The sequence below is a fragment of the Mesorhizobium sp. ES1-1 genome (assembly GCF_020164785.1).
Taxonomy (GTDB): Bacteria; Pseudomonadota; Alphaproteobacteria; order Rhizobiales; family Rhizobiaceae; genus Mesorhizobium.
Genome location: NZ_JAIUGX010000003.1, coordinates 112,538 through 169,239, shown reverse-complemented (window position 1 = coordinate 169,239; position 56,702 = coordinate 112,538). Strand labels below are relative to the sequence as shown.

53 protein-coding genes and 1 tRNA gene (2 of these 54 running past the window's edge) are annotated in these 56,702 nt (G+C 63.2%); 25 read left to right on the top strand and 29 right to left on the bottom strand.

The genetic code is table 11. From position 1 onward, the window contains the following. Both rlmN and LB513_RS06055 read left to right on the top strand, forming a co-directional pair. Positions 1-1,054: the 3' portion of a 23S rRNA (adenine(2503)-C(2))-methyltransferase RlmN gene (gene rlmN / locus LB513_RS06060; protein WP_224662565.1), read on the top strand. It extends 179 nt beyond the left edge of the window; the window shows 1,054 of its 1,233 coding nt (coding positions 180-1,233); its start codon lies off the left edge, out of view; its stop codon occupies positions 1,052-1,054. Then, entirely contained in the window at positions 1,051-1,527 is a 477-nt protein-coding gene (locus LB513_RS06055; protein ID WP_224662564.1) for a hypothetical protein, read from the top strand. The genes rlmN and LB513_RS06055 overlap by 4 nt, the downstream gene beginning before the upstream one ends. 6 nt (positions 1,528-1,533) lie before the next feature. Here LB513_RS06055 and LB513_RS06050 read toward each other — a convergent pair whose 3' ends face one another. Continuing rightward, entirely contained in the window at positions 1,534-2,175 is a 642-nt protein-coding gene (locus LB513_RS06050) for a LysE family translocator (protein WP_224662563.1), read from the bottom strand. Between the two features lie 206 nt (positions 2,176-2,381). Between LB513_RS06050 and LB513_RS06045 the strand changes: the two genes are divergently transcribed. Both LB513_RS06045 and LB513_RS06040 read left to right on the top strand, forming a co-directional pair. Beyond that, the gene (locus LB513_RS06045; RefSeq protein ID WP_224662562.1) at positions 2,382-3,605 is read left to right on the top strand and encodes an argininosuccinate synthase; all 1,224 of its coding nucleotides are present in this window, start codon (positions 2,382-2,384) and stop codon (positions 3,603-3,605) included. A 164-nt stretch (positions 3,606-3,769) separates the two neighbouring features. Beyond that, positions 3,770-4,189 (top strand): hypothetical protein, encoded by a 420-nt coding sequence (locus LB513_RS06040; protein WP_224662561.1) that lies wholly within the window; start codon positions 3,770-3,772, stop codon positions 4,187-4,189. A 107-nt stretch (positions 4,190-4,296) separates the two neighbouring features. Here LB513_RS06040 and LB513_RS06035 read toward each other — a convergent pair whose 3' ends face one another. Beyond that, positions 4,297-5,094, bottom strand: a complete 798-nt coding sequence (locus LB513_RS06035; protein WP_224662560.1) for a lytic transglycosylase domain-containing protein — start codon at positions 5,092-5,094, stop codon at positions 4,297-4,299. Positions 5,095-5,439: 345 nt separating this feature from the next. On the opposite strand from LB513_RS06035, the gene LB513_RS06030 reads away from it, so the two are divergent. The 5 genes from LB513_RS06030 (at position 5,440) to rpsP (ending at position 10,332) form a co-directional block, all read left to right on the top strand. Continuing rightward, positions 5,440-6,540 carry a putative zinc-binding metallopeptidase gene (locus LB513_RS06030; RefSeq protein WP_224662559.1) on the top strand — a complete coding sequence of 367 codons (1,101 nt, stop codon included), beginning with the start codon at positions 5,440-5,442 and terminating at the stop codon, positions 6,538-6,540. Positions 6,541-6,619: 79 nt separating this feature from the next. Continuing rightward, entirely contained in the window at positions 6,620-7,588 is a 969-nt protein-coding gene (locus LB513_RS06025; RefSeq protein ID WP_224662558.1) for a CPBP family intramembrane glutamic endopeptidase, read from the top strand. 365 nt (positions 7,589-7,953) lie between these two features. Then, positions 7,954-9,546, top strand: a complete 1,593-nt coding sequence (gene ffh, locus LB513_RS06020; RefSeq protein ID WP_224662557.1) for a signal recognition particle protein — start codon at positions 7,954-7,956, stop codon at positions 9,544-9,546. 7 nt (positions 9,547-9,553) lie between these two features. After that, positions 9,554-9,880: a chorismate mutase gene (locus LB513_RS06015; RefSeq protein ID WP_224662556.1), complete on the top strand. Its 327-nt coding sequence runs from the start codon at positions 9,554-9,556 to the stop codon at positions 9,878-9,880. Positions 9,881-9,930: 50 nt separating this feature from the next. Further along, positions 9,931-10,332 carry a 30S ribosomal protein S16 gene (gene rpsP, locus LB513_RS06010; RefSeq protein ID WP_224662555.1) on the top strand — a complete coding sequence of 134 codons (402 nt, stop codon included), beginning with the start codon at positions 9,931-9,933 and terminating at the stop codon, positions 10,330-10,332. Between the two features lie 84 nt (positions 10,333-10,416). On the opposite strand, the gene LB513_RS06005 is transcribed toward rpsP, so the two are convergent. Further along, positions 10,417-11,322: a bestrophin family protein gene (locus tag LB513_RS06005; protein ID WP_224662554.1), complete on the bottom strand. Its 906-nt coding sequence runs from the start codon at positions 11,320-11,322 to the stop codon at positions 10,417-10,419. 217 nt (positions 11,323-11,539) lie between these two features. On the opposite strand from LB513_RS06005, the gene LB513_RS06000 reads away from it, so the two are divergent. Together LB513_RS06000 and LB513_RS05995 are read left to right on the top strand one after the other, a co-directional pair. Beyond that, entirely contained in the window at positions 11,540-11,809 is a 270-nt protein-coding gene (locus tag LB513_RS06000; RefSeq protein WP_224662553.1) for a type II toxin-antitoxin system Phd/YefM family antitoxin, read from the top strand. 3 nt (positions 11,810-11,812) lie between these two features. Further along, the gene (locus LB513_RS05995) at positions 11,813-12,244 is read left to right on the top strand and encodes a type II toxin-antitoxin system PemK/MazF family toxin (RefSeq protein WP_224662552.1); all 432 of its coding nucleotides are present in this window, start codon (positions 11,813-11,815) and stop codon (positions 12,242-12,244) included. 518 nt (positions 12,245-12,762) lie between these two features. Here LB513_RS05995 and LB513_RS05990 read toward each other — a convergent pair. Continuing rightward, on the bottom strand, positions 12,763-13,797 hold the full coding sequence (locus LB513_RS05990) for an aspartate-semialdehyde dehydrogenase (RefSeq protein ID WP_224662551.1): 1,035 nt from the start codon (positions 13,795-13,797) through the stop codon (positions 12,763-12,765). A 439-nt stretch (positions 13,798-14,236) separates the two neighbouring features. On the opposite strand from LB513_RS05990, the gene LB513_RS05985 reads away from it, so the two are divergent. After that, complete coding sequence (locus LB513_RS05985; protein ID WP_224662550.1) at positions 14,237-16,105, top strand: DEAD/DEAH box helicase; 1,869 nt, start codon at positions 14,237-14,239, stop codon at positions 16,103-16,105. 3 nt (positions 16,106-16,108) lie between these two features. Here LB513_RS05985 and LB513_RS05980 read toward each other — a convergent pair whose 3' ends face one another. Continuing rightward, the gene (locus LB513_RS05980) at positions 16,109-17,521 is read right to left on the bottom strand and encodes a glycosyltransferase (protein ID WP_224662549.1); all 1,413 of its coding nucleotides are present in this window, start codon (positions 17,519-17,521) and stop codon (positions 16,109-16,111) included. Between the two features lie 134 nt (positions 17,522-17,655). Here LB513_RS05980 and LB513_RS05975 point away from each other — a divergent pair, with 134 nt between their 5' ends. Next, positions 17,656-18,360 (top strand): DUF805 domain-containing protein, encoded by a 705-nt coding sequence (locus tag LB513_RS05975; RefSeq protein WP_224662548.1) that lies wholly within the window; start codon positions 17,656-17,658, stop codon positions 18,358-18,360. Between the two features lie 184 nt (positions 18,361-18,544). On the opposite strand, the gene leuB is transcribed toward LB513_RS05975, so the two are convergent. The 3 genes from leuB to LB513_RS05960 all read right to left on the bottom strand — a co-directional run bounded on the left by leuB (position 18,545) and on the right by LB513_RS05960 (position 20,515). Continuing rightward, a complete protein-coding gene (gene leuB / locus LB513_RS05970) occupies positions 18,545-19,648 on the bottom strand; it encodes a 3-isopropylmalate dehydrogenase (RefSeq protein ID WP_224662547.1) in 1,104 nt (367 codons plus the stop codon). A 136-nt stretch (positions 19,649-19,784) separates the two neighbouring features. Further along, positions 19,785-20,135, bottom strand: a complete 351-nt coding sequence (locus LB513_RS05965) for a VOC family protein (protein ID WP_224662546.1) — start codon at positions 20,133-20,135, stop codon at positions 19,785-19,787. Beyond that, entirely contained in the window at positions 20,132-20,515 is a 384-nt protein-coding gene (locus LB513_RS05960; protein WP_224662545.1) for a RidA family protein, read from the bottom strand. The genes LB513_RS05965 and LB513_RS05960 overlap by 4 nt, the downstream gene beginning before the upstream one ends. A 277-nt stretch (positions 20,516-20,792) precedes the next feature. On the opposite strand from LB513_RS05960, the gene LB513_RS05955 reads away from it, so the two are divergent. Further along, complete coding sequence (locus LB513_RS05955; protein ID WP_224662544.1) at positions 20,793-25,796, top strand: tetratricopeptide repeat protein; 5,004 nt, start codon at positions 20,793-20,795, stop codon at positions 25,794-25,796. A gap of 79 nt (positions 25,797-25,875) precedes the next feature. On the opposite strand, the gene LB513_RS05950 is transcribed toward LB513_RS05955, so the two are convergent. The 3 genes from LB513_RS05950 to leuD all read right to left on the bottom strand — a co-directional run bounded on the left by LB513_RS05950 (position 25,876) and on the right by leuD (position 28,540). Beyond that, the gene (locus LB513_RS05950) at positions 25,876-26,787 is read right to left on the bottom strand and encodes an agmatinase (protein ID WP_224662543.1); all 912 of its coding nucleotides are present in this window, start codon (positions 26,785-26,787) and stop codon (positions 25,876-25,878) included. Between the two features lie 158 nt (positions 26,788-26,945). Continuing rightward, complete coding sequence (locus LB513_RS05945) at positions 26,946-27,872, bottom strand: hypothetical protein (RefSeq protein WP_224662542.1); 927 nt, start codon at positions 27,870-27,872, stop codon at positions 26,946-26,948. Between the two features lie 62 nt (positions 27,873-27,934). Further along, entirely contained in the window at positions 27,935-28,540 is a 606-nt protein-coding gene (leuD, locus tag LB513_RS05940; RefSeq protein WP_224662541.1) for a 3-isopropylmalate dehydratase small subunit, read from the bottom strand. A 163-nt stretch (positions 28,541-28,703) separates the two neighbouring features. Between leuD and LB513_RS05935 the strand changes: the two genes are divergently transcribed. Then, positions 28,704-29,129 carry a GNAT family N-acetyltransferase gene (locus LB513_RS05935; RefSeq protein WP_224662885.1) on the top strand — a complete coding sequence of 142 codons (426 nt, stop codon included), beginning with the start codon at positions 28,704-28,706 and terminating at the stop codon, positions 29,127-29,129. An 87-nt stretch (positions 29,130-29,216) separates the two neighbouring features. After that, on the top strand, positions 29,217-29,948 hold the full coding sequence (locus tag LB513_RS05930; protein WP_224662540.1) for a DUF72 domain-containing protein: 732 nt from the start codon (positions 29,217-29,219) through the stop codon (positions 29,946-29,948). A gap of 171 nt (positions 29,949-30,119) precedes the next feature. Here the strand turns inward: LB513_RS05930 and LB513_RS05925 are convergent, their stop codons facing one another. The 4 genes from LB513_RS05925 to LB513_RS05910 are packed head-to-tail and all read right to left on the bottom strand — an operon-like array spanning position 30,120 to position 35,171. After that, a complete protein-coding gene (locus LB513_RS05925; RefSeq protein WP_224662539.1) occupies positions 30,120-31,286 on the bottom strand; it encodes an NAD(P)/FAD-dependent oxidoreductase in 1,167 nt (388 codons plus the stop codon). A 40-nt stretch (positions 31,287-31,326) separates the two neighbouring features. Further along, positions 31,327-32,940 carry a sensor histidine kinase gene (locus LB513_RS05920; RefSeq protein ID WP_224662538.1) on the bottom strand — a complete coding sequence of 538 codons (1,614 nt, stop codon included), beginning with the start codon at positions 32,938-32,940 and terminating at the stop codon, positions 31,327-31,329. Next, positions 32,931-33,623: a response regulator transcription factor gene (locus tag LB513_RS05915; protein ID WP_224662537.1), complete on the bottom strand. Its 693-nt coding sequence runs from the start codon at positions 33,621-33,623 to the stop codon at positions 32,931-32,933. Before LB513_RS05915 ends, LB513_RS05920 begins: the two co-directional genes overlap by 10 nt. A 3-nt stretch (positions 33,624-33,626) precedes the next feature. Further along, entirely contained in the window at positions 33,627-35,171 is a 1,545-nt protein-coding gene (locus LB513_RS05910; RefSeq protein ID WP_224662536.1) for a DUF4173 domain-containing protein, read from the bottom strand. 510 nt (positions 35,172-35,681) lie between these two features. Here LB513_RS05910 and LB513_RS05905 point away from each other — a divergent pair. Continuing rightward, complete coding sequence (locus LB513_RS05905) at positions 35,682-36,560, top strand: HpcH/HpaI aldolase/citrate lyase family protein (protein WP_224662535.1); 879 nt, start codon at positions 35,682-35,684, stop codon at positions 36,558-36,560. 37 nt (positions 36,561-36,597) lie between these two features. Beyond that, positions 36,598-36,804 (top strand): DUF1737 domain-containing protein, encoded by a 207-nt coding sequence (locus LB513_RS05900; RefSeq protein WP_027047555.1) that lies wholly within the window; start codon positions 36,598-36,600, stop codon positions 36,802-36,804. A 163-nt stretch (positions 36,805-36,967) separates the two neighbouring features. Here LB513_RS05900 and LB513_RS05895 read toward each other — a convergent pair whose 3' ends face one another. Continuing rightward, positions 36,968-37,390 carry a metallopeptidase family protein gene (locus LB513_RS05895; RefSeq protein WP_224662534.1) on the bottom strand — a complete coding sequence of 141 codons (423 nt, stop codon included), beginning with the start codon at positions 37,388-37,390 and terminating at the stop codon, positions 36,968-36,970. Positions 37,391-37,572: 182 nt separating this feature from the next. Between LB513_RS05895 and LB513_RS05890 the strand changes: the two genes are divergently transcribed. From LB513_RS05890 to LB513_RS05880, 3 genes are read left to right on the top strand one after another with little or no spacing between them, the layout of a single operon-like run. Then, on the top strand, positions 37,573-38,655 hold the full coding sequence (locus LB513_RS05890) for an ImuA family protein (protein WP_224662533.1): 1,083 nt from the start codon (positions 37,573-37,575) through the stop codon (positions 38,653-38,655). Then, complete coding sequence (locus tag LB513_RS05885; protein ID WP_224662532.1) at positions 38,597-40,072, top strand: DUF6504 family protein; 1,476 nt, start codon at positions 38,597-38,599, stop codon at positions 40,070-40,072. Before LB513_RS05890 ends, LB513_RS05885 begins: the two co-directional genes overlap by 59 nt. Further along, on the top strand, positions 40,069-43,404 hold the full coding sequence (locus tag LB513_RS05880; protein WP_224662531.1) for an error-prone DNA polymerase: 3,336 nt from the start codon (positions 40,069-40,071) through the stop codon (positions 43,402-43,404). Before LB513_RS05885 ends, LB513_RS05880 begins: the two co-directional genes overlap by 4 nt. 36 nt (positions 43,405-43,440) lie before the next feature. Here the strand turns inward: LB513_RS05880 and LB513_RS05875 are convergent, their stop codons facing one another. From LB513_RS05875 to LB513_RS05860, 4 genes are all read right to left on the bottom strand, one after another. Beyond that, the gene (locus LB513_RS05875) at positions 43,441-43,683 is read right to left on the bottom strand and encodes a Trm112 family protein (RefSeq protein ID WP_224662530.1); all 243 of its coding nucleotides are present in this window, start codon (positions 43,681-43,683) and stop codon (positions 43,441-43,443) included. A 9-nt stretch (positions 43,684-43,692) separates the two neighbouring features. Beyond that, entirely contained in the window at positions 43,693-44,364 is a 672-nt protein-coding gene (locus tag LB513_RS05870) for an LON peptidase substrate-binding domain-containing protein (RefSeq protein WP_224662529.1), read from the bottom strand. Positions 44,365-44,564: 200 nt separating this feature from the next. Next, a complete protein-coding gene (gene trxA, locus LB513_RS05865; protein WP_224662528.1) occupies positions 44,565-45,575 on the bottom strand; it encodes a thioredoxin in 1,011 nt (336 codons plus the stop codon). A 106-nt stretch (positions 45,576-45,681) separates the two neighbouring features. Beyond that, the gene (locus LB513_RS05860) at positions 45,682-46,179 is read right to left on the bottom strand and encodes a prolyl-tRNA synthetase associated domain-containing protein (RefSeq protein ID WP_224662527.1); all 498 of its coding nucleotides are present in this window, start codon (positions 46,177-46,179) and stop codon (positions 45,682-45,684) included. A gap of 209 nt (positions 46,180-46,388) precedes the next feature. Here LB513_RS05860 and LB513_RS05855 point away from each other — a divergent pair. Further along, positions 46,389-46,463 (top strand) — tRNA-Gly (locus tag LB513_RS05855). A 528-nt stretch (positions 46,464-46,991) separates the two neighbouring features. Here LB513_RS05855 and LB513_RS05850 read toward each other — a convergent pair. The 3 genes from LB513_RS05850 to LB513_RS05840 all read right to left on the bottom strand — a co-directional run bounded on the left by LB513_RS05850 (position 46,992) and on the right by LB513_RS05840 (position 48,915). Further along, a complete protein-coding gene (locus tag LB513_RS05850; RefSeq protein WP_224662526.1) occupies positions 46,992-48,023 on the bottom strand; it encodes a serine/threonine-protein kinase in 1,032 nt (343 codons plus the stop codon). Continuing rightward, entirely contained in the window at positions 48,023-48,496 is a 474-nt protein-coding gene (locus LB513_RS05845) for a hypothetical protein (RefSeq protein ID WP_224662525.1), read from the bottom strand. Before LB513_RS05845 ends, LB513_RS05850 begins: the two co-directional genes overlap by 1 nt. An 89-nt stretch (positions 48,497-48,585) precedes the next feature. Continuing rightward, positions 48,586-48,915 (bottom strand): helix-turn-helix domain-containing protein, encoded by a 330-nt coding sequence (locus LB513_RS05840; RefSeq protein WP_224662524.1) that lies wholly within the window; start codon positions 48,913-48,915, stop codon positions 48,586-48,588. Between the two features lie 157 nt (positions 48,916-49,072). Here LB513_RS05840 and LB513_RS05835 point away from each other — a divergent pair, with 157 nt between their 5' ends. Both LB513_RS05835 and LB513_RS05830 read left to right on the top strand, forming a co-directional pair. Next, positions 49,073-49,846, top strand: coding sequence for a hypothetical protein (locus tag LB513_RS05835; RefSeq protein WP_224662523.1), 774 nt, complete (start codon positions 49,073-49,075; stop codon positions 49,844-49,846). A gap of 62 nt (positions 49,847-49,908) precedes the next feature. Beyond that, positions 49,909-50,472, top strand: coding sequence for a hypothetical protein (locus LB513_RS05830; RefSeq protein WP_224662522.1), 564 nt, complete (start codon positions 49,909-49,911; stop codon positions 50,470-50,472). 178 nt (positions 50,473-50,650) lie between these two features. On the opposite strand, the gene LB513_RS05825 is transcribed toward LB513_RS05830, so the two are convergent. The 5 genes from LB513_RS05825 to LB513_RS05805 form a co-directional block, all read right to left on the bottom strand. Next, entirely contained in the window at positions 50,651-50,812 is a 162-nt protein-coding gene (locus tag LB513_RS05825) for a hypothetical protein (RefSeq protein ID WP_224662521.1), read from the bottom strand. A gap of 211 nt (positions 50,813-51,023) precedes the next feature. Continuing rightward, positions 51,024-52,262: a tyrosine-type recombinase/integrase gene (locus LB513_RS05820; RefSeq protein ID WP_224662520.1), complete on the bottom strand. Its 1,239-nt coding sequence runs from the start codon at positions 52,260-52,262 to the stop codon at positions 51,024-51,026. A 404-nt stretch (positions 52,263-52,666) separates the two neighbouring features. After that, entirely contained in the window at positions 52,667-54,289 is a 1,623-nt protein-coding gene (locus tag LB513_RS05815; RefSeq protein WP_224662519.1) for a virulence-associated E family protein, read from the bottom strand. Next, positions 54,286-54,849 (bottom strand): DNA-primase RepB domain-containing protein, encoded by a 564-nt coding sequence (locus tag LB513_RS05810; RefSeq protein ID WP_224662518.1) that lies wholly within the window; start codon positions 54,847-54,849, stop codon positions 54,286-54,288. Before LB513_RS05810 ends, LB513_RS05815 begins: the two co-directional genes overlap by 4 nt. Further along, positions 54,846-55,028 (bottom strand): hypothetical protein, encoded by a 183-nt coding sequence (locus LB513_RS05805; RefSeq protein WP_224662517.1) that lies wholly within the window; start codon positions 55,026-55,028, stop codon positions 54,846-54,848. The genes LB513_RS05810 and LB513_RS05805 overlap by 4 nt, the downstream gene beginning before the upstream one ends. 830 nt (positions 55,029-55,858) lie before the next feature. Here LB513_RS05805 and LB513_RS05800 point away from each other — a divergent pair. Further along, entirely contained in the window at positions 55,859-56,443 is a 585-nt protein-coding gene (locus tag LB513_RS05800) for a hypothetical protein (RefSeq protein WP_224662516.1), read from the top strand. A gap of 26 nt (positions 56,444-56,469) precedes the next feature. On the opposite strand, the gene LB513_RS05795 is transcribed toward LB513_RS05800, so the two are convergent. Next, on the bottom strand, positions 56,470-56,702 hold the 3' portion of the coding sequence (locus LB513_RS05795) for a GIY-YIG nuclease family protein (protein WP_224662515.1). 970 nt of this gene lie beyond the right edge of the window; 233 of the gene's 1,203 nt are visible here — the last part of the coding sequence; its start codon lies beyond the right edge, outside the window; the stop codon is at positions 56,470-56,472.

The window sequence follows — 56,702 nt, the reverse complement described above, 5'->3', positions numbered from 1 at the left end:
GATGTATGTGCGCGGCGTTTCCGATTTCGCCGGCATGTTCAACATCTCCAAGGACCTGCGCGCCGAACTCGACAGGCATTTTACCGTCGCCAGGCCCGAGATCGTCGAGGAGCAGATCTCCTCGGACGGCACGCGCAAATGGCTGTTCCGCTTCCCGCCGCGCGGCGCCGGCAGGCCTGTGGAGATCGAGACCGTCTACATTCCCGAGGAAGGCCGCGGCACGCTCTGTATCTCTTCGCAGGTCGGCTGCACGCTGACCTGCTCGTTCTGCCATACAGGCACGCAGAAGCTGGTGCGCAATTTGACCGCCGAGGAGATCCTGGCGCAATTGCTGACCGCGCGCGACCGTCTGGGCGATTTCCCGGACCGCGACACGCCGGACGGTGCCATCGTGCCGGCCGAGGGCAGAAAAGTCTCCAACATCGTCATGATGGGCATGGGCGAACCGCTCTACAATTTCGAGGCGGTGAAAAAGGCGCTGCTGATTGCATCGGATGGCGATGGCCTTTCGCTCTCCAAGCGCCGCATCACCCTTTCCACCTCCGGCGTCGTGCCCGAGATTCTGCGCACCGGCGAGGAGATCGGCGTCATGCTGGCGATCTCGCTGCATGCCACCAATGACGATCTGCGCGACCTCTTGGTCCCGATCAACAAGAAATATCCGCTCAAGGAGTTGATCGCGGCCTGCCGCGCCTATCCGGGCCTGTCGAACGCCAAGCGCATCACCTTCGAATATGTGATGCTGAAGGACGTCAACGATTCCATCGAGGACGCCAAGGGGCTGATCAAGCTGCTCAAGGGCATTCCGGCCAAGATCAATCTGATCCCGTTCAACCCTTGGCCGGGAACCAACTACCAGTGCTCGGACTGGGAGACGATCGAGAAATTCGCCGACTACATCAACAATGCCGGCTATGCCTCGCCGATCCGCACGCCGCGCGGCCGCGACATCCTGGCCGCCTGCGGCCAGCTCAAGTCGGACTCGGAGCGCATGCGCAGGGTCGACAGGCTGGCGCTCGAAGCCATGATGATTGCGGGGCACGGCGAGGGGTGAGCCGCGTCTTTGCCTATCTAATCCGCTTTGCGGTCATTCTGTTCGGTTATCTCGTCGCCTCGCTTGCCGCCAGCGCCTTCCTCAACATCCTGTTCCTGGCCTCGCTCGGCTACTCTCCGCAGCACGACCAGCCGATGGCGGCTTCCCTGTATGTCTCGATTCCTGTCTTGGCTCTGTTCGTGGCCTATTTCGCCCTGCTGCCGGCATGCATCATAATCCTAATCGCCGAAATCGTGGGCTGGCGCGACTGGCTGTTCTACGCATTGGCCGGCGCGGTGGTCGCGGGCGCCTTCCTCGGCATGGTCGACCATGCCGGCGACACCACCTTCGCGATCAGGGAGACCAATGCCATCATGGCGGTGATCGGCGGCGGCATGGTCGGCGGCATTTTCTACTGGCTCAGCGCCGGGCGCCTTGCTGGAAGCTGGTGGCGAGGCGAACCGGGTTTCGACGATCGCGGCCGGCCAGGATGACGCCCGCTACTTCGCCTGCGCCGTCAGGATCTTGAGCGCGAAGGCCGAAAACACGCCGGCGAACAGATAATCGACGACACGCGTCACGCGTGGGCTGGCCTTCATCGCCGCCGAGAACTTTTCCGCCGCCAGCACCATCGGCGCCGTTACCGGGATCGACAGCGCGATGAACATGAGCCCGAGGAAAAACAGCTTTCCCGGCGCGTGCGGATCATGCACGGCGACGAACTGCGGCAGGAAGGTCATGAAGAACAGAATGATCTTCGGGTTGAGCAGATTGACTCCGAAACCCGCCGCCCAGCTGCGCAGCAGCGAAATCCGCGGGCCCGTCTTCTTCTCCGGAGAAAAGGCCGAACCTTTGGCGATTGCTTGCCAGGCGAGGAAGACGAGATAGCCGGCGCCGAATATCTTGAGGACAAGGAAGGCCATCGGCGAGGCGACGATCAGCGCCGAAACGCCGACCACGACCAGCGTGGTGTGCACCAGCGTGCCGCATAGCGCGCCCGCCATCGAGGCGAAACCCGTGGCGCGGCCCTGACTCAGCGTGCGCGAAACGAACAGGGTCATGTCCGGCCCGGGCGTGATCGCCAGGATTACGGTGGCGATGGCGAACTGGATAAGCGTGGCGGTGCCGGGAATGAACGACATAGGTCGCCCTCTGGTTCGGGAACAGGCAGCCTATAGAACATGCGGCTCGTCCCCGCCAGCTGCCTGGGTCGCGCGAAGGCTGATCCAGCGCCGTGAATCGTCTGTCCCGAAGGCCTGCCTTGCACTGCAACAGCCTGGTCACTTGCGCTTTCCGGAAACGCCGTGATACCTCGCCCGCGAAGAACCCTGTCGCGGAACCGCCAACAATGTCCAAGTTCAAAGACGTCAAGAAGGTCGTGCTCTCTTATTCCGGAGGCCTCGACACCTCCATCATCCTGAAATGGCTACAGACCGAGCTCGGTGCCGAGGTCATCACCTTCACCGCCGATCTCGGCCAGGGTGAAGAGCTGGAGCCGGCGCGCCGCAAGGCCGAGATGATGGGCATCAAGGACATCCGCATCGTCGACGTACGCGAGGAGTTCGTCTCCGACTTCGTCTTTCCGATGTTTCGCGCCAACACTGTGTACGAAGGCACCTATCTGCTCGGCACATCGATCGCGCGGCCGCTGATCTCCAAGCACCTGGTCGAGATCGCCAGGGAAACCGGGGCTGACGCGATCGCGCACGGCGCCACCGGCAAGGGCAACGACCAGGTCCGTTTCGAGCTCTCCGCCTATGCGCTGAACCCCGACATCAAGGTCATCGCGCCGTGGCGGGACTGGTCGTTCAAGTCGCGCACCGACCTGATCAACTTCGCCGAGCAGCACCAGATCCCGGTGCCGAAGGACAAGAAGGGCGACGCGCCGTTCTCGGTGGACGCCAACCTTCTGCACTCCTCCTCCGAGGGCAAGGTGCTGGAAGACCCGTGGAGCGAGCCGCCGGAGTTCGTCCACCAGCGCACCACTTCGCCCATGGACGCGCCGGACAAGGTCACCGAGATCGAGATCGAGTTCCTCAAGGGCGATCCGATCGCGCTCAATGGCGAGAAACTTTCGCCGGCGACCATGCTGGCGGCCCTCAACGATCTCGGCCGCGACAATGGCATCGGCCGGCTCGACCTTGTCGAGAACCGCTTCGTCGGCATGAAGTCGCGGGGCGTCTACGAGACGCCCGGCGGCACCATCCTGCTCGCCGCGCACCGCGCCATCGAATCGATCACGCTTGATCGGGGTGCCGCCCACCTCAAGGACGAGTTCATGCCGCGCTATGCGGAGCTGATCTATAACGGCTTCTGGTTCTCGCCCGAGCGCCTGATGCTGCAGGCAATGATCGACAAGAGCCAGGAGGATGTCGAGGGCACGGTGCGTCTCAAGCTCTACAAGGGCAACGTCATGGTGACCGGCCGCAAGTCGAAAAAGACGCTCTATTCCGATGCGCTGGTCACCTTCGAGGACGACCGCGGCGCCTATGACCAGAAAGACGCCGCCGGCTTCATCCGCCTCAACGCGCTCAGGCTGCGCACGCTTGCCGCGCGCAATCGTCAGGGGTAATCTCGCGATTGCCCTCGGTCCGCCCTCGACTGTGACCAAGAACCCGGCCAGCAAGCCGGGTTTTATTTGCGGGTCTCGATTTCAACAGAATAAGCCAACTTCACGCGATTCCGAATTGACCTCCCGACGCCTTTATTTGAATTCATCTGGGGGTAGGGGCTCCGATGGTGAAAAATAGCTTTTCTCTTCTGCTTGCCGCAGTTGCGGTCTTGGCAGTCTGCCAGTCTTCGCAGGCAGGGGCTGAGGATATGACCGCTTGCACCGACTCTGTCCGTGCATGGAATATCACTGCCAAGCACGATATCGCGTCGTTCATGAACGTGTCGCTGGAGCGCTTGCCGGCGTTGGTTTGTCAACGACTATATGCGGGCGTCAAGAGCGGTCGCATCAGCTACTCCGACATAAACAGGCTGCAACTCGATCAACCGACTGAAATCTGGCTGGTCCTCAAGGGCAAGTCAAAGACGGCTCTGAAAGCACCCCCGCCGCGCAAGTCAAATTTCCGGACTTGCACCGGGATCGACGGAAGCTTCCAGATTCCTGCTGTTCGGAAATGTCCGTTGAGCGGATACGCGCACTACTGACAGCGCGGTCATAAGCCAATTATGGGAGCAATCGATCCACCCTGCTCATGAATGGAAAGCCCGGCACGTGGCCGGGCATCCTTGGAGCGAGACCGGGCGGCAGTGGGTCAGCCGCCGTCGATCGCGTCAGCGATGCGCGCGATGGCTTGCTGGTAGACGCTCGCCGAATTCCAGCCGGCGATTGCACCCAGATTCGAGCTCGCGCTGGCCCCTGCCCGCCAGCCATGCGCCTTGAGGAAATTGGCGGTCGAAGCCAGGGCGGTGCCCTTGTCGCGCAAATTTCCGCTGCCGACGCCGTATTTCAGCACATTGCCGGGAAGGAACTGCGTGTGACCGATCTCGCCATGCGCGGCGCCGACCGACGAGGAGCTCAACGCGCCGCGATCGACCAGCTTCAGCGCAGCGATGGCGTGCGGATAGAAGAACCCCGGACGGCGGCAATCATAGGCAAGCGTCAGGATGGCCGAAACCGTATTCTGGTTGCCCATGGCGGAGCCGAAGCCGGTTTCCATGCCCCAGATGGCGAGCAACACGCCCGGCGAGACGCCGTAGGTACTTTCGATGCGGCTGAACAGCGCCGCGTTCGACTTCTTCAGCGCACGGCCTTTGGAAATGATCGCCGCGCCGCCACGACGCTTCATGAAGTCGTCCACCGAGCCGCTGAAGGCCTTGTGAATGCCGCGATCGACCGAGATGGTCTTCGTCGCGTAGCTGGCACCGGCAAGGGCTGCCAGCCCCTTCGCGCCAACGCCCTCGGCCTTGGCCTCAGCGGCGAACTCGGGCTTCCATGCTTCGAAGCCCGCGCCGGTCTTGCCGCAGCTGGCCGCCGCCTGCGCCCCTGTCGCCATCGCAAGCGCCGCCACCGCCGCGGCCGCTAACATCCTACCCTTGGCAAGAAATGCCATGTTTATCTCCTGATTGCCTGATTTACGTCCCAGCCGCGAATTTGCCAGCGAAACAAGCCCTTGTCACTGCCCGAGCTGCCATGATGGCGAATGCCGTGGAATTCGCGCATGATCAAGTGATTATTATGGCGGGGGCCAGCACGAATGACGTCATCGCGCCCCTTTGCGCCGGAATGCTAGGCTTAAAGCATGGCGCAGGGGCCGGCTGATGAGGCTCCTGATGGGGCGGTGGCCTTTTGGTCGGCGCCCGGTTCAGGGCAAAATAGCCTCTCGCAAGGCGGAACGCTGCTGCATGGTCGGCGTTGGAGGGGGTCGCCATGCACTTTGCTTGTCTGAGGGACCGACATGAAACTTTTCGACTGCCCGCATTGCGGCCACCGGCTCTATTTCGAAAACGCCCAGTGCCTGAACTGCTCAAGCCTCGTCCTGTACGATCCCGAGCAGGCACGTTTCGCCCTATCGGGTGGCGAAGGTGTATTCAAATGCACCAATGCCGATGAATGCGCCTGCAACTGGATGGCCGAGCCCGGGAAGGTCTTCTGTCGGGCATGTGTGCTGAACCAGCTCATTCCCGACCTTTCGGTTGAAGGCAACCGCCAGCGCTGGATCCGCGTCGAGGCGGCAAAGAAGCGCGCCATCTATTCCCTGCTGTCCTTCGGCCTGCCGGTGGCGCCGAAGCTCAACCCGACCGATGAGGTTGGACTGGCCTTCGATTTCCTTGCCGATCCGATCGGCGGCGGACCGGGCGGGGAACGTATCCTGACCGGCCACGACAACGGACTGATCACGCTCAACGTCGCGGAAGCCGATTCGTCCGAACGGGAGAAACGGCGTGTCGAGATGGGCGAGAATTATCGTACCCTGCTCGGCCATTTCCGCCACGAACTTGGCCATTATTACTGGGACCGCCTGATCCGCGACGACCCGGAGAAACTGTCGGCCTTCCGAGCCCTGTTCGGTGACGACCGAGCCGACTACGAGCAGGCGCTGAAGGATCACTACGCCAAGGGCGCACCGGCCGATTGGCAGCAGACGCACATCTCCGCCTATGCCACCTCGCATCCGTGGGAGGACTGGGCGGAAACCTGGGCTCACCACCTGCACATCACCGATACGCTCGAAATGGTCCACGCCCTGAACTTTCCGCTCGGCCGGCTGGAGACGGTGGAAACGAACGATCTGCCGCCCGGCGACACCGGCGGCGAGCCGCAGGCGGCGCCCTGCGATCCCGCTTCGGCGCCCGAGCCCTTCGAAATGATCCTTGAGCGTTGGCTCGTCCTGTCCGAGGCCTCCAACTCGATAAACCGCTGCATGGGCCTGCCGGACCTCTACCCCTTCGTTATTTCCGAAATTACGGCGCGGAAACTGGCTTTCGTTCACGACCTGCTGACCGATCTGCCGAAGGGCGCGCAAGTGGAACCTACACACCACGACGCGGCGGCCTGATCGGCGGCCGGCGAAATCAATTCCGGTTTTCGAGGCCATGAGCTATCAGCGGTCGATGGATTCGACAAAGGAAAGCCGCGTGACGATCGACCCCGCCGCCTTCGAACGCTACCGGAATTCCCCCAACCACAAGACGACCTTGCCCCGTCTTTGCCTGGGAACGGTGATCGTCATCGTCCTATGGGGCGCATCCACCGTGGCGGTTCTGCTTGGCGGCGCCTATGTCTTCGCACTGTGGCAAGCATCTCCGGAGGCGACCCCGCCATACGGCGGCGTGATGGACGGCTTCCTCGCCTCGCCCATCGGCATCCTGAGCGCGCTTGCCTCCTTCAGCGGCATCTGGATCGGCCTATGGATCGCCATGCGCTGGCTCCATGGCGAACCGCTGTCGGCGCTGTTCGGCGCCGGCCGGCATGTGTCGCGATCGGGCTTCCTCAAAGGGCTTATCGCCGTCCTGGTAACCTCGTTGGTGTCCGAGATTCTACTTTATATGCTGCAGCCCGGGATCGCGCGCGGCCCGATCAGCCTGTCGTCATGGTTGCTGTTTCTGGTGCCCATCATCTTGCTCACCCTGTTGCAGACCTCGTCGGAGGAGATGCTGTTCCGCGGCTACCTCTTGCGCGGCCTGGCCAAGCGGTTCAGGAGCCCGTTGATCTGGGCGCTGCTGCCCGGCCTGCTGTTCACGTCGCTGCACTGGAGCACCGGTTCGTCGGCGGCCATCAATGCCTGCGTGCTGGCCTCCATCGCAGCCTTCGCGCTGGTGCTGACGCTTCTTGTCTACGCAACCGGCAATCTCGGCGCGGCGCTTGGCGCCCATCTGGGCAACAATCTGACCGGCTTCCTCATCATCTCGCACCAGCAGAGCTACAATTCCTTCGCCCTGCTAAACGCCAAGCCGCTCGAAGGACCAGGCTGGACGACATCGGACGCGGTGCTGATCGCCTGCATCGGCATCGCCTGCAGCCTGCTGACGATGGCGTTGCTGCTGCATCCGCGCTCGCCGCTGAAAGTCACCGCAGAGATGGCTGACCGGGCGGAAGCGGCCTGACCGGAGCCGGCGCCCCGGCCTCGTCTTGACTCCGCGGCCGATTTCCTGTCTACACGCCCCGAAATCCGCGACGAGTATCCCTCCGAGCAAGCCCACCAGGACGCCGAGGCCTCTTTGAGGCCGGTGCTGTAAATCGATCCTGGAGGCCAACACCCGGCAGCGCTGAGCGCCCCCGGGTGCTTTTTGGTTTTGGGCTTTGCTTGGACACTGGGCGCGAACGCATTACCTCTCGGGCACCGTCTGGCGCCAGGGAAAAGGAAACAGAATGTTCGAATCGCTGCAGGAGTGCACAAGAGGCGTGGAGGGCCATCGGCCCGACAGGGAATGCTTTGAATCCAAGGCGCGGTCGCGCGAGGGTTTGGCCAATGTTTGAGTCCCTGCAAGAGCGCCTTGGCTCCATCCTGAACGGCCTCACCGGCCGCGGCGCGCTGTCGGAGGCTGACGTCTCCGCCGCGCTGCGCGAGGTGCGCCGTGCGCTGCTCGAAGCCGACGTGGCGCTGGAAGTGGTGCGCTCCTTCACCGACAAGGTGCGCGAGAAGGCCGTCGGCGCCGCCGTGGTCAAGTCGATCAAGCCCGGCCAGATGGTCGTCAAGATCGTCCATGACGAGCTTGTCGAGATGCTGGGCGCCGAGGGCGTCGCCATCGACCTCAACGCCCCGGCGCCGGTGGTCATCATGATGGTTGGCTTGCAGGGCTCCGGCAAGACGACCACTTCGGCCAAGATCGCGAAGCGCTTATCCGAGCGCCAGAACAAGAAGGTCCTGCTGGCCTCGCTCGATACCCGTCGTCCCGCCGCGCAGGAGCAGCTGCGCCAGCTCGGCGAGCAGATCAAGGTCGCGACGCTGCCGATCATCGCCGGCCAGAACCCGGTCGATATCGCACGACGCGCCGTGCAGGCGGCCAAGCTCGGCGGCCACGATGTCGTCATCCTCGACACCGCCGGCCGCACCCATATCGACGAGCCGCTGATGATCGAGATGGCCGACATCAGGAAAGTGTCGAGCCCGCATGAAATCCTGCTAGTCGCGGATTCGCTGACCGGACAGGACGCCGTCAACCTGGCCAAGAGCTTCGACGAACGCGTCGGCATCACCGGCCTTGTGCTGACCCGCATGGACGGCGATGGCCGCGGCGGCGCCGCGCTTTCGATGCGCGCCGTCACCGGCAAGCCGATCAAGCTGATCGGCACCGGCGAAAAGATGGACGGGCTGGAGGAATTCCATCCCAAGCGCATCGCCGACCGCATCCTCGGCATGGGCGACATTGTCAGCCTGGTCGAAAAGGCCGCCGAGAACATCGACGCCGAGCAGGCCGCGGCGATGGCCAAGAAGATGCAGTCCGGCAAGTTCGACCTGAACGACCTTGCCCAGCAGCTTCAGCAAATGTCGAAGATGGGCGGCATGGGCGGCATCATGGGCATGATGCCGGGCATGGGCAAGATGAAGGACCAGATGGCTTCGGCCGGTCTCGACGACAAGATGTTCGGGCGTCAGCTCGCCATCATCTCGTCGATGACCAAGGCCGAGCGCGCCAATCCGGATATTCTCAAGCACTCCCGCAAGAAGCGCATCGCCGCCGGCTCCGGGACAGACGCGGCCGAGATCAACAAGCTGCTCAAGATGCATCGCGGCATGGCCGACATGATGAAAGCGATGGGCGGCAAGGGCAAGGGCGGCGGCCTCATGCGCGGCATGATGGGCGGCCTCGCCTCCAAGATGGGCCTTGGCGGCATGGGCGGCATGATGGGTGGCGGCATGCCGGACCTGTCGAAGATGGATCCCAAGCAGTTGGAGGCCCTGCAGAAGCAAGCGCAGGCTGCTGGCCTGGGCGGCATGAAGGGCCTGCCTGGAGGCCTGCCCGGCGGCGGTGGCTTGCCTGGCCTGCCCGGCGGCATGAAGCTCCCCGGCCTCCCCGGCCTGGGCGGTGGCGGACTGCCCGGTCTCGGCAAGAAGAAGTGAGGACGCGATGAACGAAGAGAAGGACATGGCCGACGCACGCACCCTTCTGGCCGACTATCGCGCCTCGATCGACAATATCGATGCCGCGCTGATCCATATGCTGGCCGAGCGTTTCCGCTGCACCAAGGCGGTCGGCGTCCTCAAGGCCACGCACGGGCTGCCCCCGGCGGACCCGGCGCGCGAACAACAGCAGATCGCGCGCCTGCGCCAATTGGCGAAGGACGCGCATCTCGACCCCGATTTCGCGGAGAAATTCCTCAACTTCGTCGTCCGCGAAGTGATCCGCCATCATGAGCAGATCGCCGCGTCCAACGGCGCAAGCAAAGCCGGCTGAGAAACAGCCATCACTCTCACAAACCAATCAGAAATTTCAGGAGAAACGAAATGCCTTTGAAGATCCGACTGGCCCGCGCGGGCTCGAAGAAGCGTCCCTACTACCACGTCGTCGTCGCCGATGCCCGCTCGCCCCGCGACGGCCGTTTCATCGAGTCGCTCGGTTCGTGGAATCCGCTGCTTCCTAAGGACGGCGAGCGCGTCAAGGTCGACGCCGACCGCGTCAAGCATTGGCTGTCGCATGGCGCCCAGCCGACCGACCGCGTGCTGCGCTTCCTCGACGAGGCCGGCATCGCCAAGCGCGACGCCCGCTCCAACCCGAAGAAGGCAGAGCCAGGCAAGAAGGCGCAGGAACGCGCCGCCCTGCTGAAGAAGGCGCAGGACGATGCTGCCGCCGCCGTTGCGGCCGCCTCCGCGGCCCCGGCCGAGGCGGAAGCCGCAACCGCCGAATAAGCTTCGTTGCACCGAAGTGCGAGAACGGCGGGCCTCGGCTCGCCGTTTGCATTTCGGCACAAGGAGAGCGAAGACGCCGAAGCATCACGAAAAGTAGAACTTCTCGGCCGGGATCATTTTCGGCGGCGTCTCGCCCAGCGCCTCGAACACCGAAATCTCGCAAACTCGGCATAGGCCGTCGAGCGCGAGATCATTGGCCTCGGTGCCGAACGGATCCTCGAGCTCCTCAGAAAGCGCGTCGAGGCCGAAAAACGTATAGGCGATAAGCGCCGTGAACAGCGGCGTCGCCCATCCCGTACTCGAAATCAGCCCGATGGGCAGGAGCAGGCAGACAATATAGGCCGTGCGGTGCACCAGCAGCGTGTAGGCGAACGGCAAGGGCGTGCCGGCGATCCGTTCGCATCCGGCCTGGATGGCCGTGATCGAAGCCAGCCTCTCGTCCAGGATGCGAAAACCGATCGAATCGACCTCACCGGCCTGGCGCCGGGCATTGGCGCGCCGCCCCATGCGCCGGACCATCTCGTCGGCCGGATTGGCGAACTTCGCAGCCGTATCGGCTTCGGCATCGATGAAGGCCCGGACATCCTTCACGCTGTCGATCTTGCGCAGCTGGCCGCGCAGGAAATGACAGAAGGCCAGCGCCTCCATGAGCAGGGCGCGCTGTTCGGCCTGGTCGGAGACGAGGCTGGTCGTGGCCCGCGCCAGGTTGCGGATTTCGAAGACCAGCGCGCCCCAAAGCTTGCGCGCTTCCCACCAGCGGTCGTAGGCGGCGTTGTTGCGGAAGGAGAGGTAGATCGACAGCGTCACGCCCACCAGGCCGAACGGCGTGATGTTGAAAACGCTGAAATCGAGACCGAACCAGCGTGCCGCGGCAACGATGAGCACCGAATACAGCGCGAAGCCCAGGATCTGCGGCAGGATGCGCGGCACGACAGAGCCGCGCATGACGAAGAAAAGCTGCAGGAAACTCGGACGAGGGCGCACGATCATCGAAGGTCCTTTAGCGGACCGAAGGGGCCCGTGGCTCTGTATTGTGCGATGCAAACGAAACGCAAGGCTCGACCGCCAGCGACATCGTCATGTCGTTGATCCGGCTGCGCCGGCACTGCCCGGGGGGCTACGGTCGTGTTGCCCCAGCTCAGCTTTGACAAAATCGCGAGAGTTGCGTAATTTACGCATAATACGTGATTTGATCAGGAGGCCGATCGTGCGCGAAGTCCCCACTACGGAGTTTACCCGCAATTTCGGGCGCTATCGCGAGATTGTTCAGCGAGAGCCAGTGGCCGTGATGAGCCATGGACGGCCAACCGGCTATTTCGTTTCGGCTGTGGAGTATGAAGATCTGCAGCGCTATAAGAACCTCGCCCAAAGAACTTTTGCGACGCAAGATCTGAAGCATGAAGAAATCGACGCCATTGCCAGCGGGCGGATGTCATCGGAACATGATCATCTTAACGCCCTGCTAGACGTCAAATAAGGCATGCCACTTCCAGAGCCGCAGCTCGGCCTTGTAATCTCATACGCATATCTGTGGCATCACGAGCACGAGGCAGGACAGGATGAAGGCCGAAAGGATCGTCCTTGCGTCATCGTGCTCGCCGTCAAGCGAGGCGTCGACGGTCCAATCGTGACCGTGGTCCCTGTCACACATGTGCCGCCGGCAGACGCCTCGCTGGCGATCGAGCTGCCGCCAGCGGTCAAACATCACCTGGGTCTGGATGGTGAGCGCTCATGGGTGATGCTGCACGAGGGAAACCGTTTCGCGTGGCCTGGCTATGACCTTCGTCCGGTGCCGCGCGCAGATGACCGCTATGATTACGGCTTGCTGCCGCCGCGACTTTTCTCATCGATGGTCGAGCGCTTCAAATCTATTTGGGAGGCGGGGCAAGGACTTCAGGTGCCGCGCGACTGAGCCATTTGCGGATCGCAGCGCCGACGCGCTTCCGAATGAATACGGACCAGAACCCGTGCTGCCCTCATTCGCCCGCCGTCACCATCTCCCTGTGTAGTAACAAGGAGAAGCGCCACCGGCTGAAGGCGATCCCGCGACCGCGGGCCGCCGGTCGTCCGGCGCCCTCGCGGAGGGCCAGCCTCGTTAGCGGCGGTGCAGCCCTTGAGCTAAACCCAAACCGGCCAAAGGCCGAGCCCGCGACCGCGGGCCGCCGGTCGTCCGGCGCCCTCGCGGAGGGCCAGCCGCGGCAGCGGCGGTGCGGCCCGTGAGCGAAACCAAACCGGCCAAAGGCCGAGCCCGCGACCGGGCCGCCGGCTTTCCGGCGCCCTCGCGGAGGGCCAGCCGCGGCAGCGGCGGTGCAGCCCTTGAGCTAAACCCAAACCGGCCAAAGGCCGAGCCCGCGACCGCGGGCCGCCGGCTTTCCGGCGCCCTCGCGGAGGGCCAGCCGCGGCAGCGGCGGTGCGGCCCGTGAGCGGAAACTAAGCCGCCTTCTTCTTCGGCTGGATCAGGCCGCGCTCGACCAGCAACTCGGCGATCTGCACCGCGTTGAGCGCCGCGCCCTTGCGCAGATTGTCGGAGACGATCCACATCGACAGGCCATTATCGATGGTCGAATCCTCGCGGATGCGCGAGATGAAGGTGGCGTCCTCGCCGGCCGATTCCAGCGGCGTGATGTAGCCGCCGTCCTCACGCTTGTCCAAGACCTGGCAGCCCGGCGCTTCGCGCAGCATGTCGCGCGCTTCGTCGGCGGTGATCGGCTTTTCGAACTCGATGTTGACCGCTTCCGAATGGCCGATGAACACCGGCACGCGCACGCAGGTTGCCGTCAGCTTGATCTTGGGGTCGAGCATCTTCTTGGTCTCGGCCACCATCTTCCACTCTTCCTTGGTCGAGCCGTCATCGAGGAAGACGTCGATATGCGGGATGACGTTGAAGGCGATACGCTTGGTGAACTTCTTGACCTCGACGCCGTCGGCGACGAACACCGCGCGCGTCTGCGTGAACAGCTCGTCCATGCCCTCCTTGCCGGCGCCCGACACCGACTGGTAGGTGGCCACGACCACGCGCTTGATGGTGGCGAAGTCATGCAGCGGCTTCAGCGCCACCACCAGCTGCGCCGTCGAGCAATTCGGGTTGGCGATGATGTTCTTGCGCGTGAACAGCGAGATCGCATCCGGGTTCACTTCCGGCACGATCAGCGGCACGTCCTGGTCATAGCGGAACGCCGACGAATTATCGATGACGACGCAGCCCTGCTTGCCGATCTTCGGCGACCATTCCTTGGAGACGTTGCCGCCGGCCGACATGATGCACAGGTCGGTGTCGGAGAAATCATACTGGTCGAGCGCCCTGACCTTCAGCGTGCGGTCGCCGAACGACACTTCGGTGCCCTGGCTGCGCCGCGACGCCAACGCCACGACTTCGCTTACCGGAAAGCCGCGCTCGTCTAGTATGTTGAGCATTTCCCGGCCCACATTGCCCGTGGCGCCGACGACTGCAATCTTGAAACTCATCGAAAAATCTCCTGTCCCTCTCCGCCTGGTTTTTGGAGAAAACCCGCCGGCCAATGCGGGTTCCGTCCCCCGGGCCGGACCCGGGAGAGGGTGGTTAGGCCAAGGGAATCACACCGTTTTGGTGGTGGTTTTGGCCATGGTTTTGCTGAAACGAGGAGACGCGACGACGCGCCCGGCCCAATGATTTGCATCGTGGCCAGGGAAATCGAATGCAAGAACCGCCATCGAAAGGCCGCGCATCGAAATGATCCCGTTCGAAGCGGGCTTTTACGCGGTTTGCGGCAGGAGTCAATTGGTGCCTGGCACCGGCTTTCGAGCCGCGCCCTGTACAAGAGCGGCTCCAGCAAGTACGTACGGCCAAGATTGTTTGGCTGGCGTGACGCCGGCCCCGGCTCGTGCTCCATGATGAGCGCAGACCCCTGAATTCCGAAAGAGCGAGATGTCCGATTTCGAAGCTATTGTTCCGGCGCTTGCCCAGGCGCTGGAAAAACGCGGCTATTCCGAACTGACGCCGGTCCAGAAGGCGGTTCTGGAGCTCGGCCAGGCCGATGCCCTGGTGTCGGCGCAGACCGGCTCCGGCAAGACCGTGGCGTTCGGCCTGGCGCTGGCCCCGACCCTCCTGGGGGATGCGGAGCGCTTTGGCCATGCCGCGGCCCCGCTTGCGCTGGCCGTGGCGCCGACGCGCGAACTGGCGCTGCAGGTGACGCGCGAGCTCGAATGGCTCTACGCGCTGACCGGCGCGACGGTGGCGTCCTGCGTTGGCGGCATGGACATGCGCACCGAGCGGCGCGTGCTGGAGCGTGGCGCCCATATCGTCGTCGGCACGCCGGGCCGCCTGCGCGACCACATCACACGGCATTCGCTGGACATGTCGGCACTGAAGGCCGTGGTGCTGGACGAGGCCGACGAGATGCTCGATCTCGGCTTTCGCGAGGATCTCGAATTCATCCTCGATGCCGCTCCGGCCGAACGCCGCACGCTGATGTTCTCGGCCACCGTGCCGCGGTCCATCGCCACCCTTGCCCAGGGCTATCAGCGCGATGCTGTGCGCATCTCGGCCGCCGGCGAGGAAAAACAGCATCTCGACATCGAATACCGGGCGCTCAGCGTCGCCCAGGCCGACCGCGAGAACGCCATCATCAACGTGCTGCGCTTCTACGAGGCCAAGAACGCGCTGGTGTTCTGCAACACCCGCGCCGCCGTCAATCATCTCACCGCCCGCTTCAACAACCGCAACTTTTCCGTCGTCGCGCTCTCGGGCGAGCTCAGCCAGAACGAGCGCAGCCACGCGCTGCAGGCGATGCGCGATGGTCGCGCGAAAGTCTGCATCGCCACCGATGTCGCGGCGCGCGGCATCGACCTCCCCAACCTCGAACTGGTGATCCACGCTGATTTGCCGACCAATCCGGAAACGCTGCTGCACAGAAGCGGCCGCACTGGGCGTGCCGGGCGCAAGGGCGTCAGCGCGCTGATCGTGCCGGGCAGCGCCCGCAAGCGTACCGAGCGGCTTCTGCAGAACGCCGGGCTGAAAGCCACCTGGGCGAGCCCGCCCTCCGCCGACGACGTCATCCGGCGCGACGACGAGCGCATTCTCGCCGATGCGGCCTTCGAAGAGGCGGTGAAGGACGACGAGCGCGAGTTCATCGACGCGCTTCTGGCTCGCCATGGCGCCGAACGGGTTGCGGCGGCCTTCGTGCGCCAGTGCCGCGCCAGCCGCTCGGCGCCCGAGGACCTTATGGATGTCGCGCCATTCACACCTTCCCGGGAAAGAGGGGCGGGCGAAAACTTCGCGCACCGCGACGAGGCGCCCAGCCGCCGCGACGATTTCGGCGCCAGCGTCTGGTTCTCGCTCTCGGTCGGTCGCCGGCAGAACACCGAGCCACGCTGGCTGATCCCGATGCTGTGCCGCGCCGGCAGCATCTCGAAGCGCGAGATCGGCGCCATCAAGATGCAGCCGGAAGAGACCTACGTGCAGATATCGGCCGATTGGGCCGAGCGGTTTCTGGCCGCCATTGGTCCCGACCGCAAGCTGCAGGGCAGCATTGTGGTCAAACGCCTCGAGGGCACGCCCGATCTGTCGCGCGCCGGCTATCAGGCGCCAAATCCCGACAAGAAACCGCATCGCGGCAAGGCCCCGTTCGACCCCAAGGCGCCGAAGCGCAAGTTCGAGAAACGGGCGCCGGCCTCGGCCGAGCAGCGCCCGGCAGCCGCGCATGAGGCAACGCCCTGGGCGAAGAAGCCGGGCAAGCCGAAATTTGAGGATGGCGGCCCGCCGAAGCACAAGAAGGCGAAGAAGCGACCTTCGTAAACGTTACGAAGGCCGCGACGCGCTCTCCTTCAGCCCGGCCTTGATGGCGGCCCAGCTGGCCGATGCCGGCGTCGGCCGCTGCTGCTTTGCGATACGGTCGGCCAACGACGCGCGCCAGGCCGAGTCTTCAGCCATCCTGCGGATCGCCGCGTACCAGCCCGCCTGGTCGTTCGAATCGATCGACGGCATCAGCCCGCCCGTCGCCTCGATCAGGGAGGGCGCCGTCGACACGATGACCGGAAGGCCGAAATCGAGACATTCCGAGGCGCCGTAGCCCCAGCCCTCGATATGGGAAGGAAAGACGCCGAAGGCCGCGCTGCGATAATAGCCGATCAGCTCTTCATCGCTGACCGGCCCGGTGAATGTCACCGACTGCAGCAACTCGGGATGGGCCTTCAGATAGGCGCGCAACGGTTCGACCATCCAGCCCCAGCGGCCGGCGCAGACAAGCCTCGGCAGCTTGACGCCTTCCTCGAGCGCCTGCTGCCAGATCCGCGCCAGCAGGATGTGGTTCTTGCGGACCTCGATGGTCGAACAGTAGAGCACGAACGGCTCGGCCGCCTCGACGCGCGAGGTGTATCCCATGCGCGACGCTGTCTCGTGCAGGATCGAGGGCATGGCAAAGCGGTATATCGCCGGCGGGCCGATCCCGGCCGTTCGCATATGATCGCTCAGCGTGGCACTGACCTCGTCGGAGGCGCAAAAGGCCGGCGCCCCTGCCGCCACCAGACGTTCAAGGTAAGACCCGAAGCGATCCTCGCCAGTGTCGGCGCCGATCAGATCCGGGCGCAAGGCCGGGATGAGGTCGTGGCAAAGAAACGCAATGTGCCCGGCGCTGCCCGAGATCGCCGCACGGTCTTCCTGCGTCAGGAGGTGATGGCTGATCAGCACAATGCCTGGTTCGGCTACACGCGGCCCGCTGGGAGCGTCCTGGCGCTGGCCGAGCCGGATCCGCGCCCGCCGGTAAAGACGATAGGCACGCATCAGCAGTTTGGTTGCTTGCCATTCTATACCCGTCCTGCCGTTCGTCACGGTCCGTGCAAGGTGCCGGTCCGTCTCGCGCTTGTCCCATGGCCGCAGACGCACGGCTTCAAAAGCCCGGGAGAGTGCGATGCGTCTTCCCGGCCATTGCGCGACACGGTGCGGCGCGATTCCCCCTGTCGCGACATGGTCCAGTTCGAACGGGGCAAGCGGGGTGAACCTGCCCTCCCCCGACCGGTAGGCCACCACATCTACGCTCGGGTCCGGATCCGCCAAAGCCGCGTTGACGAGAAAGCTTTCGACCCTGGGGATTCCCGCCAGGCCCTTGCCCCGCGGCCACAGCATCAGCCCCGTGGCGTCGATGGCCAGCTTCGGCAGCCCCGTGGCTTTCACGTTTGCGGCAGGGAGGTGGGACTTGGAGGGCTCGGCCGGCATGACTGTTCTGTGGCGTGTAGATCCCGCCTTATGCTCGATTTGCGGCAGGGACGGTAGTCGTTCCGCACGGCCTTGCCGACGGCTTCGCCCTTGTGCCACACCTTGGTGGGGACGCGGCGGTTGGGGAGTGGCGAATGCGCGGCGAAGTACTTCATTATGACGAGGATCAGGGCTTCGGCTTCATCACCGGAGCCGACGGCAACCGCTATACCTTCTGGCGCGAGGATCTGCGCCGGGAAACCGTCATGCCTAGGGGCAGTGCTGTCGAGTTCCAGGGCGGCGGCGGCCGGGCGAGCGACGTCTTTTCGATCGCGGCCCTGCCCGTGCAGCAGCCCGGCGGCAGCGACGGCGGCTTCGCACCGGCCACCACGCCGCCTGCGGGACCAAGAGCGCAAGCGGGGCATTTCGGCCGCTCTTCCGAGCTCGCCGAGCCTACCGGCCTCCGGAGCTATTTCTGGCAGGCAGTGACCCGGAATTACTTCAATTTCGCCGGCCGCGCCCAGCGCAAGGAGTTTTGGGCCTATTGCCTGTTCTGGGTGGTCAGCCTGTTCATCATCTTCGGCATCGGCATTTTCACCGATGCTGAGATGGGCAACCTCGACAGCGATGTCTCGGCGGCGGTGACGGTCGGCCTGTGCGGCACCTTCGTGCTGGGCACGTTGCTGCCCGGCCTCGGCATGACCGTGCGCCGGCTGCACGATATCGGCCTCTCCGGCTGGCTCTGTCTGCTGATTCTCATCCCGAGCATCGGCAGCCTGATCATCCTGGTGTTCGCGCTAATCCCGACCCAGGCGCGCGCAAACAAATGGGGCCCGGTGCCCGCAGGGGTCAGGATATAGGTTTAGAACAGACAGTCAGTCGCCCAGATGTCATGGTTGATGTCCCAATCTGTCCAGGGCAATCGCCGGCATTGAAACAGCCTCTTTCGCCCCGTTTACGGGGAGAAATGCCCGGCAGGGCAATGAGGGGCGGCGCTGACTTTGGAGATCAGCCGCGGCGATCCGGTCGGACGGCAGCCCGATATCACCCCAGGAACTTGGCGATGATCGCGTCGCCCATCTCGACCGTTCCGACCTCGGTCATGCCGTCGGACATTATGTCCTTGGTGCGCAGCCCCTGGTCGAGCACGGCGGCGATGGCACCTTCGAGACGGTCCGCTTCATCGACCATGCCGAAGGAATAGCGCAGGCACATGGCGAAGGAGGCGATCATGGCGATCGGGTTCGCGATGCCTTTGCCGGCAATGTCCGGCGCCGAGCCATGCACCGGCTCGTAAAGCGCCTTGCGCTTCTTGGTCTTCACGTCCGGCGCGCCGAGCGAAGCCGAGGGAAGCATGCCGATCGAGCCGGTCAGCATGGCCGCGATGTCGGACAGCATGTCGCCGAACAGATTGTCGGTGACGATGACGTCGAACTGCTTTGGCCAGCGCACCAGCTGCATGCCGCCGGCATCGGCCAGCATGTGGTCGAGCTTGACGTCGGAATAGCGCGCCTTGTGGGTCTGGGACACGACCTCGTTCCACAGCACGCCCGATTTCATCACATTGCGCTTTTCCATCGAGCTGACGTGGTTCTTGCGCGTCCGCGCCAATTCGAAGGCGACGCCCGAAATGCGCTCGATCTCGAACGTGTCGTAGACCTGGGTGTCGATGCCGCGCTTCTGGCCATTGCCGAGATCGATGATCTGCTTGGGTTCGCCGAAATAGACGCCGCCGGTCAGCTCGCGCACGATCAGGATGTCGAGGCCTTCGACCACCTCCTGCTTGAGCGAGGAGGACGCCGCCAGCGCCGGATAGCAGATCGCCGGCCGCAGATTGGCGAACAGTTCCATGTCCTTGCGCAGCCGCAAGAGGCCCGCCTCCGGGCGCACCTCGTAGGGCACGGCATCCCATTTCGGGCCGCCGACGGCGCCGAACAGCACCGCGTCCGCCGCCATCGCCTTTGCCATGTCGGCATCCGAGATCGCCGCGCCATGCGCATCGTAGGCGCAGCCGCCGACCAGCCCCTCATCGGTGACGAAGCCGCTGGAGAGCTTCTCATTCATGGCCGCGATCAGCTTCTTGACCTCGGCCATGGCCTCAGGGCCGATGCCGTCGCCGGCGAGCAGGAAAAGATGCTTGGTTGCCATGAAGGACCGTCCCGGAAGGAAATGTTACGATTTGCACAGCGTCTTTGCGCGCCAGGCAGGCGCGCGGTTCTGTGCGACCGGCGCTTTGCTAAACGCCAAGCGGCGCTAGCGCAAGCCTGGGCCGCGCCAAGCGCGGTCATCGATGCGAAAGAATGTTGACCAGCCTGCCAAAGGGATCGCGGACATAGAAGCGGCGCACGCCCCAGGGCTCGTCCGCCGGCCCGTATTCGATGGCAAAGCCCGCCGTCCTCATGCCCTCCAAGGCTGCATCGACATCGTCGACCTCGATCGACAGGTCTGGAACCGGCGTTCCCGAGCCGCCCTCCTCGGCGAAGCTGACCTGAACGTCCATTTTTTCCTGAGAGCCGTAGGTGGCGATCCAGCCATGATCCATCAGCAGGTCGAGGCCGAGCACGTCCTGATAGAAGCGCTTGGCTACCGCGCCATCAGGTGTCGCGATGTTGGCGATGATGCGCCGGACTTTCATGCCGTCCGCCGCAGCGCCGTGACCTCGATCTCGATCTTCATTTCCGGCTTGTTGAGCTGGCAGACGACCATCGTCGCCGCCGGCCTGATGTCGCCAAACGTCTCGCCCAGGATCGGGAAGACGACATCCACGAAGGCCTGGTCGGTAATGTAGTAATGTGCCCGCACCACATCGGCCATGTCGAACCCGCCATCGCTCAGCGCCTTGCCGATCGTCGCCAGGCAGTTGCGCGTCTGCGCCTCGACCGTCTCCGGCATCGTCATGGTCGCGTAATCATAGCCCGTCGTCCCGGAGACGAAGCACCAGTCGCCCTGCACCACGGCGCGTGAATATCCGGCGGTCTTCTCGAAGGGCGAGCCGGTGGAGATCAGTTTACGCATGGATGTCCTCGCGATGGTCGGGCGCATCTTGCAGGCAAGACGCCGATCCGACCATGGGTCAATACCGGCGGATCAACGGTCCAATAGCGGGCCCACTCAGCAGGCATTCAACCCGCCGGGACGGCAGGCAATCCGGCATGCCTGGCTCCGCTTCTGATCTGCCAAGCGGGAGAGAGCTTTCCAAATGCTTACTGTAATTTCTGCTTGCATTCCGGAACAAAAACGGAACTATAAGTATCCGCGAGAGCAGGCGCAGTAACTCTGGGGGGTCAGAACCATGTCACGCCGCACCGGCGCGCTGACGCGCGCGTTTTTTGCAAGGGTTTTGCGTTGGCCGCTCGTGGCTCTGGCGGCGACCATCCTGCTTGGGGCTCTGACCGCTCCATGCTCGGCCGTTACGCGTGACTATGCGCTTTGTTTCGGCGATGAAGAAGGCCCGGTCGACGACAACAGCGCCCTCTACAGTAAGGAAGCAAGTGTCGACAAGGACGCGGCTGACCGGCGCATCGCAGCCTGCACGGTGATCGCAGAGGACACGACCGAAGCGTCGCGCCTGCGCGCCAAGGCCTTTTTCTACCGAGCCTCCGCGCGCAACGACAAGAAGGACTGGGAAGGTGCCATTACCGACTATGGCGAGGCGATCGCGCGCGATCCCAAGCAGGCGGCGGCCTATTTCAACCGTGGCGCCGACTGGTACAACAAGGGCGACGACGATCGAGCTATCGCGGACTTCAACGTCCTCATAAGCCTGGATCCCTCCTCCAGCGAGGCCTATTCAAGCCGTGGCGCGGCCTTCTTGCGCAAGGGCAAGATCGACGCGGCTATTGTGGATTACCAGCAGGCAATCGCGGCGGACCCGCAGAACGGCGCGGCGCATACGGGACTGGGTCAAGCTTGGGACATCAAAGGCGATCGCGACAAAGCGCGCGCAGAATACGATGAGGCTATCCGGCTAGACCCGACCGACATGACCGCGCTTCTCAACCGCGCCCTCAACCGCCTCGACAGAGGAGAGTTCGATCAGGCCATCGCGGACTACGACGCCGCCATCGGCATCGACTCCGACAGTGCCGAAGCCTATGCCGACCGCGGCGCGGCGTGGCTGAGCAAGAATGGCTGGATACGCGCGATCGCCGATGCCAGCAAGGCGATCCAACTCGATCCTTCGATTGTCGACGGGTATTATTTTCGGGGCCTCGCCTGGGCCGGCAACGGCAACAATGATCGCGCCATTGCGGATTTCGGTGAGGCGATTGACCTCGATGCCGACGATGCGCGGGCCTGGCTCGCCCGTTCGTTGACGCGGGCGCTGAGCGGCGATGCCATCGGAGCCGCCGCCGACTGCCGAAAAGCCCTCGCGCTCGACCCTAAAAAGAGTGGTGCTTGCAAAGCCGGAAATGCCGGCGCCGTGACGACGGACTCCGACACGGCGGCTAAGTCCACGGGTGACGCGCCGCAGGCTTCTGCCACGCTGGATCCTTCCAACCCCGCCACCTGGTACATCCAGGAAGGATTGAAGGCGCAGCTGGAAGGCGACGTACCGGGCGCGATCTATTTCTTCAGCTATGCGATCAAGCTCGACCCCGACAATGCCTATGCATATTACAATCGGGCGCTCGCCGAGGCGTCGCAAGGGCACGTATATCTTGCGACAAGCGACTGCCGGCGCGCCGTCCAGCTCGACCCGCAACGTGCAGGCACATGCGGCGCGCGCCTGCCAGACAACCAAGCCGTTCCGGCCGCCGGGACTCAGGATGAAGCAGCCGCCAAGATACTGATTGAACGCGCCGGCGCCCGTCTTGCGAAGTATGGCCTGGACGGGGCGCTTATCGATTTCGATAAGGCCGTCAGCCTCGACCCCCACAATGCCGACGCCTATCTCGGCCGCAGCCGCGCCAAAGGGCTGAAAGGCGACGCGACAGGTGCGGCGGAGGATTGCCGGCGCGCCATCGAGCTCGACCGGACGCGGGCAGGAAGCTGCGACAGGCAGGTCGCGGGCGACAGCGTCGAACTGGCGTCACCGCCGCACGAGGCAAGGGCGGACCCGTTGACGGACATCCCGAAGCCGCCATCGGCCATTCCGGAGATGACGGCCGCGCAAGGCAAGGCTCTGACAGAGAGGGCCTTGGCCGCAAAGGATCCCCGCGCCCTGGAGGCCGTCCTTGGTGGCGACGCCTTTCTCGACATGGGCAAGTATGACCAGGCGATCGGCGCCTATGGCAAGGCGATCGAGTTCGATTCCGATGACCGCTTTGCCCATTTCGGCCGCGGCCGGGCCTGGGCCGCCAAACGCGATTACGGCAAGGCCATAGCGGACTACGACGCGGCCATACGGATCAATCCTGACTTTGGCGCGGCGCTTTCGCAGCGGGGTCTGGCCAAGGTCACCTCGGGCGATGCCGATGGTGCGCTTGCCGACTGCAGCCGCGCCGCCGAACTCGACCCGAAGGCGCGAGATGCCTTCTACTGCAGGGGCATGGCCTCGCACGTCAAGGGCGACGTCGGGCGTGCGATCGCCGATTATTCCGTCGCGATCGGGATCGATGCGAAGGATGACGCCAGCTATTATGCGCGCGGCATGGCGCGGGCCGTCCGGAAGGACTATGCCAGCGCCGTCGTCGACTTCGACCAGGCGCTGGCGCTCGACCCCGGCAATCCCGACTATGCCATCGCCCGCAGGGCAGCGGCCGACGCCGGCGGAAAGCCCGCCGTTGATATCGCCAGGGTTGGCTCCGATAGTGCGGCGAACAGACAGGGCGCCACTTCGACCGCCCCTGCCGCGACCCGGCTCGCGGCCGGGCTGAGTGCGAGCGAAGACGATTCGCATGTCGATCCGAAATTGGCCAAGCTGATCGACGATGCGGATCCCCGCGTCATGGTTGCGGTGTCCAAGGGCGACAGCCTCGCGCATGAGGGCAATTATGACGAGGCGATCAACGCCTATGAAGAGGCCATCGCGATCGCTCCTGAAAGCCCGCTTGCCTATCTCGGCCGCGGCAAAGCCTTCGACGCCAAGAACGACTATAGAAGCGCCATCGCCGACTTCGACAAGGTCATCGCGATGGCTCCGGATATGGCCGCGCCGCTCATGCGCCGTGGCCTGGCCAAGGCCGCCTCGGGCGACGCGGTCGGCGCGCTCGCCGATTGCGTCGAGGCCGCCAAGCTCGATCCGCAAGCAAGCGGCGCCTACTTCTGTTCCGGAGCGGCCTGGTACGCCAAGGGCGACCTCAATCGGGCCATCGAGGCTTTTTCAGCGGCGATCGAGATCGATCCGAAGGACGCCGCCAGCCACTACGCACGCGGCATGGCGCAAGCCGACGGCAAGAACTATGGCGAGGCCGTTTCCGACTTCGACCAAGCGGCAAAACTCAACTCGCACAACCCAAACTACGCGGCCGCCCGCACCGCGGCGCTGGCGGCGCAGGCCAAAGGCGGCTCCGCCGCGAAGATGATTATGCCGTCCTCGAAGAAGCTCAGGGAACTCGTCGATCGCGGCTATGCCTTCTACTACAAGGGCAAATATGATCGTGCGATCGCCGAGTACAACAAGGCGATCGCACTCGATCCGCAAGATGTCTCCGCCTATGTCGGGCGGGGCATCGCGTTGGTCGACAAGGGAAAATATGACGCGGCGATCAGGGATTATGACAAGGTCGTCAAACTTAATCCCGATTATTCAGACGTTTTCATCGGCCGTGCCATCGCGTGGACCAAAAAGAATGAGCCGGATCGAGCCATAGCCGACTTTAGCCGCGCCATCGAGCTCGATCCCGATGACGCCCCGGCCTATTTCGGACGTGGCAGCGCCTTCATCAAGACAGGCGACTACGACCGGGCCATTGGCGATTTCGACCAGGCGCTGAAACTCGACCCCGGGATGGCGCTTGCCCGCAAGGGCCAGAAGATGGCCATGGCGGCGAAGGCCGAGGCTGCGGCAACCAAGCCCGCCGCCCCGGCGCCAAACAAAATCGTCGAGGACGCTATCGAGCAGGGCACGATCTGGCGCGCCCAAAATCAGTTCGTTCGGGCGATCGAGCAGTATGACATAGCGGTCGCCGCCGACCCATCCAATGCCGGCGCCCATACCTTGCGCGGCTTCACCTATGCATTGAAGGGCGACCGAAACCGGGCCATGGCGGACTACGACAAGGCGATAAAGCTCGATCCAAAGTCGACCGACGCCTATTTCTACCGTTCCGCCATCTGGCTGCAGAGAGGCAAGATCGACCGCGCCATCGCGGATCTGAGCACCATCATTTCGTTGCAACCGGCCAATGCCGACGCCTATGTGCTGCGCAGCCGGGCCCGCGCCATGAAACATGATTGCGATGGCATCATCGCCGATTCGACAAAGGCGATCGAACTGCGGCCGACGGATGCGGAAGCATGGTTCAATCGCGGGTTCTGCTGGAAAAGGGAGAAACGATACGACCGCGCCATCGCCGATCTGGATGCGGTTTTACGCCTCGATCCAAACTACGCCAGGGCCCGCGAGGAGCGTGACGATGCGGCCATGGCGAGAGCGGCAGGCAAGCAAACGCCAACGACGCAAGCCGCGGCAGCAACGGCGCGCGACGCCACAAAGAGCGGCATCGCCCTCTACAACAAGGGTCGATACGATCTTGCGATCGCCAAATTCGATCAGGCTTTGGCGCTCGATTCCGACGATGCGGAAGCTTTCGGATATCGCGGTCTCGCATGGAGACAGATGGGCAATTACGATCGCGCCATAACGGATTACGGCAGCGCGATTGCACTCGAGCCAAAAAACGGCAGCTATTACTCCGCCCGTGGCTTTGCCTGGGCCGCCAAGAACGACCACAAGCGTGCCATCGACGATTTCAGCAAGGCGATCGAGTTCGATCCGACCTACCCCCCGCATTTCCACGCTCGAGGCATCAGCCGGATGACCATGGGCGATCTCGACGGCGCCATAGCAGACTATGACAAAGCCATCAGCCTTAGTCCTGGCGTCGCCAAAATGCGTGTCGATCGCGGTATCGTCTGGATGGCCAAAGGCGATGCGAAGCGCGCCCTGGCGGATTTCGACATGGCGATCCAAATCGATCAGAACAGTCCGGGCGGTTACTTCGGCAGAGGTCTCGTTCAGGCGCGCGCGGGCGATCACGACGGCGCGATCGTTAACTTCAATCGCGCGATCAAGCTCTACCCCAACTATGCCGATGCCTACACTTTCCGCGGCCGTTCCTGGGAAGCAAAAGGCAATGCCAAGCGCGCCAAGGCCGATCGCAAGAAAGCGTTGAGCTTGAGAGGGAATTAAGTCTGTCGGGTAATGGACGCGCCCCTCTTGCCCGGTTCCATCCCCCGAGAAGGATCGGCCGAAAAGCGCGCCGAATGGCTCAACGCCGCCGGACGATGGCGCCGATCGCGTTGATGACGAGACGTGCGGCGGTCAGGGCCGAGAGGCCGTCCATGTCGGCCGGCGGGTAGAGCTCGACGAGGTCGAACCCGGCGATCCGGCCTCGCCTGCCGGCGCCCGCGATCAAGTCGATCGCCTGCGTATAGCTGAGGCCGCCGGGCGTCGGCGATGCTACGCCCGGCATGATGCCGGGATCGAGCCCGTCGCAATCAAGGGTGACGACGATGCGAGCGCCTTCCGGAATGTGCCTCAGCGCGACCTCGACGCCCTGCGCGTGAACCTCGCGCGCCGTCACCAGCTGGCTGCCATAGCTTCGCGCCGCTTCAACCTCCCCAAGGCGCGCGCTGCCGATGCCGCGCATCCCGACCTGCACCATGCCGGCGACATGGTTCATCTCGCTGACCCGGCGCATCGGGTTCGAATAGCCGTGGCGCTCGCCATGGACCTCGTCGCGCCAGTCGATATGGGCATCGATCTGCAGGATCCACACCGGCCCGTGATCGGCGAAGCCGGCGATGAAAGGGATGGGCAGGGAATCGTCGCCGCCGAGCAGGATCGGCACGGCAGGCAGCGCCAGGATTTCGCGCGTCTTCGCCTCGATGCGGGACCGGTTGCCTTCATTGTCGTGCATGGCGGTCGCGAGGTCGCCGGCATCAATGCAGCAGACCGGCTCGCCGTCGAAAAGCGGGCCACCGAGATCGAAATCCCAGTGCTCGACGAACGCGGCGTCGGCTTGGCTGGCGGCGCGGATGGCGCTGGGCGCCTGCGCCCACAAGCGGCTGTCCTGGCCGGGATAGGTGGTGCCATGCCCGGCCCCGAAGATCACAGCGCGAGGCTTGCGGCCATCGCCGAGGCGATCTGGAAGTCCGAGAAACAGAGGCGTGCTGATCATGTCTTGATGCCCTGGTGATTATCGATGATTTTGCGGCTCGTTCCCGGTTGTGGCGGATCGGCTTGCTAGCTTGGCTGCAGGCCACAAATCGGACCAAGTTTCGATCGACACGGCCGGCCATCTCGCCCGCAGGCTCCAAGCCTTTCAGCCGGCGGTCGCTAATTTGCCGATCCCATCGCCTTGTCCATCGCGTCCTTGATGTCGGCCGGCCATGCCGACACCGCCGGCCAGGTGGTCGGCTCGCCATTATCGCCACGGCGGGCGAAATAGAGCTGCTGTTTGGCGGCGTCGACGGCCATGAAGCCGTCATTGCCGCCGCAATCATGCGGCACGCAGCCGCTGGCGTAGAAGGCGCCAGACGCGGTCTTTTCCGTGCCACCGCCGACCAGCAGGCTGGTCGCCATATCAGGCATGTCCTTGCCCAGTAGCGTATCGGCCAGCTTGTAAACGGCCTCGTTGTGGAAGGCGTCGATGATATTGTCGTATTTGGAGGGATCGATGTCCTTCCAGTCGGTCCCGGGCTGCGGCGCGTAATGCAGGTCGCCTGCAATCGTCAGTCCTTCCGTCGGCGACCACTGCAGCGCCTGCTGCGAAGCGCCCGGCAGCAGATAGGGCACGAAATAGATGGCGTTGTCGGCCACCGCCGCCGGCGGGGCCCCGCATTCGTCCTGTTCGACCTTGAGGCTTTGTATTGCGCCGCCTTCCGGCTTCCAGACGATGAGGGTGGCCGGGCCGCACTGGTTGCCGCCATCGCCGACATCGACCAGCGCGACGTCGACCCCGCCGACCTTCACGATCTTGTCGAACGACACGTCGTAATTGCTGGCGAGCTGCTTGCCGTCATAGGCCAGCACCTTCTCGCCATACTCTTCCTGCTGGGTGATGGTCAGTTGCCCGCCCGCGAACGGAACAGGCTTCTGGCCTTCATCGTCGGCCAATGTCGCGTTGGCGGTGCCTGATGCACCCTGACCGGGAGCAGGATCGTCGGCCGGCACCAGCACCAGATCGCTCTGTGCATGCGAGGTGGCCGCCGGGGTGAGGGCCCATATCAGCGCACAGGCGCCGATAATAAGCGAACGTGTCATGACTGTCCCTCCGTTCAGTCGCCACGAAGCCAGCCGCCAACGGCCGGCTTAGATCGTATCGCTCAGGCCCAGGGGCGCTGTTCGGCGTTGCGCCTTTCGAACGAGTCGATGGCGCCGGCCTTCTCCATGGTCAGACCGATATCGTCGAGCCCGTTCAGCATGCAGTGCCGCTTGAAGTCGTCGAGGTCGAAGGTGACGACGCCGCCATCGGGGCCGCGGATCTCCTTGGCTTCGAGGTCGATCGACAAAGTCGCATTGGAACCGCGCGACGCATCGTCCATCAGCTTCTCCAGATCCTCGGCGCTGACGGTGATCGGCAGCACGCCGTTCTTGAAGCAGTTGTTGTAGAAGATGTCGGCGAACGAGGTCGAGATGACGCAGCGTATGCCGAAGTCGAGCAGCGCCCATGGCGCGTGCTCGCGCGACGAGCCGCAGCCGAAATTGTCGCCGGCCACCAGGATCTGGGAGTTCCGGTAGGCGGGCTTGTTGAGCACGAAATCCGGGTTTTCCGAACCGTCATCCCTGTAGCGCATCTCGGCGAACAGTCCGGTGCCGAGGCCGGTGCGCTTGATCGTCTTCAGATAGTCCTTCGGGATGATCATGTCGGTGTCGACATTGATGATCGGCATCGGGGCGGCGACGCCGGTGAGCTTGGTGAATTTTTCCATGGCACTTGCCCGTGATTGTCGTTGCGCGAATTGGTGTTGGGCATGGTCTACACAAAGAAGCGGGCAAATAAAAGCCGACTGTTTCGGCCGCTTTGGCCGATGGATCAAACGATCCGCAGACCAGCCCCTTCAAATACGATGCTGCCTGATGCACCTTGCCGGCATGAGCGCATCGTCAAAAATCCTCTATGCCAGCGAACCGGCGCTCGACAGCGCCGAATTCCGCCAGGTCCTGATGGAGTCGGGCCTCGGCGACATCAGGCCGGTCGAGGACGATGCGCGGCTCAAGGCCATGCTGTCGGGCGCAAATCTCGTCGTGACCGCGCGGCGCGATGTGGAAGGCAGGCCGTTGGTCGGTGTTGCCCGTGCCATGACCGACTTCTCCTGGGTCTGCTACGTCTCCGAACTCGCCGTGTCGCGATCGGCGCAGGGGCTGGGCGTCGGCAAGGGCCTGATGGACGAGGCGCGCCGGCAGATCGGACCGTCCGTCGCGATCAGCCTTCTCTCCGTGCCGGACGCCGCCGCCTTCTACGAACGCATCGGCATGAAGCGCATGCCGGACGCGTTCTGGTTCGGCCGCGAGCGCTGACAATTATTCGGTCCCGTTGCGACCAGATGACGGGTGAGCGACCGATGGCGGGCTTGACCCGCGCCGCGGCTGGGCCACATCCCCACCATGGAGAAACGCGGATCTTTCATAGGCACGGCCGGCTGGAGCATTCCCACGCGATACAAGGAAGACTTCGCCTCGGCCGGCTCGCATCTCGAACGCTACGCCCAACGCTTTTCCGTCGCCGAGATCAACAGCTCGTTCTACAAACCGCACCGCCGCGACACCTATGAGCGCTGGGCCCGCTCCGTGCCGGAGCGTTTCCGCTTCGCCGCCAAGATGCCGAAGGCGGTGACCCATGAGCAGAGGCTCGTCGGCTGCGAGCCATCTATCGATGCCTTTCTGCAGCAGGCCGAAGGACTTGGCGAGAAACTGAGCGTGTTGCTGGTGCAGTTGCCACCGAGCCTGGCTTTCGAACCCGATGTCGCGCGCGCTTTCTTCACGATGTTGAGCAAGCGAACCCCGGCAAGGCTCGTCTGCGAACCGCGCCACGCGAGCTGGTTCGACGCGGAGGCCGACGAGCTCCTGGCCGGCTGCCGGATCGCGCGTGTCGCCGCCGACCCTGCTCCCGTCCCGGCCGCTTCAGTGCCGGGTGGCTGGAGCCGCCTCGCCTATTTCCGCTGGCACGGCACGCCGCGCGTCTATTATTCAGCCTACGAAGCCGAAAGCCTCGACCGGATCGGCAGCCAGGTACAAGCAATTGCCGCATCCGGCGCCGAGGTCTGGGGGATCTTCGACAACACGGCCGCAAGCCATGCGCTTGGCAATGCGCTTGCGGTCGATGCGATGCTTGCCTAGGCGCAGATCTCCCTTCTCCCCTTGCGGGAGAAGGTGGATCGGCGCGCAGCGCCGAGACGGTTGAGGGGTGTTCCAGCGGAGTGAGACGTTGGCGTCTTCTGGAACACCCCTCATCCGACCTCGCTTCGCGAGGCCACCTTCTCCCGCAAGGGGAGAAGGAAGAAGCGCCCTTCAAATCACGTTCAGCTCGCGAAACGCCCTTCCTTCGGCCACCCGCTCGTAGCCGAAGGCCCGGCAGTCGATGGTCCGGTAGCCGCCATGCACGATAAGCTCGGCCAGGGCCATGCCGACGGCCGGCGCCTGCTGCAGGCCATGGCCGGAGAATCCGTTGGCGAAGATGAAATTGCCGACCTCGGGATGCGGGCCGATCACCGCATTCTGGTCGAGCGTGTTGTAGTCATAATGCCCAGCCCAGGCGCGAGTCGGCTTGATGGCCTCGAAAGCCGGGATGCGGGTCGCCAGCACCGGCCACATCACCTCTTCGAACAACGGCCAGTCGACGTCGAAATCCGCGGGGTCGGCCGGGCCGTCGCCCTCTTCCGGCTCGCCGCCGCCGGTGAGATAGACCGAGCCTTCCGGCCGCACATAGATCCCGGTGGGATCGACCAGCAGCGGCATGTCCGTGAACTTGTCGCGCGCCTCGAAGACGAAGACGTTGCGCTTGCGCGGTTCGACCGGCAGCACCAGCCCGGCAAGTGCGGCGACCTTGCCGGCGTTCGGCCCGGCGGCGTTGATGACGGCGCCGGCCTCCAGCGTCTCGCCATTATCGAGGCTGACGCCGGTGACGCGGTTGCCCTGCCGCTCGATGCCGGTGACACCGGCCGTGATGAAATCGATCTTCTTCTCGCGCAGCGCCTTGCGGAACAGCATCAGCATGGCATGCGCATCGAACCAGCCCTCGCCGCTGCGGCCATAGGCGCCCGCTGAAATGCCCTCGGTCGACAGCCAGGCGAAACGACGCGCCAACTGTTCGGGACCCTCGAACACGATGTCGGCGCCCTCGGCGATCTGTGCCTCGTGATTGGCCTTCAGGATCGGCAGCCCCTCTTCGCCGGCGAGAATGAGGTAGCCGCCCTCGCGGAAACCGATATCGGCGTCGGTGCCGAACTCTTCCTTGAGCCGCCGGAACAGCTTCAGCGTGAATTGCGACAGGCGGATGTTTTCGGGAATGGAGAATTGCTGGCGGATAGACGCCATGGACAGTGTCGTCGCCGAATGCGCGAATTGCGGGTCGCGCTCGATCAGGGCGATCGAACCCGAAAAGCCTTGCTCGCGCAGATAATAGGCGATCGAGGACCCGACGATGGCCCCGCCGATGATGACGATGTCGTAGCGCACTTCTTTGAAGCCCTTTCCGTTTCGACCGCTGATCTCGAAATCACGCGGCCGGCAGGATGATCTCGAAGCGCGTGCCGCGTTCCGAGTCAACCAGCCTGATCGTACCATCATGCGCTTTCAGGAGGGCCAGCACGATGCCGAGGCCCATGCCGGTGCCGCCCGATTCGCGCCGTGTGGTGAAGAACGGCTCAAAGACGCGCGTCCTGTTGCTGGGTGAGATGCCGGCGCCGTCATCGCCGACCAGCACGGTCGCCTTGCCGCGGGCGCTTTCCGCGGTGACCGAAACCAGCGTCGCGCCGTGCCTGGCGGAATTGTCGACGAGATTGGCAAACACGATCGCCGCATTCTCGGGTGAGATGCGCAAGGCGACATCGCCGCCCGCCTCGACACGGACCGCCACCCTGTTATCCGCGGGCAGCAGCGCCAGCCCCGCACCGACCGAAGTGGCTTCGCCACTGGGCGCAAGATTTTCGGCCTTGGCGAGCTCGAGCAGCCGCCGGACCAGCAGGTTGAGCCGGCCGGCATCATTGACGATATTGTCGGAGAAACGCCGCCGCTCGCCATCATCCATGGCGGCGCCCGAATCACGCAGCAATTCGGCCGCCCCCTGGATCGCCGTCAGCGGCGATTTGAGTTCGTGCGAAACATGGGTGGCGAAGGTCTGGATCGCGTCCGAACGCGCCTGCAGCTTTTCCGCCATGTCCAGAAAGGCGGCGGACAACTCGGCCATTTCATAGGTGCCGTGATGGTCGAGCGGCCGGATTGCGCCGCGATCGCCGGCGGCGATGTGCTGGGTGCGCTCGATCAGCGCATGGATTGGGCGGCTGATCGTGCGCAGGAACACCAGGCCGATGAGCAGCGTGCCGCCGAGAATGGCGATCGCGGCCAAACTCACCTTGCCGCGCTCGCCATAGAGATGCTTGACGATGTTGTTGGGCGTGCGCGAGACATAGACCACGCCGGCGACACGGCCCGCGACGTCCACCGGCAGGGCGACGAAGACCCGCACCTTGGTGCCGCGGCTGACCGAATACAGCGGCGGCGTCGGCTGGTCGGGGATGCGCAGCCTCAGTTCACTGGCATAGCGGCCGCCCAGCGCCTGTTGAACCTCCTCGACCCCGCCGAGCGACTGCCCGACCTCGCCGCGCCCGGCAATCACGACGCCCCTGGGGTCGAGCAGCCGGAACCCGGCCAGCGTGGTCTTCTGCGTTGCATCGAGAGCGCCCGACAGGCGAGCGCCGATGGCGGCGAAGGCCGGATCGGCGACCGCGGGGGTCGCCGCCGGCCGGGTCGGAAGCACCGTGTCGGAGGCGAGGTCCAGGCGCGGTTCGATCGGCCGGTAGCCCGGGTCGATGTCGCCGCCCGCATCACCGCCTTGGCTTGCGTTCTCGTCGAGCTGCGGCATCGGCGCGCCGAGCTTTTCCAGGGGGATGGCGGCATCGCGCACATCGCGCGCATAGAAGGCGGCGATCGCGGCGCCTTGCGCGATCAGCTCCGCTTCGGTCTGGCGGATCAGCTGGTTTTCATAGAGGCGGAAGAAGAACAGGCCGACCAGCGGCAACGCCATCACCATGACCAGAATGGCCACGACGACCGTGGCGAGGCGCGGCCGCCATTTGCGGCCGATCCATTTGCTGGAAGCGTTCAGCCGCATCGGCCGAGCCGGAAGCCGACCCCATGCACGGTCTCGATGGCATCCATGCACCCTACCGCCGCCAGCTTGGCGCGAATGTTGCGGATATGGCTGTCGACGGTTCGGTCGGCGACATGGATCTTGCCGGCATAGGCGTTTGCCATCACCGCGTCGCGGTCAAGCACATGCATGGGCCGCGCCATGAATCCTTTCAGGATCGAGAATTCGATTCCAGTCAGGGCGAGCGGCTTGCCGTCGAAGGCGGCGGCATGGCTGGCCGGGGTCAGCGCTAGCCTGCCATGCGCGAATTGGCGGTCGTCGACCGGTTCGGGCGCCGCCGGGCGGGCGCGGCGCAGGATGACGTTGACCCGGGCGACCAGCTCTCGCGGGCTGAACGGTTTCGTCACATAATCGTCGCCACCCATTTCAAGGCCGAGAATGCAGTCGATTTCCTCGTCCCGCGCCGACAGGAACAGCACCGGCACATCGGATGTGTGGCGCAGCCGGCGGCAGACCTCCAGCCCGTCCATCTCCGGCATGCCGATGTCGAGCACGACAAGGTCCGGCGCCCGCCTTGCGACCGCCTGCAGGGCGGCGGCCCCGTCGGCCACGGCCTGCGTCTTCATGCCCGCCTTTTCCAGCGCGAAGCAGATCACCTCGCGGATATGAGGGTCATCGTCGGCGACGAGAATGTGATGCGGCATCGGTCAGCGGCCCGGCAGGTTAGGTAGAGAAGGCTGAGGAAGCACGAGTGAGGCCTTGCTGTCGAGATAGCGGGCAAGCCGCCAGTCGCGAAAGCTCCAGGCGCGCCAGTTGCGATGGAGAGTGCGGTACCGGCCTTCGTCGCTGGTCCGCAAACTCTGGAGCTCGCGGACGGCGCCGGCATCGGGCGTCTTCTCTTTATGGTCGAAGAACCGATCGAGCGCTGGGAACGCGCCCGGGCCGAGCGAGCGCACATACCAGGCGTCGAGCGGGATGCCCTGGCCGGTCATTTCAAGCGAATGGTCGACATTGTAGTTGGCGATCATGGCTGCGAAATTGACGAAACAGCAGGCATAGAGCGTCAGGGATAAAGTCACAAGATTGGCGGAGGAGAGCCACGCGTTCGATTTCCCAAGCGCGATGCGGGCGATGATCAGGGCAAGGCCCGCCGCCACCAGCCCCATCCAGACGAAGGCCGCGATACGCCAGTAGGTCAGCGCGTAGACGCCGATATAGAGATCGAGCCGCAGGATCGACGAGATGACCAGCATGATGTTCTGCGCTACCCAGGCATAGACCAGCCGGCGGATGGTGGGATCGGCCGATGTGGCGCTGCCGGGCCGGAGCGCCGCCAGTACGAAACCGGCGGCAAGCAGCGCGGTGACGATCAGGGGATAGGCGCCGCGATGCGCGTAGGCGGCGTAGCTCAAGCCGTCGGGCAAAGCCACCCCGCCCCACAGATAGGCGGCGTCCAGCCCGGTCTGCATCGCAAACAGGACGTTGAAGACGACAAGCGCGCGCAGGATTGCGGGCCGGCCGAACACGATGCCCTCGACCACCTGCCTCTCCGCATCCGGCGCCGGCAGGGCCTTGGCGAGGTCGTCCTTTACCCCGGCAAGACGCTGCGGAAATCGCGGCAGGCGTGGCCGCAGGAAGGCCCAGACACCGGCGAGCATGAACAGCCAGAAGGCGATCCGCGCCAGCTCTATGAGGTTGAGCAGCTTCATAAGATTGATCTGCGACAGCCAGTAATCGATGACCGGGTTGGCGGCGCCGAACAGGGCAAGGAAGACCGCGCCCAGCGTCAGCGGCATCACCCAGACTGCGATGGCTGCCGGGCGCAAGCGTCGCCGGCCGAAGCGCCGCACTGTCCTGCGCCAGCGGATGAAATCTCTGATGAAGCGGAACGGCGCCGCCAGCCAGAACTGCCCGATCTGCGCGACAATGCGGACGAGGCCCTGCGTCAGGCGTCCGCTCAGCGAAAGCGAGAAGGCGACCAGGGCCGCAAGGGCGATCGAGACCGACAGCGCGCTGACATTTTCGGCCAGCGGCAGCAGCGCGGCGAGCAGAGCGACGGGCTTGGCCCAGACACGGGCGTCGAAGGCGGTGGGATGAAGGGCGATGACTGCAGCGCCAAGCAGGATGGCGAACAGCAGGACGGTAATGCCGAAAGGCTGGCCGTAAAATAGAAAATCCGCAAGGACTACCACCAACGCGGCGACACCGAAGCGGGCGCCGAAGCTTGGCGCGGCGCTGAACAAGCCTGTCATGACCGGGCCCTTCCCATCGTTTCAGGCGGGGTTGCCGGCGAGCTCTTGCGCACAAAGGGGATGATGACCGCGGGGCCGGCGCGTGGAGGATCGACCAGCCACCAGCCTTCGTCGAGCAGCCTGTGAGGGAGGGACCAACGGTGTCTTGCTTGCTTTTCCATGCCGCCTGTTTCGCAGGCTCTCTGGGACGAGGTGCGGCGGATCGGAGGAGGTTTTCCGCAGCTGCGTGCAGTTTTCGTGCAGGCCAACTTTCCAAACGTTGGCGCTGCCCCTCACCTGCCTGCCGGCATCCTCTCCTCGTAAACGGGGCGAGGGACGCTCTTCACCGCTTTCGCCAATCTCCAGCGTTGCAGGAAGGGAGCCGCGGCTGCGGTCAGCCTCTTTCGCCCCGTTTACGGGGAGAAATGCCCGGCAGGGCAATGAGGGGCAGCGCCGGCTTCGGAGGTTGGCTCGTCTCCCGCCACAAGTCGGGTGCTTGCCTAGGCCAGCCCCGCGCGGCATAGATCGGACATGACAAATGAACCCTTCCGCCCACGCCGCTCCGTGCTCTATGTGCCGGCCTCCAACGACAAGGCGCTGGCCAAGATCGCGCAGCTCTCCTGCGACGCCGTGATCGTCGATCTCGAGGATGCGGTCGCGCCCGCCGACAAGATTTCGGCGCGCGAAAAACTGGCCGGTATTTTCGCCGGTCGCTCCCGCAGCCGCGAAATGATCGTGCGCATCAATGCGCTCTCGAGCGAATGGGGCAATGACGACCTGGTGGCCGCCGCGCGCTGCGAGCCGGACGGCATTCTCCTGCCCAAGGTCGACACGCCGCGCGACCTGCTCGAGGCCGGCGATGTGCTCGACGACAATTTTGCGCCCGACAGCGTGAAACTCTGGGCCATGATCGAGACCTCCAAGGCGATGCTCAACATCGGCCCTATTGCCGAACTTGGACGAGACCCGGCTTCGCGGCTAAGTTGTTTCGTTGCCGGAACGAATGATCTGATCAGGGAAACCGGCGTGCTGGCGACGCCCGACCGGCGCTACCTCGTCCCGTGGCTGATGACGATGGTGCTCGCCGCGCGCGCCGGCGGTCTCGACATGCTCGACGGCGTCTCCAACGATTTTCGCGATCTCGACGCTTTCGCTCGCGAGTGCACAGAGGGAGCGTCCATGGGGTTCGACGGCAAGACGCTCATCCATCCCGCCCAGATCGAAGCGGCCAACGGCGCCTTTGCTCCCGCGGCGCAAGCCGTGGCCGAGGCGCGACAGGTGCGGGATGCCTTCGCGCTTCCAGAGAATAACGGCAAGGGCGTGATTTCGCTGAACGGCAGGATGGTCGAACGGCTGCATCTGGCGCAGGCCGAAAAATTGCTGGCGAAGGCAGCCGCCATCGGCGCATGATCAGCGCCAGGACTATCCCCTGCGACAGGAATCGACGATGAAACTCTACCGTTTTCTCACCGGCCCGGACGACGCCAGCTTCTGCCACAAGGTGACGGCAGCGCTGAACAAGGGCTGGCACCTGTTCGGCTCGCCGACCTATGCCTACGACAAGAAAGCCAAGACCATGCGCTGCGGCCAGGCCGTGGTGAAGGATGTCGACGGTCAGGAATACGGCCCCGATACCAAGCTCAGCGACTGGTAAGGTCTTTCAAGCGCCGACGCAGGCTGTGTCGAGATTTAGGTCATGCCGAGTCGAAAATGGTGGTGCCCGAGAACCGGAGCGGAGCGTACTTTTGGGTACGTGAGCACCGGAAGCGCAGGGAGCCACCATTTGCAGGCCGGCATCCCCTGAATATCGGCACAGCCTACTCGGCCGCCTCTTCGAGCTTCTCCATATCGTCGTCCGACAGGCCGAAATGATGCCCGATCTCGTGGATCAGCACATGGGTGACGATGTCGCCCAGCGTCTCCTCGTTTTCAGCCCAGTAGTCGAGCATGGCGCGGCGGTAGAGCGTGATGCGGTTCGGCCCCTCGCCGGTCTGCGGGTTCCAGCGCTCGGCAATGCCGCGTCCCTCGAACAGGCCGAGCAAGTCGAAGGGCGTTTCGAGAGACAGATCGTCCATGATCTCGTCGGTCGGAAACTCGGCGATCTGGATGACGATCTCGCCGGTCAGCTTGCGAAAATCTTCCGGCAGATGAGCGTAGGCCTCCAGCGCCAGGAACTCCATTTCCTCCATAGAGGGGGCAAGTTCGTCATGCCATGTGCGGGTCTTGTAGATGCGGGCCATGAATTATCCTTTGAACCCGGCATATAGGCTTTCGCACCGGAATCGGCAAATACCGCGGGAGATGGCGGTGAACTGGCTGAGTTGGAAGGAATAAATTCCTTATGACTCTGCTTGACTCTCCTGACGCCCTCTGGAATCTATAAGAACATAACAGGAACAATCGTGATTGGAAGCTGACCGTCATGGCGATGACCGCCGTGGCGCGGGAGACTGTTTTTGCCCTGCGCCGCCAGATCGCGAAGATCGAGGGAACGCTGCCCGAGCGCCTGAATGCGCCGGCCGCCGCACCTCTTGATGCCGATTTCGGCGCCGATGCCGCAGCCGATACGCGCGCGTCCGCTACGGATCTCACGCTTGTACGGCGCGGGCTTGCCGTGGCATCGCCGGATGCCTTCCTGTCCACCGGCGCCGAACGTCTCGATGCCGCGCTGGGCGGCGGTTTGCCGAAAGCGGCGCTAAGCGAGATCCACGGCACGCAAACCCGCGATGCCGGAGCCGTCGCGGGCTTCGCCTTGTCGCTCACCAGCCTGATCCTCAAGCAGGCGCAAGGGCTGCCGGTGCTGTGGATCGGCACTTCGGAGATTTTCCGCGAGGCCGGCTTTCCCTACGCCAGGGGGCTGCATGCCTCCTTCGGCATCGAACCCGAGCAATTGCTGTTTTCAGAAGCGCCAAGGCTTGTCGATGCTCTGTGGGTCGCCGAGGAGGCCGCACGGATGACGGCGCTCGCCGCTGTCATCCTGGAGATCCGCGGCAATCCGCAAAGGCTGGACCTGACCGCGACCCGACGGCTGCATGCAAGGACACAAGGCGCCGGACGGCCAGTGTTCCTGCTACGCCAGGCCGCCGGTCCCGAACCCACGGCGGCGCCCGTCCGCCTCATCGTCGCCTCTGCGCCGGCAGTGCCGCGCGCCACCCTGGCCGGGCCGCTCGCCGGCTCGATCGGCCGCCCAGCCTTCACCGTCACCATCGGCAAGAGCCGCACGGCCTTGCCCGGACAATTCACACTGGAGTGGAACCCCGATGACCGCGCATTCGATGAGAGATGGGGCGACGAACGAAGGACCGAGGCGAGACGGAAAGAACGGGCAACGAATCCTGTCCCTGTGGTTTCCCTATCTGGCGGCGGAAAGGATCCTGCGGCAGCGTCTGGGGCGGTCCTGGCGTTCCCGGCCGTCGGATCGCCCGCCGCCCTCTCAACCACCGCTCGTGATCAGCCACCGCCAGGGCAACGCGCAGCGCATCTCGGCCCTCGACGAGCGGGCTGAGGCGCTGCATCTGAAACGCGGCATGGGCATCGCCGATGCGCGCGCCATGCATCCGTCGATCGACATCGTCGAGGCCGACCCGGAGGCCGACCGCCGCTTGCTCGAAGGCCTGGCCGACTGGTGCGACCGCTACACTCCGCTGGTGGCGCTGGACGGGGCCGACGGCCTGTTCCTCGACGTGACCGGCTGCACCCATCTCTTCGGCGGCGAACGCGTCATGCTGGACGACATCCTGTCGCGCTTCTTCCATCAGGGTTTCGATGTCCGCGCCGGTCTTGCCGCGACGCCGGGCGCGGCCTGGGCGGCGGCACGGTTCGCTAGGGACCGCATTGTCGCCGGCGGCGAGGAGGAGGCGCTGCTGGCGCCCCTGCCGCTCGCAGCGTTGCGCATCGACCCCGCGACCAGGACCAGCCTGGAAAGCGTCGGCCTGCGCACGGCCGGCGCCGTCATGACGGCGCCCCGCGCGCCGCTGGCCCGCCGCTTCGGCGCCTCGCTGCTGCTGCGTCTCGACCAGGCGATTGGCCGCCTCGACGAAGCCGTGTCGCCGCGCCTTCCCGTCGCGCCGCTTTCGGTGGAACGCCATCTTGCAGAGCCCGTCACCCTGACCGAGGACATCGAAAAGCTGGTCGGCATGTTGGCCACGACCTTGAAGGCCGACCTCGAACGCCGTGGCGAGGGCGCCCGGACACTGGCGCTGCTGTTGTTTCGCGTCGACGGTGCCGTCAGCCGCATCGCCATCGGCACGTCGCGGCCGATGCGCGAGCCCCGGCTGATCCAGCGCCTGTTCCATGAAAGGCTGGCCGCGCTCGAGCAGGATATCGATGCCGGCTATGGTTTCGACCTGGTGCGCCTCTCCGTGCTGGCCGCCGCCGCCTTCGACATGGCGCAGGCCGATCTGACCGGAGAAGTGGCCGACGACGGCGCCGACATCGCGCTGTTCGCCGACCGCATCCGCGCCCGGCTTGGCGAAGATGCGGTGCTCAGGTCGGTCGCTGTGGAAAGCCATCTGCCGGAACGTGCCGTCGCCACGCCGCCCTTTGCCGAGCCGCCGCGCCGGACCACGCCGCCGAAGAAGCCGCAACGGCTGCCGGCGCCGATCACGATCTTCCCGCCGGAACGGCCGATCCGGCTTTTCCGCTCGCCCGAGCCCATTGAAGTCCCCGCCACCGAAATGCCGGAAGGGCCGCCGCTGCACTTTCGCTGGCGGCGCGCGCTCTACCGGGTCGCCCGGGCCGAGGGGCCGGAGCGCATCGCCGCCGAATGGTGGCGCGCGGCGCCAAGCGACCCGGCGGCGTCGACACGCGACTATTTCCGCATCGAAGATGCCGACGGCCGCCGCTACTGGCTCTACCGGCAAGGTCTCTATGGCGGCTCTCAAGTCCCGCCGCGCTGGTTCATGCACGGTGTCTTCGCATGAACGCGCTGACCGGCATCCCCTATGCCGAGTTCGGCATCCAGTCGAACTTCTCCTTCCTGCGCGGCGCCTCCAGGCCGGAGGAGCTGGTGGTCGCGGCCAAGCTCCTGGGCTTCTCGGCGATCGGCCTTGCCGACCGCAACACGGTGGCGGGCGTGGTGCGCGCCTGGCAGCAGGCCAGGGCGGAGAGCTTCTCCTATCATCCCGGCTGCCGGCTGGTCTTTGGCGACGGCACTCCGGACATTCTCGCCTATCCGCAAGATCGCAAGGGTTGGGGTTATCTGTGCCGCATGCTGACGCAAGCCAATCTGCGCGACGAAACCGAAAAAGGTGCCACCCTGCTCCGGCGCGAGGACCTGCTCGAATGGGGCGACCTGATGTCCTTGGCCGTCCTGCCCGATCCGGAGGCCGGCGCGGAAGATGGGCTCGCCGTGCTGCGCCAGCTCAAGGATCGCTTCGGAAGAAGCCTGCGCCTTGGCGTCTCACCCTGCTATGCGGGCAATGACCGGTTCCGCATCGAACAGGCGGCGGCGATGGCCGAAAGCGTCGGCATCCCCTTGATGGCCACCAACGACGTTCTCTATCACACGGCGCAACGGCGCCCGCTGCAGGACGTGCTGACCGCCATCCGCCTCAACACGCCCGTCGCCGAGGTCGGGCTGGACCTCGCCGCCAATGCCGAGCGCCATTTGAAGCCGCCGATGGAAATGGCGCGCCTGTTTCGCCGGCATCCGCAGGCGCTGGCCGAGACCTTGCTGTTCGCCCGCGAGCTGACCTTCTCGCTGAGCGACCTCCAGTATAATTATCCTGACGAGCCGACGCAATCGGGCCTCGGCCCGCAAGCGGAGCTCGAAAGACTGGCAAGGGAGGGCGCGGTCACCCGCTATCCCGCGGGGGTACCCGAATTCGTCACCAGGCGCATCGATGAAGAACTCGTCCTGATCGAACGCCTCAACTATGCCCGCTATTTCCTCACCGTCTACGACATCGTCAAATTCGCGCGCAGCCAGAACATTCTGTGCCAGGGGCGCGGTTCGGCCGCCAATTCGGTCGTCTGCTTCTGCATCGGCATCACCGAGGTGGGTCCCGAACGGATCAATTCGCTTTTCGAGCGCTTCATTTCCGAGGAACGGAACGAGCCCCCCGACATCGATGTCGATTTCGAGCATGAAAAGCGCGAAACCGTCATCCAGTACATCTACGAGAAATACAGCTCCAAGCGCACCGCGCTCGCCGCCGCCGTCATCAGCTATCGCGGCCGCTCGGCGCTGCGCGAAGTGTCGAAGGCGATGGGCCTGTCCGAGGATGTCAGGTCATCGCTTTCCGGCTCCATCTGGGGCTGGTCGACCTCCGAACTCGGCGAAAAGGAAGCCCGCGCCGGCGGCCTCGACCAAGCCGATCCGGTGGCCATGCATGTGATGGAGCGTGCCAACGAGATCATGGGGTTTCCCCGCCACCTATCCCAGCATGTCGGCGGCTTCGTCATCACCCGGGATCGCCTCGACGAAATCGTGCCGATCGTCAAGACGGCGATGGACGAGCGCAAGATGGTCGAGTGGGACAAGGACGACCTCGACTCGGTGAAGATCCTCAAGGTGGATATATTGGCGCTCGGCATGCTGACCTGCCTGCAGCGCGCCTTCACTTTGCTTACCGAGCACTATCCGAAGGCACGCGACGCCTTCGGGCAACCCTATGTTCTGGCCACCCTGCCTGCGGAGGACCAGCGCGTCTATGACATGATCTGCCGCGCCGACACGCTCGGCGTCTTTCAGATCGAATCGCGGGCCCAGATGTCGATGCTGCCGCGCCTCAGGCCGCGCGAATTCTACGATCTCGTCATCGAAGTCGCGATCGTGCGGCCGGGGCCGATCCAGGGCGACATGGTCCATCCCTATCTGCGCCGCCGCCAAGGCAAGGAAAGGGCCGAATATCCCAAGCCGGAACTCAAGGAGATTCTCGGCAAGACGCTGGGCGTGCCGCTGTTCCAGGAACAGGCAATGAAGATCGCCATCGTTGCCGGCGGCTTCAAACCGGGCAAGGCCGACGAGCTGCGCCGCGCCATGGCCACCTTCAAGCGCACCGGTACGATCGGCAATTACCGCCAGCAGATGATCGACGGCATGACCAGCCGGGGCTACACCAAGGACTTCGCCGAGCGCTGCTTCAAGCAGATCGAGGGCTTTGGCGAATACGGCTTTCCCGAAAGCCATGCTGCGTCCTTCGCCCTGCTCGTCTATGCCTCCTGCTGGTTCAAGACCTTCTATCCCGACGTGTTCTGCGCCGCGATCCTGAATTCCCAGCCGATGGGTTTCTACCAGCCGGCCCAGCTTGTGCGCGACGCGCGCGATCATGGCGTCGACATCCGCGATGTCGACGTCAATCATTCGGTCTGGGACTGCACCTTGGAAGAAGCGCCTTTCAACCCGGCCCGCATCCTGGCCCGCCATGCCGAGATGCGCGGTGTCATCGAGACGGGCCATGCGGTGCGGCTCGGTTTCCGCCAGATCAAAGGCCTGTCGAAAGAACGCATGCAGGCTTTCGTCGAGCGGCGCGGCGAGGGTTATGAGAGCGTGCGGGACGTATGGCTGCGCTCAGGCCTCGATGCCGATGAAATCGAAAAGCTGGCGCAGGCCGATGCCTTCCGCTCGCTCGGCCTGGACCGCCGCGAAGCGCTGTGGGCGGTGCGGGCGCTTGACCGCAAAAGTGCCGCCGAAAAACTGCCGCTGTTCGACCGGCCTTCGGTCCGTCTGCCCGAGTTGGAACCCGAGACGATTCTGCCCAGAATGCCGCTCAGCGAGCATGTCATTCATGATTACCGCTCGCTTGGCCTGTCGCTGAAGGCGCATCCCGTAGCCTTCCTGCGCGAGCGGCTCGACCGCGCCGGCGTCACGCCCAATGCGAACCTGCCTTCCGTGCGCGACGGCAGGCGGGTCTCCGTTGCCGGGCTTGTCCTGGTGCGGCAGCGCCCCGGCAAGGGCAACGCCATTTTCCTGACGCTGGAGGACGACAAGGCCGTCGCCAACATCATCTTCTGGCAGCGAACCTTCGAGCGCTTCCGGCCCATCGTCATGGGCGCGCGGTTCGTGAAGGTGACCGGCAAGCTGCAGTCTGAAACGGGGGTGATCCACATCGTCGCCGAGAAGATTGAGGATTTGACGCCCTGGCTGACCGTGCTTCTGGAAAAGGCGGGGAGTGCCGTTCGGCCGGATTCAGGCCGCGTCCCCGAAAAGGCGCGGGACCGCGATAGCCGGCCCATGCCGATGGGACAGGATCTCGTAACCCTGTCTGAAGAAGCCGAAAGCGTCATGCCGAAAGGACGGAATTTTCAGTAGGCGGGCTGACACGCGCCCTCGGTCATCCACCGCCTCTCAAGAGGCCCCGCCCGGCCTCGGTTGTGCAAGCACATCCTCGGCGGAAAGCGTGCGCGCCTCCGAGGGCAGCATGATCGGGATGCCGTCCCGCACCGGATAGGCAAGCTTGGCGACCCTGGAAACCAGTTCGCCGCGCTCCGCATCCCAGGCCAGCGGCCCCTTGGTCAGCGGGCAGGCCAGCAGCTCGAGCAGCTTGGGATCGACATTGACTTTCTTCCCGTGACGTCCGTCCGTCGCCATCGCGCCCTCCTACTGCAAGCTTGAGCCAAAATCCTCATTCTCGCGCGCCAGCGCCATCTCGGTGATGGCGATCAGCGTCTCGGCCCGCGTCTTCAAATCCGGCGCCTCCAGCAGCGCCTGCTTTTCGGCCGGCCCGTAAGGCGCCATCATCGACAGCGCGTTGACCAGCATGGCATTCTCGGCCCGGCTGACGCTCTCCCAATCGGCTTCCAGATCATTGACCTGCAGATAGGCGCGAAAGGCCTTGAGCAGCGCCGGCCGGTCGATCTCGCTTGCCGCCTGGTCCTCATTGAGGTCGGCGAGGAAAGGCGCCAGCTTGCCCTGGCGAAACGGCGTCTTGACCGGCAATTCGCTGGCGATGCGGAACCTGCACACGCCCTGCAGCGAGATCAGATAGCGGCCGTCGCCGGTTTCCGAAAAGGCGATGATGCGGCCGGCGCAGCCGACCTTGCAGAGCTCGGGCTCGCCATCGGGGCGCAGCGCGCCGTCGAGGCTGGGCTGGATCATGCCGATCAGCCGCGAGCCTGAAACCGCTTCGTCCACCATCTGCACATAGCGCGGCTCGAAAATGTTAAGAGGCATGCGCCCGCCGGGCAGCAGAAGCGCTCCCTCGAGCGGAAAGATCGGGATCGTCGACGGCAAGTCCTTGCCTAGCCGATAATGCGCGTTTCCCGCTTGCACACATTCCTCCAGTCATTTCCGTGACCCGCCTCGGTGCTGCCGTCCGCCGGGACGCCGTCGTGTTCAGAGCGACCCATGCGGCCGCTCCGGTTCTTTGCCGTTCATGCATGCCGCGTTTTCCAGACTGGGTCACATTCAGGCGGCATGCACTATCTGGCGCGGCGGTGGCCGGCAGCAAGCCGCTGCGGCAAAACAACCGGTCAGGAAAACAGCAGCGACGACAATTTGCGCCGCGCCGCCAATGTCGCCGGGTCGGTCATGCCCCACGCCTCGAACAATTGCAGCAACTGCGACCTGGCGCCGTCGTCGTTCCACGTCCTGTCGGCCTTGATGATAGCCAGCAGATTGTCGGCGGCCGCGGTGCGGTCCCCCTTGGCATTCTGGATCATGGCCAGGTCGAAGCGGGCCTGATGGTCGCCGGGATTGTCCGCCAGCCGCCGCTCCAGCTCCGCCGGATTGCCGAGCGCGGCAGCCTGCGCCGCCACCGCCATCTTGGCACGGAGCGCAGCGAGGGCCGGCGCATCCTTCTTGGCTTCCGGCGCGGTCGCCAGCAGGGCCTCGGCGCCCTCGACATCGCCGGCCTCGAACAAGAGGTCGCCCAGCCCGGCGATCGCTTCGATCGTTTCCGGTGCCTGCGCCAGGATCGCATCGTAGATATCAGCCGCCGTCTGCATGTCGCCGGCGTCGCGCGCCTCGGCCGCGGCTGCCAGCGCCTCGGCGACCGGCGGCGCGCCATTGCCCTTGCCGCCGACCTTGGTGATGAAGTCGTTGATCTGGCTCTCGGGAACGGCTCCCATGAAGCCGTCGACCGGCTGGCCGTCCTTGAAGGCGATGACCGCGGGGATCGACTGGATGCCGAGCTGACCGGCGATCGAAGGATGGTCGTCGATGTTCATCTTGACCAGCTTGACCCTGCCTCCGGCAGCCTTGACCGCCTTCTCCAGCTGCGGTGTGAGTTGCTTGCACGGCCCGCACCAGGGCGCCCAGAAATCGACCAGCACCGGCTGGCGGCGCGACTCCTGGATGACGTCGGCCGCGAAGGTGGCGGTCGTGGTGTCCTTGATGACATCGCCGGCAGGGGCCGGACCCGCGGTCGCCTGGCCCATGGCCGGGTTGGCGCGCGCCGGTGCAGCCCCGCCATATTGCACGGTGGTGGCATATTGGCCGCCATTGCCGCCATAGGCGCCGCCAAACGGATTCTTGTCGCTCATGTCTCTACCCTTCCATGGCGCCGCCTGTGGGCGGCCGCCGCCTTTCCAGCAATCGGCTTCGGGCCCGATCGTTTTCAGGCCCGATTTTCAAGCATGCATGTGGCGATCACGCCGAGACTTTCAAGATAGCAGCATCGTGCCCGGTTGCCTCGACGAATTTGATCAGGTCCGCCGCCGCGATCGACGTCGTCGCCTCATTGGTCAGCGGATGCGCGTTGATCACCGCATGTTCCATCAACGCTGCATCGAGAATCACTTTGACCCGCCCCGCGACGTCGTTGATAACGCCGAAAACCGTCACCGCCCCCGGCACGACGCCGAGCAGTTCCATCAGCATCTCCGGCTTGCCGAACGAGACGCGGCTGGCGGCGCCGATCAGCTGATGGATCTGCTTGAGGTCGACGACCGCGTCCTCGCCGACCGTGACCAGGAAGAAATTGTCCTTCTTGTCCTTCAGGAACAGGTTCTTCGTATGCCCGCCGGCGATCTCGCCGCGCAGCGCCTGCGAATCGGCCACTGTATAGAGCGGCGGATGCCGTTTCGTGGAAACCGGGATGCCGAGTTCGGCAAGGAAGGCAAAAAGGTCAGCTTCGGTCTTCGGCATCGGTGTTCTTCCCGGTCCATTATGCGCCATGCCGTTTACGGCCAATGATGCGGCGGACACAAGACCGGCGCGCCGGCGCACGGCAAAAACCGGAGGGGCGGCGCTTTGCCGGCATCCGCCCCGGCGTTGAAAAACGCCTGCGATTCCCTGTTGCAATCGCCGCGCTCTTAAGCCATATAGGCCCGGCTTGCGGCCAAGATGCCGTGTGAGCGGGTGTAGCTCAGGGGTAGAGCACAACCTTGCCAAGGTTGGGGTCGAGCGTTCGAATCGCTTCACCCGCTCCAGTTTCCTTCGGGGGATCAAGCATTGAAAAGCCGCGGTTCGCCGCGGCTTTTTCGCGTTTCGGGGCCTGGGAAAACGGCAATCGGCAAAGACGGTGCAAAGGTCAGGGTTACTGTGTGGTTACCACATTCGTGTTCAAGGATTTCGACCCAGCACGGAATGCCGTTGTCTAGCGTCCTGCAGTTTCACAATCCGACCCCATATGATCGTCGAACCAGTTTATCCGATCAATCAGCCGAGACTCTTGACAATTGCTAATAGGTGATTCACGTTTTGTTCGCGACTTCGTTAGATAAGGGTGGCGAGGAGCCGATGAGCAGCAAGCCGCCAAATTTGGGTCTGAGTCTGCCCCAGTGCAGGAACTGCGCCCGCCATTGGCGCCCGCCGCAGGGCATCGTTGCTGATGCGGCATACTGCGGGAAATGTCGAAAAGAGCGGCAAGCTATCGCTACGGCTAGGTTGGGCCTTAAGCGGATAACTGGCAATGATTTGACCGGGCGGTATCTTCTTCCCCGCCGATTAAGGCCGAGCTAAGCCGCGAAGAATGCCTCAAGCTTGGAGACCGCTTGGCGCGCCCCTACAGCACCAGAGGAGGCACCGAGCTGTCGGATGCGGCCCGAACCAACTGGCTCGCTCCAGGCCTTCCATTCGTGTTTGCGCGGCGAGTGGCGTTGCCATTCGACGAAAATACGGCGGTCGCCCCTAAGCTGCTGCCACCGCACAGAGTCGAGTGCAACGGCGGTCTCCCAAACAGGTGTGACAGGGAGATTGGACAGACCTGCCAGCGCTTGCGCCGCGTTCTGGTATCGGGCGCTGTCGTCGTCATTCAGCATCTTGCGGATAGCTCGGCGCCACGGCTTTGGTATATGCGGTAACCACTTAAGCGTGTTCGCGAAACCGCCATGTTCTACCACGTGCTGAGGGCTTGGCGCGGCCTCATACCAGATTTTCCCATGCAGTAACCGAAAGAGCGTCATGCCAAGCGCCCAAATGTCTGACCTAACGCTTGTCCCTTTGCCATTCCAAACCTCGTAAGCGATATGGTCGCTATAGCCGGCCTGCGAGGCGTAGCCGAGGACAAGGTCATCGGTCACCAGTCCGAAGTCGCTAAGCTGCGCCTCAGACCGACCGTTTAGCAGGAGGTTGGCGGGCTTGATATCACGGTGGATCATCCCACGAGCGTGCATTGCGCCCAAGCCCATCAGAACCTCGGTCCCGATCTTTCTGACGGCGGACAGGGTCATCGGTCCGTTCTCAAATGACTTCTGAAGAGAACCGCCGGAGCAGAAGGCCATACAGATCAGAACGCTTTCGCCGTCAGAGGCCTCAACGACATGATGAACTTTGACCACATTGCGATGGCTGGCCTTCGAGAGGTTCTGCGCCTCTGCCAAATAGCTCTCCTTATAGGTCGGCCAGGTCGTATCATCATGGAACTTCTCTCGTCGGAGAATTTTTACCGCCACTTGGCCGTGTGCAGGGTCCTCTCCCATAAAGACCTCGCCGAAGTGGCCATTGCCAAGCTTGGCCCCAACTTTGAGCCCAGAGACGTAATCACTCATCAGACATTTCTCGCCGCGATTAGAAGCATCGCGGCCTCACGACTGAGCTTTCGCAGACTGCCGCCAGTCGTATGGGCCACCCAAAACGCATCATCGGCAACGTATTCATCGACCTTGCGATCACCGTAGGTCTTGCTGATCACAGCTTTTGAGAGAGCTTTTACCGGGCAAAGAGCACCTGCTGCTGCCATGACGATCCCACGAACCTCGGCGCTGATAAGGAGCCCTAACTTGGCTGAGCCCTGGCCTGTAACGGCGCTCGCCTTCACGACCACCGCCTCGATGCCATTCTCAGTGACATAGTCAGTACACTGTTGGTGCAGCACGCTGTAAGCCGCCGCTCGGTCACCCTTCTGTATGCGCCAAGTATCGTCCGAGATGACCACAATTGGGTTGTCACCGTCCGGCACCTCTGCATCGACTACGGTTACCAAATCTTTGGACGTAATTAACCCCAGCCACCGTTTGGCCATCCGATTCCCCCCGTTCGCTGAGAATCTTGTTACACCGGAGTCGCCGGCAGTGGAAGCCGCGAACCAGAACTGAACCTTTAGTAACAAAATCAATCGATCAAGGCGCTTAACAACTTGCTGGCACGAGCCAACTGGTCCTCGTTCATCCGGGACAACTGGGTTTGAATCTTTGATAGCTGCCGCATCCGCGCGTTGTCGCTCGCTACCACCAAGCCAACACCAAAAAAAGCAACTTCGGGCACTTCGAGCACTTCCGATAACTTCTCGACCGTAGCAAAGGACGGCGCGGCAATGCCGCGTTCAACCTTGCTGATCATTTCCGAAGACAGCTCGACTATCTCAGCCAGCTGGTCCTGAGTGAGTTTCTTAGCCTTTCGGTAGTGGCGCAAATTCGAGCCGAAGATTGTTGCGAGTGACACACGGCACCTCCGAGTACGAGACTCGATGGACACCGCTTTCGCGCGAAGGAAATCGGGTTGCGACTTTCAGCAATTTCGCAATATGGTTGCGACTTATGTGAGAGACGCCCCACAATTACGAGTCCTGAAGCTGCGCCACATTCTGTAGGCACAACCGATGCAAATTCAGTTCTCCGTCCTCGCAGCAGTGAAGGCGGGAACCGTGAAGCATCAGTACGTCGGGGACATCAGCGACTATCGGAAATATGCCTTGCTGCGGGCGCTGTCGTGGGGCGGCGCAAACCGCATCGGCGTATGCTGGATGCTGACGCCCTCTGACGGGAGCTCTGACGGCGGTAAACTGGCCTATCTTCAACAGCCGGAGCGGTTTCGGCACTTCGACCCGGAATTGTTCGACATCTTGGCGCAGGCGGCAGACGAGGCCGATCGCCGGCGACTTCAAACCATTGAGGACAGCGGCGCCATTTCAGGTGCGTCCTACTTCAACGAACTGTTGCCGGATGAGCTTTCGGGCCGAGCTGCGTTTATGGAACAGTACCGGGGCGCGTTTCAGAGCGCCGATCTTGTCTTCTTTGATCCGGATAACGGCCTGGAAATATCGCTGCGGAAGGGCCGCAAGAACTCTTCCAAATTCCTCTATCTGGATGAGGTAGCCCGGTTCTATGCGTCGGGGAAATCTCTGCTGATTTACCAACACTTTCCAAGGGTGGAGCGTCGCGCCTTCCTGGCTTCCTGTATCGAGCGTCTGCGAAGCGTCGCACCTGATGCGCTGCTCTGGACGTTCACCACCGCTCACGTGGTCTTCTTGCTTGTTATTCATCCGGAGGGGCCGGCTCGATTGGCAGTCGCCGCGACAGAGGCCTGCCGACGCTGGACGAGGACTTCATTACAGGTCGATATGTCGGCCAGTCTCGTATTGCCGTACCAATAATTGACAGCAAAATTCGCGCGTGATTTTTCGAATAACGATTTCTTATCAATAGGTTGCCCGGCATGCCGATAATGAAACCATTCACTTGCTCTGCATTGTTACTGGCTGCGCTGGCTCAAGCGGCCTGTTCACCGGTCGATACAAAGACCTCTCTGCTTACTCCCGCCACCGGTAACGTCCGGTCGGCCGGTCCTGGGGACACGGTGATGAAATTCCAGTCCCGGCGTGCCTTGCCCAACGCATTCGGTAAAGCCGATCTGTTCGGCCGCACCACCAATGCCGGACAAACGACCGTCCGCTATCTTGGCACACGTGGTGGGCAGGCAATTTTCGAGCGCTCCGACGTAACAGTCGAGAGCGATGCGACAACGATGAGCGAGACGCCCCTCATTCTGCCGAGCACCACCAACACCAACATCAGCGGCACGGTTGGAGGCATGCCCGTTTCGGGAACCGCGAGTTCGACTTCTTACAAATACATTCCGCCGCGCGGCTCTTCGCAATACGCAACAGCGACGCAACCGATCCAGATCGCTTTAGGTAAGGGCCAAAGCTTCAAGATCGAAGGCAGATCGCTGAAAGTACTCAGCGTCTCGCCAACCGGCGTCAATTACCGGATCGATTGATCGTATTAAGTTTCGGGTACGCCTTTCCGTTAGTTTCCAGACCCAAACGGGTCCCGTCGGCTTGCTCTCAGCTTTAGTTGAAGGGGGAGTGTCGAGGCTTGCGCGCGGGGACGGCGCAAATACAAAATGCGTCGACTGGAGTGTAGCCTCCACGTGGGGTGGGCGCGGGTGGTGGGGGCTATTCCGGCTCGATGGCGATGTGGTCTACTGACTCGCACTCGCCAAACTCCTCAAGCGCCCATTCTATCTCGGCAGCATCAAGCCCCATGATCAGCGCAGCGGATTCAAGTGGGATCCACTCCTCGCTCCCAGTTTGCTTGTCCCTGATCAGGATGTGCATTGATCTCTCCTACTGTTCAACAGCACAGTAAAATACAGCGGGAGCTAAGGCGCAATTATCTGATTACTATCAATATGTTAAAGGCTGCCGCTGGGGTGCAGGCCTGACCACAGCCATGCCGCCACCTGCGGTGCGGGCCTGCGGGCCTGCTGCCGTACCCACAGGGCCGTGCGTACGGTCCCCGTGGCGCGGCGCGGGCGCTGCTGGCGCACTAGCCGCTGTAGGCGCGGTCCAGCGCGGCGATCGCTGCACTGCCGTCACGAACGGCCTGGGTGTAGTGGCCAAGCGTGACTGTCGGGTTTGCATGACCTGCGATCTGCGCCACAAGGCCGATCTCGATGCCTTGCGCCTGCAACGTCGAGATGAACGAATGGCGGGCCGAGTGTGGCGTCACATATGGCAGGCCGAGCGTCTTGAAGACCGGTGTCCAGTAGCGCTTGCGGAAATTCTGGTAGAGCAATGCACCGCCGCCACCGAGCCGGGGTTTCGGCCATTCCTGTAGCCGGCCAGGGCCGGGAAAGACGCGATGCAGCTCCTTCCCCAACCTAGGGCAGCGAACTCGCCACGCCAGCAGCATCTCGCGAAGCACGGCGCTCATAGGGATTGCGCGCGTGCCTGCCTCTGTCTTGGTCATCTCCGCGAGCGAGCCGTCGCGTTCCTGGATTCGGCGGATACGGATTACGTTGCGCTCGAAGTCAACTTCAGACCAGAGCAGGCCCAACTGTTCGGAGGGCCGAGTACCGGCGAGGAAAGCGAAGGCGTAGTAGATACCCTGCTCCGGATCGTTCTTGGCCGCCGCGATCAGCTTGCCGATATGCTCGGTGGTTAGGATTGCCTTTTTGACCTTGTGCCTCATCCGCGCCAGCCCGGTCGGCATAGAGGGCACGCGGATGGAGAAGTCTTCCTCAGCCAAGGCCAGGATCGACTTGAGGTGCGACTTGGCCCGGTTGGCCGTATAGCTGCCACATTGCTCGGTGACCGTCCGGTGCCAGACCCGGATCATGGCTGTTGTTAGGTCCGACAGCTTGATATGTCCGAGCAGTTTGATGAAGCGGGCATTCTTGGGCGTTGAACCAGTCTCGGTATAGTCGGCACGTTCCTGACGGCTTCCCACCAGCAATGGCCCTCGGATAGCGCCGAATACCACTACCTTATAGCCCATCAGCGTCGACGGCTTGACGTTGCCATCCTTAGTCAGCAGCCAATGCTCGATTGCTTGCGCTACGGTCGGAGAATTACGTTCGTCCAGATAGTTGCCCTCGGCGACTTTGAGCAGCAGCGTATTGCGGAACGCCTCGGCGTCCTTCTTGCGGTTGAACGCCCGGCGGCGGCGTTTACGGGTCAGTGGCTCGCGGTACTCGCAGTAATACTGCGGATAGAGCGCAGCCGTACCGTCGCGCAGCTTGCGGCGACGGGTTGCGGTAGTGATGGATACGTTGAAATCGTTCATGATGATGCTCGCCGGAAAGGAAAAAAACGGGAACGAAAACATGCGGAAACAACACACGCAAGATCGCCGGAGCGGCGCGCGAACCCGTGAAACGGCCCAAACTGTAACCGGTCGCGTAACCTCGGCATGTCGGGACAGGTCGAGGCCGCGAGGCGACGCGACTCCGGATATCTCGGATTCCTCGGCCACCGAGGTTGAAATCGCAGCGGGAACAACCGCTGTGGCTCGCTGAGGGGGCGGTGCAGTAAATAAGGCGCAACCCCGTCACTGAGATTAGCCGGGCCACGTGTGGCATGCGTGGCACGCCACGGCCGCCCGCACTACGGTGCTGTGCACACGCACCGCTGTTCTATAAACCGCCGTCCCCTTCCCCAGGACATGCCACACATGCCACCATGCCACAGCTAGAACCTGGGTTTATCGTAATCCGAGGATAGGCTGTCGTCGTCCACGTGACCCTCAGTTTTGGGTCGCTCGTAGCCGCGAACGGTGGCGTTGCCTGCTCGGAACTTTGTCTGGATCCAGCCAAGTCGACGCATGAGGATTGCTATCCGTTTCGAATGAAACGGGTTTAACCGTTCCGTGTCCATGCCAAGCACGACCCTAAGGAGGTGGCTGGTTTCCACCCGAACGACCTCGCCTGTCGATTTGCCTTTCACCTTGGCTAGAATCTCTAGCCAAGGGTCCTCCTCTAGCCGTTCTGCCTGTTCAGCCGCTGCCGCCGCCCATAGCTGTTCTGGCAGCCCAATGGACTCGCCTCGGGCCTCCCGGACAGCCGCTTCTCCGAGAATCTGGTCACGGTCACGCGTGAGTGCTTCGAGGTCAATTTTTCCTGTCTGCACCGGCCAGAAGCGGCGATTGCCTGTCTGGTCTCGTAGGTAAGTTGTCTCGTTGGTCGTTCCGATGAAGATTCCCTGGCGTGGCCGGGATTCGACGAACCGGCCATAAGCCATTCGTGAGCGATCTTCCTGGCGAGAGGCGAAAGCCTTGATCTTATTAACTTCGGCACGGCTAAAACCCTCGACTTCGCCCAGTTCGTAAAGCCATACGCCCTCCATAAGCTCCATCTGGGCGCGCGCTTCCTGGGTCAGGATTTCTTGATCGGAATGAAGGCCTTCGCCTGCCATGATCCTTAGCGCGCTCGACTTGCCCGATCCCTGCGGACCTTCGAGGATAAGGACTTGGTCGAACTTCACGCCCGGCCTTCGAATGCGGCGCACCGCAGCGATAAGGACGATAGCGCCGATCGCAGTGTTTAACGCTGTGTCATTTGCTCCGAGGTAAGTGGCGAGCCATTTATCCAATCGCGGCTGTCCGTCCCACGCTAAAGCGTCGAGCATCTCACGCACCGGGTGGAAGGCGTTTTCCAGACACAACTGATTGACGGCGTCGCGGACATTTTCCGCTCTGGGATCGAACTTGAAAGTGTCAAGAATCTGAGCGCGTATCATCGCGACGGCGTCGTCGCTCAACTCGCCCTGGAATTCTTGAAGGATCGCGCCGTTGACCATTTTCCTGTAGCGGAATCGATCGTAGGCAAACGACAGGTCCAGCCGGCCAAGCGCCAGCAAGGTATTGGGCATTGTGGGTTTAGGTCTGCCTGATCTTTCGGTGTCGACCCAGCCGGTCTCAAGTGTCTCAAGTGCCCTCGCCGCCTGCCGAAGCGCATAGGCTCGTGCGTTGCGTTTATCCAACACAGAGGCCGAGATGCCGTATGCAGGATTGAGAAGAATGCGAGCAATCTGTGTCGGATCGCATCCCGCGCGAGCTAAGCCAAGGGCAGCAGCAAATACAGAATGGCTCCGGTTCGGATGGCGAGGGTTCGGTCCCGAGCGCGGACGCCCAGGATCGTCGCCTGTTTCGATCAACTGTCGCAACATCGCTGTCCGAGCCGTTGCATTGGGAAGGCCGTCCAGGCTGATGGGTGTCAGCTCAGTAGGGTCTGTGAATGCATGCCGCTGCGCTTTCGAAAGCGGGGCGTCGCTCTTTGGAAAGTCGTCAAGTGAATACGATAGGTTCCAGTTCATTCGACGATCCTCGCCAACACTGGAACACGGCCAGCAGAGCGCTTTTTGGCGTTCGGAAGATTGACGGTCCCCGGCAGGCGAAGCAGCCGGTCGATGTTGTGGCAATTGTCGCCGCCAAGCTGCTGAGCAACCCAAATGTTGATTTGTTCAACGCGCTCGAACTCAGTTGATGGCTCGGCCAAGTGCCAAAGCGCCTGATAACCGCCACCGGAAAAAACAATGACGGTTGGCGTAGGCGTAAAATTCCTCAAAGCTGACAACGCAGCCTCGTCGTTCAGGTCAACATCAACGTGCAGGGCACGAACCGCGACGATGTCTGGCTTCTTTGCTTTGATGTTGCGTGCGTCCGCCCGCAGTTTATTGACGTGGTAATAGAGGCCTTTGGTACCTTGCCGCGCGTCAATCCAACTGCTGGCCTGCTCGTGTTGGCCAGGCAGAAAGGTCCGGAATTCAGGCTTGCCGCCGTCAGGCGGAAGCGCGGCCAAGTCCCACCGATCTGAGGGCGTGAACCGGTTAAGAAAAGTGATGGCCGAGGGGGTGTCTGGCGTCACGCTGCTCATGCCCCCTCCTCGTCGCCGATTTGAGGTGCAGTAACAGTCACGTTCGTTTTGACATAGACGATTAGAGTTGCGGGCGCGCAATTGCTGGCGCGGCGCGTTGTATTGCCGAGGTAAGTCGGGCGAGCTAGGTATTCGACGGGGTCGTTGAAATTCAGTTCCAGTTGGCGCTTGTCTTTCACAGCGAGCCTCCCTTTCGGCACGTATCGATGTACGCCACCACCTCGGATAGTTTGACCAAGGGTCGGGAATTGAAGGGGGTGTAGCTAGGGATGTCGCCGCGCCTGACGGCACGTTGGAGATGCCAGTATTTAGCGCCGATAGCATCGGCGGCCTCGTGCATGGTGAGCAATCTTTCGGCGGGAGTGTTTGGTGCGTGATACAGACTAGGCAGCTTGAATAAAGCGTGCATGTTCGTCTCCTATGGAGCGAGACGACAGCCAACTGCATAGGATGAAGTTGCGCAGTGCATCCTCGCCCCGTTGAAATTCGGGGTGAAAATGCAACCGCCAGCCTTACGGTCCGAGAGGTCTTTCTGTGGCTTGTCAGGGCAGCCACGAAGCAGAGTTGCTCACCCTACACAGAACTTATCAACCTAGCGGAATGGCCTTTGCCAGCTTGCGCATCGGTTGTTGCGTCTGGAGGGACCGCGCGGTTTGGAAGCAGCCTTGACTGCACGCGGTGCAACGCTTGGTTTCGATTGCTTCCCATATTTAGCGCGACCGACGGCACTTGTCCATAGATATAGGGGCCACGTGAGATGCGAGCTAGCTAACACTTACTGACTTGAGGAAGCGCGAAAAGGGTCGCGCGCCCACGTAGCTGCGCCGCTGCTGAAAGGCGCGGTATGTGCGTACTGGTAGCAGCGGGGGGCACGGGGTATCGCAAGCAGCGCTGCTACGGGCGGTCTCGGTACATCGCATCGGGGTAGCCGGCGGTATGCCGTAACGCGGTGTATAGGGATCGAAGCGTAAGATAATGTACCTGAAATGACTTTAGATTTGGGGCAACCATGGGAAAATTAAATCACAACAGGCCGATCCTGCGATTGATGGACGCAAAGAACGAAGGCAAACACGTTGAAGATATAGCTACGGCTGCGCTGGGGAGACGTTACCTCACTCCAGGGAAGATAACACAACGTGCAGCGGATGACGGACAGAAACAGAAGTTGCCGCGCAAGGAGCCTGAACGGATCCGGATACATCAAGTAGCACTAGCGATCGTGGATAGATTCAGACAGGTTGGCGATAGCCGCGATGCCACCCTCTTGATCGAATACGTCACGAAAGAGGAGGACAAGGACGCGCTCCGCAAGTGGTTTCTCCGCTACGGCGGAATGGTCATTGACAGCCACAGTGGCAACTTCAGGAAGAATCGGGACTCCGCCCCAGACCCAAAGGGCGGAGCTGCAAAACCATACTGGGACCTCAAGGAACCTGCAGTTCGCCGGCCATTTGACCTCGCTGTCGAGCTGTCAGCGTTTGTATCGAAAGTTCGAAAGCTAGCGCGGCAGCCTGTGAAGGGTGACCTAATTCAGGACACGCTCTTGGACGGTCTGGAAAAGCTTCTGCAAGAACAAAAGCTGCACCCTTAGAAACACTTGGGACATTTTTTGTTTGATCACGGGCGAACAAAACGCACCAATGCCGCCGCCTTAGGATCATACCTATATTCGGTGATGGTGCCATCTCTGATCTTCTCGACCGCCTCATCAACCACGAACAGCGGCACAAGGAACCATTCACGCGGGATGACAGGGTTGCCGAAGCGGTCCTTGATTTCGATGTCGAGGCGGGCCGGCTCGAAGATCCGGTGAATAACGTTTTCCAGCTTCGTACGGTTGATATTGGATA

Coding starts and splice junctions, on each gene's coding strand:
- LB513_RS05960 (WP_224662545.1), bottom strand. CDS start 20,515: ATGCGTAAACTGATCTCCACCGGCTCGCCCTTCGAGAAGACCGCCGGA.
- LB513_RS05800 (WP_224662516.1), top strand. CDS start 55,859: ATGGGAAAATTAAATCACAACAGGCCGATCCTGCGATTGATGGACGCA.
- LB513_RS05980 (WP_224662549.1), bottom strand. CDS start 17,521: ATGCCGGCCGAGCCCTCCAAGTCCCACCTCCCTGCCGCAAACGTGAAA.
- LB513_RS05880 (WP_224662531.1), top strand. CDS start 40,069: ATGAACGCGCTGACCGGCATCCCCTATGCCGAGTTCGGCATCCAGTCG.
- LB513_RS06050 (WP_224662563.1), bottom strand. CDS start 2,175: ATGTCGTTCATTCCCGGCACCGCCACGCTTATCCAGTTCGCCATCGCC.
- LB513_RS05990 (WP_224662551.1), bottom strand. CDS start 13,797: ATGAGTTTCAAGATTGCAGTCGTCGGCGCCACGGGCAATGTGGGCCGG.
- LB513_RS05935 (WP_224662885.1), top strand. CDS start 28,704: ATGAGCGCATCGTCAAAAATCCTCTATGCCAGCGAACCGGCGCTCGAC.
- LB513_RS05930 (WP_224662540.1), top strand. CDS start 29,217: ATGGAGAAACGCGGATCTTTCATAGGCACGGCCGGCTGGAGCATTCCC.
- LB513_RS05845 (WP_224662525.1), bottom strand. CDS start 48,496: ATGGCCAAACGGTGGCTGGGGTTAATTACGTCCAAAGATTTGGTAACC.
- LB513_RS05810 (WP_224662518.1), bottom strand. CDS start 54,849: ATGAGCAGCGTGACGCCAGACACCCCCTCGGCCATCACTTTTCTTAAC.
- leuB (WP_224662547.1), bottom strand. CDS start 19,648: ATGGCAACCAAGCATCTTTTCCTGCTCGCCGGCGACGGCATCGGCCCT.
- LB513_RS05850 (WP_224662526.1), bottom strand. CDS start 48,023: ATGAGTGATTACGTCTCTGGGCTCAAAGTTGGGGCCAAGCTTGGCAAT.
- LB513_RS05815 (WP_224662519.1), bottom strand. CDS start 54,289: ATGAACTGGAACCTATCGTATTCACTTGACGACTTTCCAAAGAGCGAC.
- LB513_RS05860 (WP_224662527.1), bottom strand. CDS start 46,179: ATGCCGAAGACCGAAGCTGACCTTTTTGCCTTCCTTGCCGAACTCGGC.
- LB513_RS06035 (WP_224662560.1), bottom strand. CDS start 5,094: ATGGCATTTCTTGCCAAGGGTAGGATGTTAGCGGCCGCGGCGGTGGCG.
- LB513_RS05900 (WP_027047555.1), top strand. CDS start 36,598: ATGAAACTCTACCGTTTTCTCACCGGCCCGGACGACGCCAGCTTCTGC.
- LB513_RS05920 (WP_224662538.1), bottom strand. CDS start 32,940: ATGCGGCTGAACGCTTCCAGCAAATGGATCGGCCGCAAATGGCGGCCG.
- LB513_RS05915 (WP_224662537.1), bottom strand. CDS start 33,623: ATGCCGCATCACATTCTCGTCGCCGACGATGACCCTCATATCCGCGAG.
- LB513_RS06015 (WP_224662556.1), top strand. CDS start 9,554: ATGAACGAAGAGAAGGACATGGCCGACGCACGCACCCTTCTGGCCGAC.
- LB513_RS05820 (WP_224662520.1), bottom strand. CDS start 52,262: ATGAACGATTTCAACGTATCCATCACTACCGCAACCCGTCGCCGCAAG.
- LB513_RS05995 (WP_224662552.1), top strand. CDS start 11,813: ATGCCACTTCCAGAGCCGCAGCTCGGCCTTGTAATCTCATACGCATAT.
- LB513_RS05945 (WP_224662542.1), bottom strand. CDS start 27,872: ATGACACGTTCGCTTATTATCGGCGCCTGTGCGCTGATATGGGCCCTC.
- LB513_RS05825 (WP_224662521.1), bottom strand. CDS start 50,812: ATGCACATCCTGATCAGGGACAAGCAAACTGGGAGCGAGGAGTGGATC.
- trxA (WP_224662528.1), bottom strand. CDS start 45,575: ATGAGCGACAAGAATCCGTTTGGCGGCGCCTATGGCGGCAATGGCGGC.
- rpsP (WP_224662555.1), top strand. CDS start 9,931: ATGCCTTTGAAGATCCGACTGGCCCGCGCGGGCTCGAAGAAGCGTCCC.
- LB513_RS05890 (WP_224662533.1), top strand. CDS start 37,573: ATGGCGATGACCGCCGTGGCGCGGGAGACTGTTTTTGCCCTGCGCCGC.
- LB513_RS06030 (WP_224662559.1), top strand. CDS start 5,440: ATGAAACTTTTCGACTGCCCGCATTGCGGCCACCGGCTCTATTTCGAA.
- LB513_RS05910 (WP_224662536.1), bottom strand. CDS start 35,171: ATGACAGGCTTGTTCAGCGCCGCGCCAAGCTTCGGCGCCCGCTTCGGT.
- LB513_RS06005 (WP_224662554.1), bottom strand. CDS start 11,322: ATGATCGTGCGCCCTCGTCCGAGTTTCCTGCAGCTTTTCTTCGTCATG.
- ffh (WP_224662557.1), top strand. CDS start 7,954: ATGTTTGAGTCCCTGCAAGAGCGCCTTGGCTCCATCCTGAACGGCCTC.
- LB513_RS06045 (WP_224662562.1), top strand. CDS start 2,382: ATGTCCAAGTTCAAAGACGTCAAGAAGGTCGTGCTCTCTTATTCCGGA.
- LB513_RS05985 (WP_224662550.1), top strand. CDS start 14,237: ATGTCCGATTTCGAAGCTATTGTTCCGGCGCTTGCCCAGGCGCTGGAA.
- LB513_RS05875 (WP_224662530.1), bottom strand. CDS start 43,683: ATGGCGACGGACGGACGTCACGGGAAGAAAGTCAATGTCGATCCCAAG.
- LB513_RS05905 (WP_224662535.1), top strand. CDS start 35,682: ATGACAAATGAACCCTTCCGCCCACGCCGCTCCGTGCTCTATGTGCCG.
- LB513_RS05975 (WP_224662548.1), top strand. CDS start 17,656: ATGCGCGGCGAAGTACTTCATTATGACGAGGATCAGGGCTTCGGCTTC.
- LB513_RS05955 (WP_224662544.1), top strand. CDS start 20,793: ATGTCACGCCGCACCGGCGCGCTGACGCGCGCGTTTTTTGCAAGGGTT.
- LB513_RS05965 (WP_224662546.1), bottom strand. CDS start 20,135: ATGAAAGTCCGGCGCATCATCGCCAACATCGCGACACCTGATGGCGCG.
- leuD (WP_224662541.1), bottom strand. CDS start 28,540: ATGGAAAAATTCACCAAGCTCACCGGCGTCGCCGCCCCGATGCCGATC.
- LB513_RS05950 (WP_224662543.1), bottom strand. CDS start 26,787: ATGATCAGCACGCCTCTGTTTCTCGGACTTCCAGATCGCCTCGGCGAT.
- LB513_RS05835 (WP_224662523.1), top strand. CDS start 49,073: ATGCAAATTCAGTTCTCCGTCCTCGCAGCAGTGAAGGCGGGAACCGTG.
- LB513_RS05830 (WP_224662522.1), top strand. CDS start 49,909: ATGCCGATAATGAAACCATTCACTTGCTCTGCATTGTTACTGGCTGCG.
- LB513_RS05895 (WP_224662534.1), bottom strand. CDS start 37,390: ATGGCCCGCATCTACAAGACCCGCACATGGCATGACGAACTTGCCCCC.
- LB513_RS06040 (WP_224662561.1), top strand. CDS start 3,770: ATGGTGAAAAATAGCTTTTCTCTTCTGCTTGCCGCAGTTGCGGTCTTG.